Genomic DNA, 47,040 nt, shown 5'->3' with positions numbered 1-47,040 from the left:
CGGAGTGGACGCATCACTGGTGTTCGGGTTGTCATGCCAATGGCATTGCCCGGTAGCTAAATGCGGAAAAGATAAGTGCTGAAAGCATCTAAGCACGAAACTTGCCCCGAGATGAGTTCTCCCTGACCCTTTAAGGGTCCTGAAGGAACGTTGAAGACTACGACGTTGATAGGCTGGGTGTGTAAGTGCAGCGATGCATTGAGCTAACCAGTACTAATGAACCGTGAGGCTTAACCTTACAACGCCGAAGATGTTTTGGCGAAGAGAGACATCAGTTTCAGCTTGATAACAGATTAATTGACCTGCAGCGATGCGGGTTGATAACAGAATTTGCCTGGCGGCTTTAGCGCGGTGGTCCCACCTGACCCCATGCCGAACTCAGAAGTGAAACGCCGTAGCGCCGATGGTAGTGTGGGGTCTCCCCATGTGAGAGTAGGGAACTGCCAGGCATCAATTAAGTGAAGAGGTCATCCGGAAGGATGGCCTTTTTGCGTTTTTGTCGAATACTAACGCCTCTTTACTACCCATCAAACTAATCACCAATCCCCTCATATATACGGTAAACTATCCCTGATTTTGCATCAGGATAGCATCTATGAATCACTCCCTTAAGCCCTGGAATACCTTTGGCATTCAACGTAATGCTGACAATATTGTGCGTGCTGAAAACGTTCAGCAACTGCTCGATGCGTGGAAGACCGCCACTGAAAATCATCAACCAGTCCTGATTCTTGGCGAGGGAAGTAACGTCCTCTTTCTGGATGATTTTACCGGCACGGTTATTGTTAACCGAATTTCGGGTATTGATGTCACCGAGACAAACGATAGCTGGCATTTGCACGTTGGTGCAGGTGAAAACTGGCACAATCTGGTGCAATTTACGTTAGATAACGGAATGGCTGGCCTGGAAAATTTGGCGCTCATTCCCGGTTGTGCAGGTTCATCCCCCATTCAAAATATCGGTGCTTATGGCATCGAACTGAAACATGTTTGCGAGTATGTCGATTGCATTGAGCTGGCAACGGGCAGAGCAAGCCGACTGACCGCGGAACAATGCCGTTTTGGCTACCGCGACAGCATCTTCAAACATGAATACCAGGATCGTTATGTCATTGTTTCTGTTGGCCTGCGTCTGGCAAAACAGTGGCAGCCCGTCTTAACTTACGGCGATTTAACGCGCCTTGATCCGCTGACTGTGACAGCTCGGGAAGTATTCGACGCCGTCTGTCACATGCGCATGACAAAACTGCCCGATCCAAAAGTGAATGGCAATGCCGGTAGTTTCTTCAAAAACCCGGTGATCAGCAGCGAAACGGCACAAACTTTACTCGCACAATGGCCAAATGCACCCCATTACCCACAGGCTGATGGCAGCGTAAAACTGGCCGCTGGCTGGCTGATCGATCAATGTCAGTTAAAAGGCACGGTCGAAGGTGGCGCGGCAGTGCATCGCCAACAGGCACTGGTGCTCATCAATGAGAATAATGCGACCAGCGACGATGTCGTACGTCTGGCGCATCACGTTCGTCAGTGCGTGGGCGACAAATTCAACGTCTGGCTTGAGCCAGAAGTCCGCTTTATCGGTCGTACAGGTGAAGTGAACGCCGTGGAGACGATTGCGTGAAAGATAACACTGTTCCATTAACGCTCATTGGCATTCTTGCTGATGGTGAATTTCACTCTGGCGAACAGCTGGGTGAGCGCCTCGGTATGAGTCGTGCAGCAATCAATAAGCACATTCAAACCCTGCGTGACTGGGGTGTCGATGTCTTCACCGTGCCGGGTAAAGGCTATAGCCTGCCGGAGCCTATCCAGTTACTGGATGAAGAGGTGATTTGTCGTCAGCTCAATCAGGGGAAAGTGACGGTCTTACCGGTTATCGATTCAACCAACCAGTATTTGCTTGACCGCATCAGCAGCCTCAACTCGGGTGACTGCTGCGTCGCTGAATATCAGCAGGCCGGTCGCGGGCGTCGCGGGCGTAAATGGTTCTCGCCCTTCGGCGCAAATCTTTATCTCTCGATGTTCTGGCGTCTTGAGCAAGGGCCGGCAGCGGCAATTGGCCTGAGCCTGGTGATCGGTATTGTCATGGCCGAAGTGCTGCATGATTTAGGCGCAGACAAAGTTCGCGTAAAATGGCCAAACGACCTCTACCTGAACGATCGCAAACTTGCAGGCATTTTAGTCGAACTGACCGGGAAAACCGGCGATGCGGCGCAAATCGTGATTGGCGCAGGTCTCAACATGGTGATGCGCCAGGTCCAGGCGGATATCGTCAACCAGGGCTGGATCACGCTGCAGGAAGCGGGGATCACCATTGACCGCAACACGCTTGCCGTGCGTTTGATTAAAGAACTGCGCGATGCGTTGACGCTCTTTGAGCAGGACGGGCTTGCACCTTTCCTCTCCCGCTGGGAAAAGCTGGATAACTTTATTCATCGTCCAGTTAAACTGATCATCGGAGACAAGGAAATCTTCGGGATTTCGCGTGGTATTGATGCACAAGGGGCGCTCCTGCTGGAACAGGATGGTGTCTTGAAGCCGTGGGTGGGTGGAGAAATCTCACTGAGAAGCGCAGAGTGACCCAAGGGAGCCAACGGCTCCTTTTTTTATCACCTGTCTTATCTACCCTCCCTAAAATGGTAGGGGTTAAAGAATATTAATCAGAATAAGGGCTTAACCTATTTTATAAAATAATAACGACGAAAATGTATTTCAAAATATTTCTCAGAGTAACTTTTTATTAAACTAAGAATCATCCTGGTTAGATTTATACTCTTATCATTTGTATTTTAACGATATAGAGAACTGCCAGTAAAGCCTTTGATGAACTTTAATGTCCGCAATTTTACTTAACTAAAGCTAAAAACACTTCAGTATTTTTATCTGTTGAAAACAGTTAGCATGTGTCGAGTAGATGGTTAAGCATATGCTGTAAATAAGCTATTCGGTAATAAAACCATAATTTAAACATGCCAAAAATAAGCGTGCGGTTAAAACCGTAACGTGACTGTACACCTACAACTGAATAAAACACGTCTGTTGATCGTAAATGGCCACTAAAATCAAACCGTGGTGTGTACATTATTTATTTGTAAATCATGAGTATAACTATGAATCATTATGATGATTTGCAGCGATTTAAGGATAAAACGCGCAATCAAGCGCTCGATTTCAAAGACTTCTCCGTTCAAAACCAGGCAAGCGATCAGGGAAGTTGGGCCATTCTCAACCAGCTTCTTCCTGAGATTGAAACGAATGCTTTCGCACAAGGGGGGCATGTATCGTTAGCGGCCCCGCAGCCTGTCAGCACCGATACATTCAACCTGACTCATGTCACGCCAGTATCAGAAAGCGTTACCCTCGATGCGACTCCAGCTTACGCGCCTTCAATTTTCCAGGGTGTCGCTGAGCAACTCGCTACCCCAGCAGAGATATCACCCGCGCCAGTCCCGGAACCCACTCCGGTTCGCGTCGTTACCCCGGCGCCTGCCCAGCCTCCGGTTGATGTCAATTTTTCGCGTCTTTTTGCCCCTGCGGCGACTACGCCACAACCTGCGGCTGAAAAAAATCAGCCATTGAATTCCCTGCTGGAAAGGATCGCCACATGCCGTTAATTTGCGTTTGCTCGCCGAAGGGCGGCGTGGGTAAAACGACCATGACCGCTAACCTGGCTTACGCGCTGGCGCGCTCAGGAAGCAAAGTACTCGCGCTGGATTTTGACGTGCAAAACGCATTGCGTCTGCATTTCGGCGTTCCGCTCTCTGATAGCCGCGGTTACGTTGCCAAAGCGGCTGAATCCTCCGACTGGAGTCAGTTTGTCCTTACGGCGGGCGGAAACCTGTTTGTACTGCCGTATGGTGATGCCAGCGAAGATCAGCGTATGGCATTTGATGACAAACTCACTCACGATGAGCACTTCCTCACGCGTGGGTTGAGTACGCTCCTGAACTACCCCGGCCTGATTATCGTCGCCGATTTTCCTCCTGGCCCGTCACCCGCGTTGAAAGCGATGTCGCGCCTGGCGGATCTGCATTTGATTACTCTGCTGGCCGATACCGCATCCCTCTCACTCCTGCCGCAAATTGAAAACCAGCGTCTGACAGGCGGGGTACTCAACCACAAAGCCGGACACTATTTCGTCCTCAACCAAAGTGACAACCGTCGTCAGATCAGCCGTGATGTCACCACCTTCGTCGAGAACAAACTCGGCGAAAAGCTACTGGGTGTTGTTCACCGCGACGAAAGCGTCGGAGAAGCCAACGCCTCTCAACAGTCCGTATTCGACTTTAGCCCGGCGTCAGCCGCTGCCTTCGACATTGAGCTTATCGCCAAAAAAGTCGCGGGCATTCTGGGCGTGAAAGTAGGTGATGGCACTGTTCATACCCTTCCGCGTAAGTCAGGGTTCTAAATTCACCCAGGGCGACCTATGAAAAAGTTTCTTTTTATTTTGCTGGCTCTTGTCATGATTCCAGTTGCGCTGCTCATCGTCATTACGCCGATGGACAGTCAGAAACAATATATCTTCGGCTTTATTAGCATTGGCCTGCTGTTTTTAATGGGCTTCAGCAAAAGACGCAGTATTTCAGTGATTATGGTGGTGATGTCATTATTGATGTCGACCCGCTATATGTATTTCCGTTTGACGCAAACCCTGCATTTTAATTCTGAGATTGAAACAATACTCGGAATGGGGTTATTTCTGGCGGAGGTCTACGTCTGGGTTCTGTTACTGCTGAATTACCTGCAAACCATCTGGCCGCTGAAGCGTGAGATTGTACCGCTACCGGATGACATGTCGCTCTGGCCGACGGTCGACGTATACATTCCGACCTATAACGAATCGCTCGACGTGGTGCGCGACACGGTGCTGGCCGCACAGTGTATCGATTACCCGCGCGACAAAATGAAAATCTACCTGCTCGACGACGGCAAACGTCGCGAATTCGCGGTGTTTGCGGCAGATGTCGGCGTGGGTTACATCACACGTAACGACAACTCCCATGCCAAAGCGGGCAACCTCAACCACGCGATGAAATTAACCCAGGGCGAGCTGATCACCGTCTTCGACTGTGACCACGTCGCTACGCGTATTTTCCTGCAGGCGACGGTCGGCGGGTTCTTGAAAGATCCCAAACTGGCGCTGGTGCAAACGCCGCACTATTTCTATTCGCCTGACCCGTTCGAACGTAACCTCTCCGTTGGGCGCAATATTCCGAATGAAGGGACGCTGTTCTACGGCCCGATTCAGCAGGGCAACGATAACTGGAACGCGACGTTCTTCTGCGGCTCCTGCGCGGTCATCCGCCGCAGTGCGCTGGAAGAAATTGGCGGCTTCGCCGTGGAAACGGTGACCGAAGATGCCCACACCGCGCTGAAGATGCAGCGTCTCGGCTGGAAATCTGCATTTCTGGATATTCCATTGGCGGCCGGTCTTGCCACCGAACGTCTGGTATTGCACGTGATTCAGCGTACCCGCTGGGCGCGTGGGATGACGCAAATTTTCCGTCTGGATAACCCGCTCTTTGGTCGTGGCCTGACGATTCAGCAGCGTCTGTGCTACCTCAGCGCCATGCTCTACTACCAGTTCGCTCTGCCGCGCATCGCCTTCCTGACCGCGCCGCTGGCCTATCTGCTGTTTAACCTCAACATCATCCACTCGTCGGCGGGCCTGGTCTTTGCCTATGCATTGCCGCACCTGTTCCTGGCGATTTACCTGAACTCGCGCATGAATGGCCGCTATCGCTACAGTTTCTGGGGCGAAATCTATGACTTAGTGCTGGCGTTCCACCTGGTGCTGCCAACCGTTGTCACGATGGTCTTCCCAAAACGCGGCAAGTTCAACGTGACGGACAAAGGCGCGCTGCTGAACGTCGGCTACTTCGATTTCCGCGTCGTGCGCCCGCATCTGGTGATCGCGATCCTGCTGGGCATCGGCGTTATCGCCGGTATCGTCCGCGCCTGCGCCCACGATTACTACGGCGTCGACCCGAGCGTTATTGCCCTGAACGTCGGCTGGGGACTTTATAGCCTGATCTTCCTGCTGGCGGCGATTGCCGTTGCCCGTGAAACGCGCCAGACGCGCAAAACCATCCGTATTGACGTCAAAATCCCAGTGCTGATCCACTACGCCAGCGGCATCTCTTCCCGCAGTCAGACCGCGGATCTGTCGATGGGCGGCTGCCGCGTTGAGCTGCCGGACGAGCGTCATTTGACGGACGACATCGAAGAAGTGGAGTTGCTCCTGCAATCGGGTGCAATCAGTATTCCGGTGAAAGTGGTCGCCACCGACGAACAATTTATCCGTCTGATGTTTGAAGATATTCCTTTGGCGCGCCGCCGCGAACTGGTGCGCGTGGTGCTGGCCCGTGCGGATGCGTGGATCCAGCCGCCGAAACCGCAGGACAACCCGTTCCGTTCGCTGCTGACCATCGTGCGCTGCGTGTTTGATCTCTTCTGGCTGACGTGGAAAACGCGCCGGGAAAACCGCCGCGCGCAGGCGCAGGTCCAGGAGGACGGCAACGCATGAAACAGCTGACGAAACTCACTTTGCTTGCTGCGTCGCTGTTTGCGCTGCCGCTGCACAGTGAAGAAACCACCGTGGAATCGCTGCTGCCGGTCGAGATGCCCGCGCCGACATCCGCCGTCGCGCTGCCGACGTTTGTCCCCTCGACGGTGAACAGCATTAGCATCGCGCAAATGGGCCAGCCGCAAGGCCTGGTACTGAGCGGCGGCCAGCTGCAGGGAGGAATGAACTTTACCCTTCCGGTCGATCAGGTCATCACCAACGCGCAGCTTTCGCTGAATCTCAAAGTCTCTCCTGCGATGGCGACACGCAACGCCACTATGCAACTGATGCTCAACGGACAGCCGCTGGGCACCGTCCCGCTGGGGGCCGCCGACAGCGATATTTCCCGCTTCCAGCTGGATATTCCGGCGGCGCTGCTGGTTTCAAGTAACAGCCTGAGCTTTAAGATAAACGACGGTGACGCGATGCAATGTCAGCGCGACCTGTCGGACAAATATCGCGTCACGGTCATGCCGGATTCACGTTTTGAGCTGGAAGGGCAGCAGCTTGATATCGGCTCTGACTTAAGCCATTTCCCGCGCCCGTTCTTCGACAGTATGCAGATGACCCCGGCGACCATCGCGTTCGCCTTTGGCCCAACGCTCAGCAGCGATGCGCTCGGTGCGGCGGCGTCCATCTCTTCCTGGCTCGGCATTCAGGCGGATTATCGCGGTGTCTCTTTTGCCGCGCTACACGATAGCCTGCCGGAGAAAAACGGCATTCTGATCGGCCATCCGGGCGACAAAATCGGCGGCCTGACGCTGCCGCAAGCTTCCCAGCCGACGCTGCAAGTGATCGATAACCCGGCGAATCCGGTTTACAAACTGCTGCTGGTTGTCGGTAACGATGAGGCCGCGCTGCGAACGGCGGCCTGGCGACTGACGCGCGGCAACTTTGCATTGCAAACCGCCAGTGTGTCGATCCCGGCGCAGACGATCCCGGCGAGCAAACCGTATGACGCTCCGCGCTGGATCCCAACCGATCGTCCGGTAAAACTTTCGGAGCTGATCCGCAAGGATCAAAGTCTGACCGTCACCGGGATCTGGCATGCGCCGCTGCGCGTGGCCTTCCGCGCCGCGCCGGATCTATTCCTGTGGGACGGCGAAACTATTCCGCTGCACATTGGCTATCGTTTCCCGACGGAAAGCTGGATTGATGAAAACCGCTCGTGGCTCAGCATGACCATGAACGACACCTTCCTGCACAACCTGCCGGTCAACAAACAGGGCGCGCTGGAAACGCTGTGGCACAAAGTGGGCGGCGACGCGCGGCAGGAGAAGTTTGATATGCCGCTGGAGCCGTACATGATTTACGGTGACAACCAGCTTTCGCTCTATTTCAACATCACGGCGAAAGAGAACGCGCCTTGCAGCGTATTGCTAAACAACAATATTAAGAGCCGTATCGACGAGGACTCGTGGATCGATCTGAGCCACACGCGCCACTTCTCGCTGTTGCCGAATCTTTCCTATTTTGTCGGTGCCTCTTTCCCATTCACTCGCCTTGCAGACTTCTCGCAAACGGTCCTGCTGTTGCCTGAAAAGCCGACGGAAACGCAAATCGCCACGCTGCTGGATATGGCGGCGCGTTCGGGGAATGCCACCGGCACTGCGTTGTACAACAACCGCGTGGTGCTTGGCGTGCCAACCGCTGGCGGCAATCTTGAGTTGCTGCGCACCCGTGATGTTCTGGCGGTGAGCGGCATGGCGCAGCACGACTTTAATCAGGCGCTGCTGAACGAATCGCCGTTTACTTCTCACGACAACACGCTGGGCGTGCGCACGCCGTCAACCTGGCAGAAGTTACAGCGTTGGCTTGCTGGCGACTGGACCTCCGACGGCGTTGAGGCCGACCGCTACTTCTCGTCCAATGAGGCGTGGCGCGGGTTTGTCAGCTTCCGTTCACCGTGGAGCAGCGATCGCCTGGTGGTAATGGCGCTCGGCAGCAATGACGACCAACTTTCGCGTTTGCATGATGATTTAACCTCCGCGCGTATCAACGCCGGGATTCGTGGCGATGCGGCGATCATCACCAATGAAAACGGTGTGCGCAGTTTCCGCGTTGGGACACAGTTCCCGAGCGGTGAAATGCCAACCCAAATGATGATTGTCTGGTATGCCAACCAGCACTCGGCGCTGCTGGCAATCCTGGGTCTGATCATGAGTTCGCTGACCGGTCTGGGCCTGTATGCCTGGCTGAAAAAGCGTGCGCGTAAGCGCCTGAATCCGGAGAGCGGAAAGTGAAAAAAATAATCCTAAAATCGGCGATCTGTCTTTCCGGCGTGCTGGCGTTTGGCGGTACGGCGCAGGCCGCGCAAAACGAGGCGGCGCTGAAAGCCCTGTTTGACCAGGCTAACTATTGGCACGAAAAATCTCATGACGATCTGGCGAGCGAGTCGCTGAAAAAAGTGTTAATGGTCGATGCCAACAACACTCAGGCGCTGTATCTGATGGCGCTGTGGGCGCAGCAAAACGGTGATTTGCAGGGTGCGGCGCAATGGCGTGCGCGACTGGCAAAAGTGTCGCCAAATGATGGCGGTCTTCAGGCGCTGGATAACGCCAAACAGATGACTCAGGTGCCGCAGGGTACGCTGACGCTGGCGCGTCAACAGGCGCGCAGCGGCAACATTCCCGCCGCGCTGGCAACCTGGAAAACGTTGTTCAACGGCGATACCCCGCCTGCGAGCCTCGCGCCGGAATACTATCAGACGATGGGGAGTGATAAGTCTCTCTACCCGCAGGCGTTAAGCGAGTTGCAGCGTTTTGCGGCACAAAACCCGCAGGACAACGCCGCACGTGTGGCGCTGGGTAAGATGCTCACCTGGCAGGAGAGTACGCGCCGCGACGGGATTATCCAGCTACAGCAAATGGCCAGCGGCAGCAAAGATGCGGACGCCGGTCTGCGACAGGCGCTGCTGTGGTTAGGCCCAAAAGCGGGCGACGAACAGTTCTACGATACCTGGCTGCAACGCCATCCGCAGGACAGCGAAGTTCAGGCCTATTACCGTAAAAATGTTGGCGGTGCGGCGAAAGGCGAAGGCTACACCGCCCTGAACAGTGGGAATACCGACGCGGCAAAGCGCCAGTTTGAGCAGGTGCTGCAAACCAACCCGCAGGATGCCGACGCGCTCGCCGGGATGGGGTATATCGCCCAGCGCAGCGGAGATTATCAGGCGGCGGCACAATATCTGGGACGAGCCGCCAGTCAGGGCGGTGACGCCTCCAGCGAACGCCAGCAGCAGTCCGATGACGCCGCGTTTTACGGTCAACTCGCGCAGGCGCAGCAGGCGCTGAAAGAGGGCAACGTTAGCCAGGCCCTGGCACTCTCGGCCCCGCTGGTGCAGCAGAGCGGCGAACGCGGCACGGCGGCGAAGCTGTTCCGCGCCGATGTTCTGCGCCATAACAAAGATTATCCACAGGCCGAACAGACCCTGCGCGAGCTGGTGAGCCAGCAGCCTAACAACGGTGCCGCGCGGGAAAACCTCTATTACGTCCTGAAAGAACAGAACAAAACTGAAGAAGCGCAGGCAATGCTGCGCACGCTCCCGGCCAGCTTGCAGGCGAAACTCCAGCCGCGCGTGGTGACCGGATTACCCGGCGATCCGATTCGCCGTCAGGCGCAACAGGCCGCTGCGAATGGCAATACCCAGCAGGCGATTGCGATTCTGCGCGAGGGGATTGCTCGTCTGCCGGACGATCCGTGGCTGCGTCTCGATCTGGCGCGTTTGCTGCAAAAATCCGGTGCTGAAGGTGAAGCGGCCTCGGTGATGCAGCCCGCCTCGCGTCAGGGAGCTGGCGCAAGCTCCCTGTATGCGGCGGCCCTGTTCGCCAGCGAAAGCGGAGCCTGGCAGCAGTCGCAGACTATTCTCTCGCGTATTTCGCCTGCCAGCCAGACGCCACAAATGCGCGAGCTGGCGCAGCGGGTGAATTACAACCTGCAAATGGCGACAGCGGAACGTTATCTGGCGCAGGGCAATTCAGTGGCTGCCGCCAATACCCTGAAAACACTGGCCTCGCGTCCACCAGAAAATCCGGCTGATGCGGGAAAACTGGCGAAAATGCTGGCGCAGAGCGGCGATATGACCGGTGCGGTGGCGGTGGTGCGCAGCAACATGCGTGAGGGCGTGCAGGGGAACGCGGGCGATTACGCCGATCAGGTTTCGGTGCTGAATCAGGCCGGGCTGAACGGTGAAGCGCAAAGTTTCCTCTCTAATCCGGAACTGTTATCGCGCAGTACGCCGACTCAGCTGGCGGGCGTGCGTAACGGGTATGTGATCAACGAAGCGGACCAGTTGCGCGAGCAGGGCAACTATGCGGCGGCCTATGACAAGCTAATCCGCGCTCTGCAAAGTGACCCGCAAAATACCGACCTGATGTTTGCGATGGCGCGTCTGTATCAGACCGGCAAAATGAACAAAGAGGCGGGCGTGGTCTATGACTACCTGATGACACGCGACACGCCGGACCAGGATGCACGCACCGGTGCTATCGACGTGGCGCTGGCTGAAGACAACGTGGCGAAAGCGAAACAGCTCGCTAACGGTCTGCAAACCAATAATTCTCCTGAGCGCCTGGTACTACTCGCGCGACTGGAAGAGGCTCAGGGTAACCATCAGCAGGCGATGACCTATCTGCGCAGCGCACGCGGCAAACTGCTGGGTCTGCAATCCACCAATAGCTCGGCCACACCGACGATGGGCGGCTTGTTGCTGGCGGATAACCCGTTCGTGAGTACCAGCCGCTCCACGCAGGCGGTCGGGGCGACTGGCGCGACGAACAACGCGCTGCCGTGGCAGCTGGCGCAGACGGCACGCGATCCAGGCTCAACGCTGCCGGGTACCACGCGTCCTGATTTGCCGCAGGAAACGGCGCAGAGCCGTACTTTGCGTCAGGTTGATGACATGATGCAGCAGATGAGCGAGCAGACCGGCATGTGGCTGCAGGGTGGTGTTGAAGTGCGCGGGCGCGATGGCGAATCGGGTACCAGCAAGCTGACCGAAGCCAAAGCGCCGCTCACCTGGTCCAGCTCGCCGTTTGGCGAATCGCGTTTCGAGTTTACTGCCACGCCGATTACCCTCAGTGCAGGCAGCGCAAGCGGGGACGCATGGCGTCGCTTTGGTTCTAACCCGCTGGCGAACGCCGCGTCGAATATGGTTTCAACAGCGACGAACGAACAAAAGGCCATTGCAGCGATGAACGCCACCGAGCGCGCGACCTATCTCGCCGCGCATCCGGGCGCGGCAGCGCTGGTGGATTTAGGCTCGCTGGACAGCAACGACTTTAACCTCACCAGTTCCGACGGCCAGTTGAATCTGGCAAAACTCGGCGCTTACGACAGCGGGCGGGTCGGGGAATATCTTGAAGCTTCAAACCTGAAGGCAAACGTGAATCAGCCGGGTGATGTCTCGACGGATTCGCAAAAAGCCAACGGCGTGGAGCTGAACATGGCCCTGAGCGGCAAAGATTACCGTCTCGATATCGGCAGTACGCCGCTCGGACAAGATCTCAGCACGCTGGTGGGCGGCGTGAAATGGTCGCCGAAATTGACCAATTACCTGTCACTGATCATGACCGGCGAGCGCCGCGCGGTGACAGACAGCCTGCTTTCCTACGTGGGTCTGGAAGACAAATACTCCGGCAAACGCTGGGGCCGCGTCACCAAAAACGGCGGCAGTTTGCAGCTGAGTTATGACGATGGCGATGCAGGTTTCTATGTGGGCGGCGGCGGTTACAGCTATCTCGGTGAGAATGTCGCGAGTAACACCAGTATTAATACCAATGCGGGCGTCTATCTCCGGCCGTATCACGACGATTTCCGCGAAGTGAAAACCGGTTTAAGCATGAGCTGGATGGACTTCTCGAAAAACCTCAGCCAGTTCACCTTTGGTCAGGGCGGCTACTTCAGCCCGCAGAACTACGTCAGCGTCTCGTTGCCAGTCGACTATTCGCAAAAAATCGATAACTGGAAGCTGAAACTGGGCGGCTCAGTGGGCTACCAGTCTTACAGCCAGGACAGCAGCGATTACTTCCCGACCAACGACAGCTGGCAGCAACTGCTGGAAGGCGCGGTCGAGAGCGGTTTCGCGAAAACAGCCACTTATAAAAGCACCTCTGAAAACGGCATTGGTTACACCGTGCGCGCCGGGGTGGACTACAACGTCAACAAAGACATGACTATCGGTGGCAAAGTCGGTTACGACACCTTTGGCAGCTACAACGAAAGTACGGCGGGACTCTATTTCCGCTACATGCTGGGAGATAAATAATGACAACGACGATGGAAAACCCCGCGCTGTTGAGCTGGTTTCGCGCCCAGCAAACGCCGGAAGGGTGGTTCGATCTGCTGGCGCTGATCGTGGATGGCATGGTGCGTAACGTGGGCGAGCTGGAGAGCCAGCCGTTCCTGCATCAAATGGGCGTGGCGCTGGCCGAGCAATTCCCGCTCCCGCCGTCGGAAACCGTGGGTGAACTGGAAGCGAACATCAACGCGCAGCTGGCGCGGTTTGGCTGGGGCTGCGTCGAACTCAATACCAGCGATACCGATTTGACGCTTCGCCATCAGGCGCTGCCTGTGAGCCGCAATGAGGGCCAGCAAAGCCGCTGGTGTCACGCCTTCTGTGCAATACTGGAAGGGCTCTACATCCGCTGGATGCAAGGGCAGGGCGGAAAAGCGCATGTGACGGTCAGTCGTGAGCGCATTTTTTCTATCTCGGACGTGCAGTTCCGTTACCACAACCCACAGTGAGTGAATGATGAGAAAACCCGCATGTGCCGCACTGGCGGTCATGATGAGTCTCTGTTTCTCGCCCTTTTCTCAGGCCGGTCAGGCCTGGGAGAGCTATAAGGCACGCTTTTTAATGCCCGATGGCCGCATCGTTGATACCGGCAACGGCAACGTATCCCACACGGAAGGGCAAGGTTTCGCCATGCTGATGGCGGTAACAAGCGACGATAAAGCGGCGTTTGATAAGCTCTGGCAGTGGACGAACAGTACGCTTGCGAACAAAGAGAACGGCCTGTTTTACTGGCGCTACAATCCCGTCGAACCAGACCCAATTACCGATAAAAATGATGCCACCGATGGCGATACCATGATCGCCTGGGCGTTGTTAAAAGCCGACGCCCGCTGGCATGACAAACGCTACAGCGACGCCTCCGATGCCATCACCAAAGCGCTGGTGGCGCATACGGTGATTCGCTATGCCGGGCAACGCGTGATGCTGCCCGGTGCGCAGGGGTTTAACCTCAACAGCGAAGTGATCCTCAATCCCTCGTACTTTATCTTCCCTGCCTGGCAGGCGTTTGCTGATCGTAGCCATCTGCAGGTGTGGCGCGAACTGATCAAAGACGGACAAACGCTGCTCGCAAAAATGGGCTCGGGTAACGCTAATCTGCCGACCGACTGGGTTTCCCTTTCGGCGGGCGGTAAGTTCACTCCCGCCAAAGCGTGGCCGCCGCGCATGAGCTACGATGCGATCCGCATTCCGCTATATGTTCACTGGTTCAATCCGCAAAGCCCGCTGCTTACACCGTGGCGCAGCTGGTTTGGTCAGTTCAGCCGCGAGAAAACGCCTGCCTGGGTGAATGTCACGACCAATGAATACGCGCCATACATGATGGAAGGCGGGCTTTTGGCGGTACGTGATTTAACGATGGGGCAGCCGATGAGCGAACCGGAGATCACAGCGAAGGATGATTATTATTCGGCGAGTCTGAAGATGCTGGTGTGGGTGTCGGGGCAGTAGCTGTTGTGCGCTCTGGTGCCCTCACCCCGGCCCTCTCCCACAGGGAGAGGGAGAAACCGGACTATTCCTTCTCCCACAGGGAGAGGGAGGTTCCTTCTCTCACAGGGGAGGGAGAAACCGGACAGTCCCCTCTCCCTTTGGGAGGGGGTTAGGGTGAGGGGAAAATGACCGCACCCTACTGTGGATACGGCACCCAATCTCCGCCATTCAACCGAACATACGGCTTATCCTGGTACTGAATCACCACCGCATTGGCGTTTTCAGAGACTGCCGCTGTCTGCGGTAAATCGCTGGTGAGCTGATTCCAGTTCACGCTGTCTTCGACAAACAACTTCCCGTCTACCGCACGTGCCACCAGTTCAGAAATCGCCAGATAGCTGGTTGGCTGAGTGATTTCAATTGGTGCGCCCTGATGCGGCGCTTTCATACCGAAGAACTTAATCCCAGCAGGAACGTTGGTAATGGACGGGCTTGGGATATCGCGCAGGCCAGAAACCTGCATTCTGTCGCCTTTCAGCGCGCCACCGTGTTCTGGTACCACCACCACCATCACTCTGCGGCCTGATTTTTCCAGCTCGGTGAAGAACGCATCCAGCTCATCGAAGAACTTCTGCGCGCGAACCTTGTAATCCGCCGTTTTGCTCACGCCCGGATAGTGGTTCCCGTCGTGCAGCGGCAGGGTATTGTAGAAGGTCGCGCTACGGGCGTTATCTTCTTTGCCGACCGTTTGCAGCCAGCGTTGCAGCGTGGCGGTATCGTCATAAACTGGCGAACCGTCAAAGCCCAGCAGCGGCACCGGTAGGCCCGTTTGGTCCATCAGCGGCGCATGCATCCCGCCGTTTTCACGCACTTCTTTCAGGAAGTCGCCAAACACGCCGTTATGACCCAGCATCAGGTGCTGAGAGAAGCCCAGTTTTTCGAGGTTATCGAACAGGTAGCACTGGTTGCCCGCAGGCTGATACAGGTTTTTATGCGACGGCTGACCGCAACTGGCGCGCAGCAGACGAATCGCCGCCGGGCCGCTATAAGAGGTCGCTGAGTTAAAATCTTTGAACTGAATATCGAAATGCTTCCACAGCGGATGCGACGCCAGTCCGGCAGCATCCACGTCTGCCCATGACAGGGAGCAGATGTTAATCACCAGCAGCTCAAACGGCTGCGCATCGGCGGGCAATGACGCCGGGAATTTGGTCTGACGCTTATCTTCCGCGTTGTAGAAACTGGAAAGCCAGGCGTTAAGATTGGTGGAGGTCGGCGGCGCAGTCTGTGCCGGAATATCGCCAATCACTGCCGTATCTCCAGCGGTAGCGACCGTTGGTGCCGCACTGCCGCCCGTGGTGGTGACGGTCGTCGTCGGTTGACCCGCAGGCCACAAGGAGAAGCTCGGGCCTGCCAGCGTCAGGACGTTCAGCCAGATCATAATCGCGACCACGAACACCGTGACGCGGATCCACTGGGACAGGAACAGCCACGCAATCAGCAGCACGAAAATAGCGCCAATCATCTGCCAGTTGATAAAGCGCTCGGTCAGATCGAGGAGATAATCGCTGCTAAAGCCCGCAACCTGCGAACCCTGGCTCATGATACTTTCCGGGCCAGGCAGCCAGGTATCATGCCAGAACAAGCCGAAACCTACCGGGATCGCCACCCAATGGCGCAGACGGTGCAGCTTCAGGTTTGGAATCGGCATCAGCAAAAATGCCATAAACACCAGGTTCAGCAGCGGATGGAAATTGAGATAGCCCGCCCAGAGCAGGCCAAATTTCACCAGAAAGTAGAAGTTCCAGCCGGAAAGGCCGCGCCAGTACTGCCAAAGCGGCGAAGGTGCCGAAGCGGTATAGGTAGAATTAGTCATGTTTTCGGTTTGCCTTGACGTTTGAAGCCCGTTTCAATGTTCCGGCTGATTTAACATAGCGAGGTTTTGCAAACAGCAGTCTCACCGTATCGCGGGTACGGCGTAATGAATGGCGCGCGTAGTAGCCAAGCGGAAAAAAGATAATCGCGCACAAAATCACGAGTTGAATAATGTCAGTGTTGTTCATGATGATGCTCTCTCCTCTGCATCACTCAGTAACCGCAGCGGCTCAGGAACCCGACGCCAGACGTGCCCATCGTGGGTGGCGTTCAGCACCGGTTTGCTGTCGCTCGCGACCAGCAGCGGTTTTCCCCATTGTTCCGGTTCCAGCATTTTCATCTGCACGATTTCGGCGCTGATCAGGTTGTCTTCGAACCAAATCATGCGATTGGAGAAGATATCTCCGGTCGGCAGCGGGAAGATGTGGTTAAGGGCGGTATCAAGGTCGTTGATGCGACAGAAGGATAAAAATAGTACCAGGCGATTATCGCCAATGGTCATGATATCCCCGGTGCGGTTTGGACGGCATAAGGTCAGCGCTTGCTCGATGCGGATGCCAGGAACTGGACGCAATGCAACCATCACTCCTTTCCCATCAGCCGGTAGCAGCGTGTTGTTCATCATGTTGCTCACCGCGTCGCAGAACGTATCCCACTTCTGATAGCCGCGCAGTTTTAGCGGCTGCGTCATCGAGAGCAGCGTTGAGATGTCTTCCGGCACATGGCGATTAAACTGTTGGCCCTGGATGCTTTCAATCAGCGTCAGACAGCGAGAGAGCGGGGCATTCCACGGGATGACCATGTTTGCGCCGCAGCCCAGCAGCAGCCGTTCATCGGTGGCGCGCAGGCTGGTATTGTTCTCGCGTACGACGATTTTCAGCACGCTACCGCGCTGACGGCGCAGGGTATGGATTTGCCGCGCCATCGACTCAATTTGATTATTTTGGGTCAGCGAAAAGACAATCGTGGCGGCCTGCGTGGTGCGGGCTTCATTAAAGAGTGATTCGTTGGTGTCAAACAAAGACCAGTATTCAGAAAGGGCAGGCGCACCTTCTAATACCGCCACGTGGCTCAGAATGCGTTTTTCATCATTGCGTGGCTGGACGACGGTTTCTTCCTGCTGGGCTAAATGCCACTCGCCATCAATATGCTTCAGCGTGAGCTGTTGTCGTGCACTGACGCCTTTTTCATTGCACCAGAAAGCAATATCGTAAAGATGGCTATCAGTCTGATGTCGGATACTGGCAAGACCAAACAGAGAACGATATTCGCTCATTAAAAATGAGAACTGCTTATCATTATTGCTGCCAGGACTGATAACCAACAGCGTGCAATTTTGATCGCGCGCCCATTTATTGACGTTTTCCAGCCACTGTCGCAATTTTTCGATGGATATATTTTGCCATGCGTTATTCGCGCATTTTAGCACCACTAAATAATGATGAGGATCAACGCTACATTGAATATCGCGGGGCAAAAAGTATAGACCATTGGCCTCATTTGGCATGGAAAATAAGCGGACGTTATCCGGCCCTTGTGTATCAGTAAGGCTAATGATTTTGCGGGGATTCTCACCCATCGTCACAACAGCGACTTTTGCGCTTTTCTCTTGCGCTGCAATTGTTTGATTTACCAGGGTTATGGCATCTTCATTGCGATCCGTACTGATCCACCAGACTCCGCCGGCTGGCATGTGGCGCAATTCATCCCATAATGACTGGATACCAACTGAAAATATGGGGTTCACGATGTCCCTCTTTGCGACTAATTTACCTGTATCTCAGTTTACTAGCGAAAGCACAGAAATAAACCTAACATTGAAATTAAAGACCATCAGATTTAGCATATGAATGAATTTTTGTGGGAAGGAAGCCGTGCTACGTCTGTTGTTCGTTTAGATTTAATAAAGGGATGAAACTAAAATGCATAATAACGAACCAGCAATGCCGGTTGATTCTGGCCTTGGTTACACATTCCAAAACGATTTTTTGGCGTTGAGTCAGGCTTTTTCATTGCCTGAAATAGATTACACCGATATTTCCCAGCGAGAACAGCTGGCGGCAGCGATTAAGCGCTGGCCTTTATTAGCTGAATTTGCCCGTCAACAATAAGGGAGCCATTGATGGCCATACTTGGATTACAGGGCATTCGTGGCGGCGTCGGCACCACGTCAATAACCGCCGCGCTGGGATGGGCATTGCAGATATTGGGTGAATCGGTACTGGTGATTGATGCTTGCCCTGATAATTTGCTGCGCATGTCTTTTAACGTCGATTACGATACGTCTGACGGCTGGGCGCGCGCGCTCCTCGACGGTCGGGACTGGCGTGATACCGCCCAACGTTACACTTCTCAGTTAGATGTTCTGCCTTTCGGCCAACTGACCGCCAGCGAAAAAGAGTCGATGTATACTCGCTTTGGCACGCTGGGCTATTTCGCCGATGCCCTGCAACTGTTGCAGGAAAAAAGCCACTACCAATGGATTTTGCTCGATCTGCCGAGCGGATTCTCGCCGCTCACTCGCCAGCTCATTGAACACTGCGATCACACGCTCACCATCGTTAACGCCGATGCCAACTGCCATATTCGCCTGCATCAACAGGTATTGCCGAACGGGGCGCATATTCTGATCAACGATTTACGTCTGAGCAGTCAAATTCAGGACGATTTGTATCAGGTCTGGCTGCAAAGCCAGCGCCGCCTGCTGCCGATGGTGATTCATCGCGATGAAGCTCTGGCCGAATGCCTGGCGTCCAAGCAACCTCTGGGTGAATACCGTAGCGATTCGCTGGCGGCTGAAGAGATCCTCACCCTGGCGAACTGGTGCTTGCTGCACTATACCGGTCGCCCGGAGCCCGCTGGAGGGCACCTATGAGTCGGCTGTCCAACTGGTTGCTCATCCCACCCGTTAGCGCGCGCTTAAGCGAGCGTTACCATAATTATCGTCGTCACGGTTCGTCCGCATTTAGCGCCGCGCTCGGCTGTTTCTGGATGATTCTGGCGTGGATGTTTATCCCGCTTGAACACCCGCGCTGGCAGCGTATTCGCGCACGTCATCGCGAGTTGTATCCGCATCTTGATCCTGACCGTCCACGGCCTCTCGATCCTGCGCGTTACGCTATTCAGGCTCTGTGGCTGATTGCGAGCAGCCCGAAGCAGGAAAAATCCACACCACGCTGGCGCAGCGCGGGTCGCTTTAAGAATCTGCGTGGTCGTTACCATCAGTGGCTGGAAGATCTGCCGTCGCGCGTCAGCGACCAGACCAGCCATCTGGATAAGCAAAAAGAGCTGGGGCATCTGCACCCCACATTGCGGCGAGTTATCCTTGGGGTGATCGTCGTTTTCTCGCTCATTCTGGCGCTGGTGTGTATCACTCAGCCGTTTAACCCGCTGGCGCAGTTTATCTTCCTGATGCTGCTGTGGGGCGTGGCGTTGCTGGTGCGGCGTATTCCTGGGCGTTTCTCGGCGCTGATGCTGATCGTGCTGTCGCTGACCGTTTCCTGCCGCTACATCTGGTGGCGCTACACTTCCACGCTGAACTGGGATGATCCGGTCAGTCTGACCTGCGGTTTGATTCTGCTGTTCGCGGAAACCTACGCGTGGATCGTGCTGGTGTTGGGCTATTTCCAGGTCGTCTGGCCGCTGAATCGCCAGCCGGTACCGTTGCCAAAAGACACCACGCAGTGGCCGTCGGTGGATATTTTCGTTCCGACCTATAACGAAGATCTGAGCGTGGTGAAAAACACCATTTATGCGTCGCTCGGCATCGACTGGCCGAAAGACAAGCTCAATATCTGGATTCTGGACGACGGTGGTCGCGAGGAATTTCGCCAGTTTGCCGACAGCGTCGGGGTGAAATACATCGCTCGTACCACGCATGAACATGCGAAAGCCGGGAACATCAACAACGCGCTGAAGTACGCCACGGCTGAATTTGTCTCGATTTTTGACTGCGACCACGTGCCGACGCGCTCGTTCCTGCAAATGACGATGGGCTGGTTCCTGAAAGAGAAGCAGCTGGCGATGATGCAGACCCCGCACCACTTCTTCTCACCGGACCCGTTTGAACGTAACCTCGGGCGTTTTCGTAAAACGCCGAACGAAGGCACGCTGTTCTACGGCCTGGTGCAGGACGGGAACGACATGTGGGATGCCACCTTCTTCTGCGGTTCCTGTGCGGTGATTCGCCGTAAACCGCTGGACGAAATTGGCGGTATCGCTGTCGAAACGGTCACTGAAGATGCGCACACCTCTTTGCGTCTGCACCGTCGCGGCTACACTTCGGCCTACATGCGCATTCCGCAGGCGGCGGGACTGGCGACCGAATCCTTATCGGCGCACATCGGCCAGCGTATTCGCTGGGCGCGAGGCATGGTGCAAATCTTCCGTCTTGATAACCCACTGACGGGCAAAGGGCTGAAACTGGCCCAGCGGTTGTGTTACGTCAACGCCATGTTCCACTTCTTGTCCGGTATTCCGCGGCTGATCTTCCTGACCGCGCCGCTGGCGTTCCTGCTGCTGCACGCGTACATCATCTTTGCTCCGGCGCTGATGATTGCTCTGTTCGTTCTGCCGCACATGATCCACGCCAGCCTGACGAACTCGAAGATTCAGGGCAAATATCGCCATTCGTTCTGGAGTGAAATCTACGAAACGGTATTGGCCTGGTATATCGCTCCGCCGACGCTGGTGGCGCTGATTAACCCGCACAAAGGTAAATTTAACGTCACCGCCAAAGGTGGCCTGGTGGAAGAGGAGTATGTCGACTGGGTAATCTCCCGTCCGTACATTTTCCTCGTGCTGCTGAATATTGTCGGCGTGCTGGTGGGGATTTGGCGCTACTTCTACGGCCCGGAAAACGAAGTGCTGACCGTGTTCGTCAGTCTTGCGTGGGTCTTCTACAACCTGATTATTCTCGGCGGCGCGGTGGCGGTGTCGGTAGAAAGCAAACAGGTGCGCCGCGCACATCGCGTCGAAATCTCCATGCCAGCGGCGATTGCCCGTGAAGATGGCCATCTGTTCTCCTGTACCGTTCACGATTTCTCCGACGGCGGTTTAGGCATCAAGATCAACGGCAACGCAAAAGTGCTGGAAGGGCAGAAGGTGAAATTACTGCTCAAGCGCGGCCAGCAGGAGTACGTATTCCCGACGCAGGTCGTGCGTGTGTTGGGCAATGAGGTGGGTCTGCAGTTGATGCCGCTGACTAAGAAACAACATATCGATTTTGTGCAGTGTACGTTTGCCCGCGCGGATACGTGGGCGCTCTGGCAGGACAGCTTCCCGGAAGATAAACCGCTGGAAAGTTTGCTGGATATTCTGAAGTTGGGGTTCCGTGGTTATCGCCACCTTGCAGAATTTGCTCCGTCGTCAGTGAAAATTATTTTCCGATCACTTACCTCGCTGGTTTCCTGGGTGGTGTCGTTTATCCCTCGTCGCCCTGAGCGGGATGAGGCGGAACAACAACCGGACCCGGTTATGGCTCAACAATGATGATAACGCGATGAAAAGAAAACTTTCCTGGATGTGTGCTGTGGCGGTTGGGATGAGTGCGCTGCCCGCAATGATGGCTCAGGCAGCGCCTGATAATTCACCTGCACCGACCGTACCAGTCGTCGCGCAAGCGGACGAGGCGGTTGCGACCGCCGCGCCTGCGCAAACTGAAAACGTGGTGCCTAACCAGCCAACTGAAGGCAATACGCTTCCGGGAACGCCGACGGGTGCTCAGGCGGTGGGCCAGGTGATGCCGGGCGTGAAGGGGGCGAACGCACCGATTGTTGCGGATAACACGCCATCGCGTGACGTGAAACTCACTTTCGCGCAGATAGCGCCGCCTCCGGGCAGTATGGTTCTGCGCGGCATCAACCCGAACGGTGGCGTTGAGTTTGGTATGCGCAGCGATGAAGTGGTCTCCAGCGCGCTGCTGAATCTGGAATACACGCCGTCGCCATCCCTATTGCCGGTGCAGTCGCAGCTGAAGGTCTATCTCAACGACGAACTGATGGGTGTACTGCCGGTCACCAAAGAACAGCTGGGACAAAAAACGCTGGCGCAGGTGCCGATCAACCCGCTGTTTATCACCGACTTTAACCGCGTGCGCCTCGAATTTGTCGGCCATTATCGTGACGTCTGTGAAAACCCGGCCAGCAGTACGCTGTGGATGGACGTCGGTCGCAACTCCTCCCTGAGCATGACATACCAGACGCTGGCGGTGAAAAACGATCTCTCCGCGTTCCCAATCCCGTTCTTTGATCCACGCGACAATCGCCCGTTAACGCTGCCGATCGTGTTCGCGGGTTCGCCGGATATTGCCCAACAGCAGGCGGCGACCATCGTCACCTCCTGGTTTGGTTCTCGTTCCGGCTGGCGCGGTCAGACCTTCCCGGTGCTGTTCGACCAACTGCCGGAAAGAAACGCCATTGTGTTTGCCACCAACGACAAACGCCCGGCGTTCCTGCGCGATCATCCTGAGGTGAAAGGGCCGACCGTCGAAATGATGAGTCATCCTGATAAACCGTATGTGAAGCTGTTAGTGGTCTTTGGTCGTGATGACAAAGATCTGTTGCAGGCCGCGAAAGGTATTGCGCAGGGTAACGTTCTGTTCCGTGGCAACAGCGTTGCCATTGGCGAAGTGAAACCGCTGCTGGCGCGTAAACCTTACGATGCGCCGAACTGGATCCGCACCGATCGCGCCGTGACGTTTGGCGAGCTGAAAACGTATGAGGAACAGCTCCAGTCAACGGGCCTCGAACCTTCAGCGATTAACGTCTCGCTGAATCTGCCGCCGGATCTGTATTTGCTGCGCAGCAACGGGATCGATATTGATCTGAACTACCGCTATACCGCACCGCCGACCAAAGACAGCTCGCGGATGGATATCAGCCTGAACAACCAGTTCCTGCAATCCTTCCCGCTGACCAGCAGCCAGGACACCAACAAATTGCTGCTGCGCCTGCCGGTACTTCAGGGGCTGCTGGACGGTAAAACGGACGTCTCCATTCCGGCACTGAAACTGGGCGCGGTGAATCAGCTGCGCTTTGATTTCCAGTACATGAACCCAATGCCTGGCGGGTCGGTGGATAACTGCATCACCTTCCAGCCGGTGGCGAACCATGTGGTGATCGGTGACGATTCCACGATCGACTTCTCGAAGTATTACCACTTTATCGCCCTGCCGGATCTGCGCGCGTTTGCCAACGCCAGCTTCCCGTTCAGCCGCATGGCAGACCTGTCTGAAACCATTGTCGTGATGCCAAAAACGCCAAACGAAGGCCAGGTCTCGACGCTGCTCGATGCGATGGCGTCCGTGGGTGCGCAAACCGGATTACCGGCGATTAACGTTACCTTGACCGATGATGGCAGCCAGATTCAGGGCAAAGATGCCGACATCATGGTCATCGGCAACATCCCGGATAAACTGAAAGACGACAAACGTATCGACCTGCTGGTCCATGCAACCGAATCCTGGGTTAACACGCCGCTGCGCCAGACCGACTTCCCAAGCATCATGCCGGATAAAGCCGACCGCGAAGCCAGTGTTCAGACCAACGTCAGTTCACAAGGCCCGATGGCGGCGATTGTCGGCTTCCAGTCTCCGTATAACGATCAGCGCAGCGTTATCGCGCTGCTGGCGGACAGCCCGCGCGGTTATGAATTGCTGAATAGCGCAATGAATGACAGCGGCAAGCGTGCCGCCATGTTTGGTTCGGTGTCGGTGATTCGTGAATCCGGCGTCAACAGCCTGCGCGTCGGCGATGTTTACTACGTCGGTCACCTGCCGTGGTTCGAGCGCCTGTGGTATGCCCTGTCCAACCACCCGGTGCTGTTAGCGATATTCGCGGCAATCAGCGTTGTGCTGCTGGCATGGGTCATGTGGCGTCTGCTGCGTATCATCAGCCGTCGTCGTCTGCATTCGGATCGTGAGTAACGGGCGATGAAAGCGTTTCGCTGGTGTGTGATGGCAATTATGGTAATGGCGGCGGCGAACGTTCGCGCCGCCTGCACCTGGCCGGCCTGGGAGCAGTTTAAGAAGGACTACATCAGCGAAGGAGGGCGCGTCATTGATCCCAGTGACGCGCGCAAAATCAGCACCTCCGAAGGGCAAAGCTACGCGCTGTTCTTTGCCCTCGCGGCAAACGACCGTAAGACCTTTGATCTTCTGCTCGACTGGACGCGCGACAACCTTGCACAGGGCGATCTGAGCCAGCATCTTCCCGCCTGGCTGTGGGGACAAAAAGAGAAAAACAGTTGGGCGGTGATCGACAGCAATTCGGCATCAGACGCCGATATCTGGATTGCCTGGTCGCTGCTGGAAGCGGGGCGTTTATGGAAAGCGCCGGACTACACCGCCACCGGAAAAGCGCTGCTCAAGCGCATTGCCCACGAAGAAGTGGTCAAAGTGCCTGGACTGGGTTTAATGTTGCTGCCCGGTAAAATCGGTTTTGCCGAAGAGACTTCCTGGCGCTTCAACCCAAGCTATCTCCCGCCACAGTTGGCGAACTATTTCACCCGTTTTGGCGCACCCTGGACCACGCTTCGTGAAACCAATTTGCGCCTGCTGCTGGAAACCGCGCCAAAAGGGTTCTCACCTGACTGGGTGCAGTATCAAAAAAATAAGGGCTGGCAGCTGAAGCCAGAAAAAACGTTTATCGGCAGTTACGATGCGGTTCGCGTGTATCTCTGGGCGGGCATGTTGCACGACCGGGACCCGCAGAAAGCGCGACTGCTGACACGTTTTAAACCCATGACCACGCTTACAACGAAAAAAGGCGTTCCGCCGGAGAAAGTCGATGTCGCCAGCGGTAAAACCACGGGTGATGGCCCGGTCGGTTTCTCTGCTTCGCTGCTGCCGTTTTTACAGGATCGCGACGCACAAGCGGTACAACGCCAGCGCGTGGCCGATCGTTTTCCCGGTAACGACGCCTATTACAGCTACGTGTTGACTCTGTTCGGACAAGGATGGGATCAGCACCGTTTTCGCTTTACCGCAAAGGGTGAATTACACCCTGACTGGGGCCAGGAATGCGCAAGTTCTCATTAAGTTTACTCAGTTTATCGCTCGGCTTAACGCTGATGCCGCTGGCGCAAGCCGCCAATTCTCCGCAACAGCAACAGCTGCTGGAACAGGTTCGTCTCGGCGAATCGACCCACCGCGAAGATTTGGTTCGCCAGTCGCTGTACCGTCTGGAGCTTATCGATCCGAATAATCCAGATGTGATCGCCGCGCGTTTCCGCTATTTGTTGCGGCAGGGCGATAACGCCGGAGCGCAAAAAGAGTTAGACCGTCTCAAAGGGCTGGCCCCGAGTTCCAGTGCCTATAAATCCTCGCAAAATGCGATGCTGCTCTCGACCCCGGAAGGGCGTCAATCGTTGCAACAGGCACGCCTGCTGGCGACGACTGGCCATACGCAGGAAGCCATCGACGCGTACGACAAAATGTTTGCCGGGAATCCTCCTGACGATGCTCTGGCGACAGAATACTGGACGGTGGTCGCGAAAAATCCGTCTCGCCGTAGCGAAGCGATTGATCATCTCCGACGCCTCAACATCAGTAATCCTGGCAACACGGATCTGCAAAACACGCTGGCGCAGCTACTGTTCCAGAGTGGACGCCGCGATCAGGGATTTGCTGTGCTTGAGCAGATGGCAAAATCGAATTCCGGGCGCGAAGCGGCCTCCAGTCTTTGGTATCAGCAGATCAAAGATCTTCCCGTTAGCTCGGCCAGCGTCAAAGCATTGCAGGATTACCTGCAGGTGTTCAGCGCGGGCGATAACGTGACCGCCGCGCGTTCGCAGCTTGAAGCTCAACAAAAACAGCTGGCCGATCCGGCCTTCCGCGCCAAAGCCGAAGGGCTGGCCGCCGTGGAAGCAGGAAAAGGTGGCGCAGCGGTTTCGGACCTGCAACAGGCGGTCAGCGCTAACCATGCCGACAGTGAAGCGGTGGGCGCACTCGGACAAGCCTATTCTCAGCGCGGCGATCGTGCTCGCGCGGTGGCGCAGTTTGAAAAAGCGATCGCTCTCGATCCGCAGAGCGACAATCGGGGTAAATGGGACAGTCTGCTGAAGGTGAACCGCTACTGGCTGCTGATCCAGCAGGGTGATGCGGCGCTGAAGGCGAACAATGTTCCACAGGCGGAACGCTACTATCAGCAGGCGCGTAATATCGACAACACCGACAGCTATGCGGTGCTCGGCCTCGGTGATGCCGCCGTGGCGCGCAAAGATAACGCTGCCGCCGAGCGTTTTTATCGTCAGGCCTTGCGGATGGACAGCGGCAACAGCAATGCGGTGCGCGGGCTGGCGAATATTTATCGCGCCGAATCACCCGAAAAAGCCGACCAGTTTATCCGCTCGCTTTCTGCCAGCCAGCGCCGCAGCATTGATGATATCGAGCGCAGCCTGACCAACGACAGATTATCTGCCCAGGCGGAACAGCTGGAAAATGAGGGCAAATTTGCGCAGGCAGCCGAAATTCAGCGTCGTCGTCTGGCGCTTTCTCCGGGCGATGTGTGGATAACCTATCGCCTGTCGCGCGATCTCTACAGCGCCGGGCAGCACAGCCAGGCGGACACGCTGATGCGCCAGCTGGCCAGCCAAAAGCCCGCCGACCCGGAACAGGTTTATGCCTACGGGTTATACCTCTCCGGCAACAGTCAGGATCGCGCCGCGCTCGCGCATCTGAATACCCTCCCACGCGAGAAGTGGAACGGCAACATTCAGGAACTGTCGGACAGATTACAAAGCGATCAGGTGCTGGAAACGGCCAATCGCCTGCGTGATAGCGGCAAGGAGCGCGAGGCGGAAACGCTATTACGCCAACAACCGCCGTCCACTCGTATCGAGCTAACGCTGGCGGACTGGGCGCAACAGCGTGGGGATAACACCTCGGCGAAAGCGGCGTACAACGCCGTCCTGCAACGCGAAGCGCAAAACGAAGACGCGCTGCTGGGCCTGGCGGAAGTGTATATCGCGGAAGGCAACAAAGACGCGGCCCGCGCTGAACTGGCGAAACTGCCGGCCGGGCAGAACGGCGAAGCGCCATCGATCAACATGCAGCGCCGCGTGGCGCGCGTGCAGTCCGATCTCGGCGATACTGCCGCTGCGCAGCAGACCTTCAACAAAATTATTCCGCAGGCGAAATCGCAGCCGCCGTCGATGGAAAGCGCGCTGGTCCTGCGCGATGCGGCCAACTTCCAGGCGCAAAGCGGTCAGCCGCAGCAGGCGCTGGATACTTACAAAGATGCGATGGTGGCCTCTGGCGTCACCACGACGCGTCCTGCAGATAACGACAGCTTTACCCGCCTGACGCGTAATGACGAAAAAGACGACTGGCTGAAACGCGGCGTGCGCAGCGATGCGGCCGATCTCTACAAGCAGCAGGATCTGAATGTCACCCTGCAACATGACTTTTGGGGTTCGAGCGGAACGGGTGGCTATTCCGACCTGAAGGCCCACACCACCATGCTGCAGGTGGACGCGCCGCTGTCGGACGGGCGGATGTTCTTCCGTAGCGATATGGTGAACATGGATGCCGGTTCGTTTGATACCAAAGATGGCACCTACGATCCGAAATGGGGCACCTGTGCGGCGACGCCGTGCAGCGGCAACACCAGCCAGAAACAGAACGGCGCAAGTGTGGCCGTGGGCTGGCAGAATAAAACCTGGGAGATGGATATCGGCACCACGCCGATGGGCTTTGACGTCGTCGATGTGGTTGGCGGTCTGAGCTACAGCAACGATCTCGGCCCGATTGGTTACACCCTGAATGCCCATCGTCGTCCTATCTCCAGCTCATTGCTGGCCTTTGCCGGACAAAAAGATCCCAATACCGGCACCACCTGGGGCGGCGTGCGCGCTACGGGCGGTGGCGTGAGCGTCAGCTACGACAAAGGCGAAGCCAACGGCGTCTGGTCAAGTCTGAATATGGACTCTTTGCAGGGCAAAAACGTCGAGGACAACTGGCGTATCCGCTGGATGACCGGCTATTACTACAAGCTTATCAACGACAATAACGAGCGCCTGACGGTGGGCGTATCAAATATGCTCTGGCATTACGATAAAGACCTGAGCTCTTATTCTCTGGGACAGGGCGGCTATTACAGCCCGCAGGAGTACGTCTCCTTCGCGCTGCCGGTTACCTGGCGTAAACGCACGGAAAACTGGTCATGGGAGCTGGGCGGTTCGGTCTCCTGGTCGCATTCCAAAACCAAAGACGGGATGCGCTATCCGATTCAGGGTCTGATTCCGAACGATAACTACGATGCGAACGATGAGCTAATGTATTCCGACAAGAAAGAGCCGGAAAAAGGCAGCAGCTCGTCCGGAACCGGCTATACCGCGCGGGCGATTATCGAACGTCGCGTGACGTCGAACTGGTTTGTCGGTCTTGGTGTTGATATCCAGGAGGCCAAAGATTACACCCCGAGCCATGCGCTGATTTACGTGCGCTACTCTGCGGCGGGCTGGCAGGGCGATATGGACTTGCCTCCGCAACCGCTTATCCCTTACGCGGACTGGTAACGGAATTATCCATAATAGAATTCTTAGCCTCTCTTAAAAGCGCCGCAATCGGGTATACTCTGCCGGGAATAGGGTAACGTTTTGTTACCCTATGCTTCGGGTTTTGTGGAGAGTCAATTTGCGTGTCAGCCGTTCTTTAACTATCAAACAAATGGCGATGGTTTCAGCCGTCACTATGGTGTTTGTATTCATCTTTTGCGTTATTTTGCTGTTTCATTCCGTACAGCAGAATCGCTACAACACGGCTTCGCAACTGGAAAGTATTGCCCGATCGGTCCGTGGACCGCTGTCTGCCGCCATTCTTAAAGGGGATATCCCCGAAGCAGAAACTATCATACAGCGCATTCAGCCAGCGGGGATCGTAAGCCGCGCGGATGTGGTGTTACCCAATCAATTCCAGGCGCTGCGGATGAGCTTTATTCCCGAGCGTCCGGTTCCGATGATGACCATGCGCTTATTTGAGCTGCCGGTACAAATCTCGCTCCCGCTCTATTCCCTCGAACGCCCGGCTAACCCTCAGCCGCTGGCCTATCTGGTGTTGCAGGCCGACGCGTATCGTATGCATAAGTTTGTCATGAGCTGGATTTCCACGTTAGTGACCACTTACTTACTTTTGACGCTGATCCTCACCGTGGCTCTGACCTGGTGCATCAACCGGCTGATCGTCCACCCGCTGCGTAAAATTGCCCGTGAACTGGATAATTTGGCGCCGCAGGACCAGGTCGGACACCAGCTCACACTGCCGCGCCTGCACCATGACGATGAAATCGGCATGCTGGTGCGCAGTTACAATATCAACCAGCAGCGCCTGCTGCGTCAGCACGATGAGCTGAACAGCAATGCGACCCGCTTCCCGGTCTCCGAACTGCCTAACAAAGCCTTCCTGATGGCTCTGCTGGAACAAACTGTCGCACGCCAGCAAACCACCGCGTTGATGGCTGTCGCCTGTGAAACCTTGCAGGATACGGCGGGCGTACTGAAAGAGAGCCAGCGTGAAATTCTGCTGCTCACGCTAGTGGAGAAAATCAAGTCGGTGCTGGCACCGCGCATGGTTCTGACTCAGGTGAGCGGCTACGACTTCGTTATTCTGGCCCACGGCGTGAAAGAGCCGTGGCACGCGATTACATTAGGTCAGCAAGTGCTCACTGTCATTAATGAGCGCTTACCGATTCAGGGCATCCAGTTGCGCCCGAGCGCCAGCATTGGTCTGGCGATGTATTACGGCGATCTGACGGCAGAACAGCTTTATCGTCGCGCGTTCTCCGCCGCCTTCACTGCGCGTCGTAAAGGCAAAAACCAGATTCAGTTCTTCGAGCCGGAACAGATGGAGAAGGCGCAGCAGCGTCTGACAGAAGAGAGCGATATCCTCACTGCGCTGGATAACGACCAGTTTGCGATCTGGCTCCAGCCGCAGGTCAACCTGGCGACGGGCGAGGTGAAAAGTGCCGAAGCGCTGCTGCGTGTGCAGCAGGCGGACGGCTCCTGGGAGCTGCCTGAAGGGCTTATCGAGCGCATTGAATCCTGCGGTCTGATGGTGACGGTGGGCTATTGGGTACTGGAAGAGGCATGTCGGCAGCTTGCAGCCTGGCAAGAGCGTGACATCAACATGCCGCTGTCGGTGAACCTCTCGGCGCTACAGCTGATGCATCCGACGATGGTCTCGGAGATGCTGGAGCTGATCAATCGTTACCGTATCAAGCCCGACACGCTCATTCTGGAAGTCACGGAAAGCCGTCGTATTGACGATCCGAACGAGGCGGTGAAGATTTTAAAACCGCTGCGTAACGCCGGTATTCGCATCGCGCTGGATGATTTCGGCATGGGCTACGCGGGCTTACGCCAGCTCCAGCACATGAAAACACTGCCGGTGGATGTGCTGAAAATTGACAAAACCTTTGTCGAAGGACTGCCGGACGACAGCAGCATGGTGGAAGCCATTATCCAGATGGCACGCAGCCTGAATCTGCACGTCATTGCCGAAGGCGTTGAAACTGAAGCTCAGCGCGACTGGCTGGCACAGGCGGGCGTCGAAAGCGGTCAGGGATTCCTGTTTGCGAAAGCCGTTCCAGCGGAAGAATTCGAAAAACGTTACTTCTGTGAAGACAAGAGTGACGACAATCCCCACGCAAAAGTCTAACTTTGTTGCTGGCTTGTACGAGTCAGCACACAGTTTTTAACATTCATGTTTCAAATTTGATCTAAGTTCATTTCTGTCATGTTTTACGGGTGTTATTTTAGAGCCGCAGGAAAGCATTACCCATAAGAATCCTGTGGTTTTTCTTCCCAAGGACACCCTATGAAAACCTCCATCTTTAAAAGCCTTTACTTTCAGGTCCTGACAGCGATTGCCATCGGTATTCTGCTTGGCCATTTCTACCCTGAACTGGGCGCTCAAATGAAACCGCTTGGCGATGCCTTCGTTAAGCTCATCAAAATGATCATCGCGCCCGTTATTTTCTGTACCGTGGTGACCGGTATCGCTGGCATGGAAAGCATGAAGGCGGTGGGTCGGACCGGTGCAGTTGCGCTGTTGTACTTTGAAGTGGTCAGCACCATCGCGCTGATTATCGGGCTGATTATTGTGAACGTGGTACAGCCGGGGGCGGGGATGAACGTCGATCCTTCGACGCTCGATGCGAAAGCCGTCGCCGTTTACGCCGAGCAGGCGAAAGACCAGGGCATTGTCGCCTTCCTGCTGGACGTCATTCCCGGCAGTGTGATTGGCGCCTTCGCCAGCGGGAATATCCTGCAGGTGCTGCTGTTCGCCGTGCTGTTTGGTTTTGCCCTGCATCGCCTGGGCAGCAAAGGGCAGCTGATTTTCAACGTCATTGAAAGCTTCTCGCAGGTGATTTTCGGCATCATCAATATGATCATGCGTCTCGCGCCTATCGGTGCGTTCGGGGCGATGGCCTTTACCATCGGTAAATATGGCGTCGGCACCCTGGTGCAGCTCGGTCAGTTGATTATCTGCTTCTATATCACCTGTATTCTGTTTGTGGTCGTGGTGCTGGGCAGTATTGCGCGTGCGACGGGCTTTAGCATTTTCAAATTCATCCGCTACATTCGCGAAGAGCTTCTGATTGTGCTGGGGACCTCGTCCTCCGAATCGGCGCTGCCGCGTATGCTCGATAAGATGGAAAAACTGGGCTGCCGTAAATCGGTGGTGGGGCTGGTCATTCCGACCGGGTACTCGTTTAACCTGGACGGGACGTCGATCTACCTGACGATGGCCGCGGTGTTCATCGCCCAGGCGACCAACAGCCACATGGATATCTTCCATCAGATAACCTTGCTGGTGGTGCTCCTGCTTTCTTCGAAAGGGGCGGCGGGCGTGACGGGCAGCGGGTTTATCGTCCTGGCGGCGACCATTTCGGCGGTGGGGCATCTTCCGGTGGCGGGCCTGGCGCTTATTCTCGGGATTGACCGCTTTATGTCTGAAGCCCGCGCGCTGACTAACCTGGTCGGTAACGGTGTGGCGACAGTGGTGGTCGCGAAATGGGTCAAAGAGCTGGACCACAAAAAACTCGACGATGTACTAAATAATCGCGAGCCAGAGAGCAAATCCCACGGTTTATCCTCATAAATTCAGCACTTATGCCCGTTCGCCCTTGTCGGGAAGCGGGCTCCTGCGCATAATAACTGCTCATACCTGTCATACTTCGATAAGATTTTTTTCGGGTATATTTCACTTCTCGCCGTGACGTTTAGCCGAACACGCGGTCTAATCGAAGTGTTTGAACGTTATCTTCAAGAGTGCTCAATGTAGTGCGACACTCTTTTTAACCAGGAATGTTGATCAGGGGTTTACATGCAGGGCACAAAAATTCGACTCTTAACCGGCGGTTTGCTGATGATGGCAGCAGCCAGTTATGTGCAGGCAGATACGCTCCAGCCCGACCCAGCCTGGCAACAGGGCACACTGGCGAACGGGTTTCAGTGGCAGGTTTTAGCCACACCGCAACGTCCCAGCGATCGCATCGAGATTCGCCTTTCCGTTAATACCGGTTCACTGACCGAAAGCACGCAGCAGAGCGGGCTGAGTCACTTTATTCCTCGACTGGCGCTGACCCAAAGCGGCAGTTTGCAAGCTGTTCAGGTGCGTTCACTGTGGCAACAGGGCATCGACCCGAAACGCCCACTTCCACCTGCGGTCGTTTCCTACGACTACACCATGTTTAACCTCAGCCTGCCCAATAACCGTAATGACCTCCTGAAAGAAGCGCTGACATGGCTGGGCGATACCGCCGGTAAAGTGGCGATCACCCCGGATACGGTTAACTATGCGCTGAGCAACAGCGACATGGTGGCGACCTGGCCGGCTGACACCAAAGACGGCTGGTGGCGCTATCGCCTGAAAGGCTCAACGCTGCTGGGCCACGATCCGGCCGAGCCGATTAAACAGCCGGTCGACATCGAGCAGGTAAAATCCTTCTACCAGAAATGGTACACCCCTGATGCCATGACCCTGATTGTGGTCGGCAACGTCGACAGCCGTGCGGTGATTGAGCAGATTGGCAAAACCTTTGGCGAGCTGAAGGGCAAACGTGAAGTGCCTGCGCCGGTTTCAACGCTGGCACCACTGCGAGCAGAGCCGGTGAGCATTATGACCGACACCGTGCGTCAGGACCGTCTGGCGCTGATGTGGGACACGCCGTGGCAGCCAATTCGTGAATCTGCGGCCCTCCTGCGCTACTGGCGTGCGGATCTCGCCCGTGAAGCGCTGTTCTGGCACGTTCAACAAACGCTGAGCAAAAACAATGCGAAGGATATCGGCATCGGTTTCGACTGCCGCGTGCTGTTCCAGCGTGCGCAGTGTGCGATCAACGTCGAATCACCAAACGATAAGCTGAACGCTAATCTCGGCGTGGTTGCCAAAGAGCTGGCGAAAGTGCGTAAAGACGGCCTGGGCGAAGAAGAGTTCAATGCTCTGGTGGCCCAGAAAAATCTTGAGCTGCAAAAGCTGTTCGCCACTTACGCTCGCACTGACACGGATATCCTGATCAGCCAGCGCATTCGCTCTTTGCAAAATCAGGTGGTGGATATCGCGCCGGAACAGTATCAGAAGCTGCGTCAGGACTTCCTGAATAGCCTGAGCGTCGAGATGATTAATCAGGATCTACGCCAGCAATTATCTCAGGATATGGCTCTGGTTCTGCTCCAGCCGAAAGGCGAGCCGGAATACAACGTGAAAGAGCTACAGGCCACCTGGGACGGGATCATGAAGCAGGAGGAGCGTACCGCTCAGCCAGCGGCAGATGATTTGCACCAGGATGCAACGGATATTCCGCAGGCGCAGTAATGTAAGTGTGTGCGGGCTGATGCCCTCACCCCGACCCTCTCCCACGGGAGAGGGAGAAAACAAAGCCCGATATCGCTATCGGGCTTTGTTTTTTGTAGGCCGGGTAAGGCGAAGCCGCCACCCGGCTTTTTTACAGACTGGCTCAGCCCGGCATCGCCTCGCGCGGAATAATCGCCCCGCGATATTGAATCACCGTGCTCGCCGTCAGGTGACCGAGTTTTGCTGCCTCGGCTGGCGTACCGCCCGTCAGGCGCACCGCCAGATAACCGGCGCTGAAGGAATCGCCTGCCGCTGTGGTATCCACCACTTTCTGCTTGGCTAATTTTACCGCTGGCACATCGACCACGGCTTCACCGTTAACGGAAACCAGGCAGGAATCCGCGCCGCGCTTGATAACTACTTCGTTCACACCGGCCTGATGCGTACGGGCAATAACCTCTTCGACCGGTTTCTCACCCCACAGAGCATCTTCATCATCCAGCGTTAAAAACGCGATATCGGTGCAGTTCAGCATCTGCTGATACACTTGCTGCGTCTCTTCACGGCTGGCCCACAGGCGTGGACGGTAATTATTGTCGAAAATCACTTTCCCGCCGTTTGCGCGACATTCGTGCAGCAGAGAGAGCAATTTTTCACGGCTGGAAGGGCTCAGGATAGCCAGGCTGATTCCGCTCAGATAGAGATAATCGAAGGTCGCCAGCTCTTCGCAGATGGCCGCAGAATTCTCGCTTTCCAGCCAGAATTTGGCCGCTGCTTCGTTGCGCCAGTAGTAGAACGTGCGCTCACCGGTGCTGTCGGTTTCAATGTAATACAGCCCCGGCAGACGGTTTTCCATCCGCTGAATCAGCGCTGTCCCCACGTTTTCACTCTGCCAGGCTTCCAGCATCTGCTGGCTAAAGCTGTCGGTACCGAGCGCGGTCACATAGTTGACGGCAAGTGCTTCAGGCGCGACCTGTCGTGCAATATAAACCGAAGTATTCAACGTATCGCCACCAAAACCACGGCTAACTTCCGCGCCTTTTTGTGACAGTTCAATCATGCATTCGCCAATCACGGCAATTTTTTTAGACATAGTCGTGAACCTGAACAGATAAATTAATGTAAGTGTGCGCTGTGGGGTTTTTATGGTCAACTATATTAAAACGTCGTTCCAAATTTTTTTTTGAGCCAGCGCGCGTTCCAGACAGATTCTGTCATCTTAATTTCATTTTCCCTTCCCGCTGGACATAAAGTTCTCACTCCCTGGGCCGATAACCCTTTGACGAGTCCAGACAGGTCATCTCTTTTCAACAGGACATCTGAAATGAAGTCAGAGCAGGTTATCCAGCGGCTAAGCACCACTCCGGAAGCAAGTATTGAAAGCTTGCAGGAGCATCGCTATTGGCTGCAATGTGAGCGTGCTTATACTTATCAGCCTATTTACCGGATTGACGGCAGGCTCATGGCGATTGAAATCTTAACCGTTGTGACCCACCCGTCCGATCCCGCAAAGCGTATCGCTCCTGATCGTTACTTCGCCGAAGTGAGCGTGCGCCAGCGTCTGGATGTGCTGGAAGAACAGCTGGAGATGTTGGGAACAAAGCAGCCGTTTTTTGCACGCCATGACATTCTGGCGTCGGTAAACGTAGACGGCCCAACCCTGATTGCCCTGCGTCAGAATCCTAAGCTGCAAAAGCTGGTCGCTTCGCTGCCGTGGATGCGTTTTGAGCTGGTGGAACATGTGCGTTTGCCCCAGGATTCCTCATTTGCCTCGATGTGTGAATTTGGCCCGCTGTGGCTGGATGACTTCGGCACCGGGATGGCGAACTTTTCCGCATTAAGCGAAGTACGCTATGACTACATTAAAGTGGCGCGTGACCTGTTCATCATGCTGCGCCAGACGTCGGAAGGCCGGAACCTGTTCACTTTGCTGCTACAGCTAATGAACCGCTACTGCCAGGGCGTGATTGTTGAAGGCGTCGAAACGCTTGAAGAGTGGCGCGATGTGCAGAATTCTCCAGCGGCGGCAGCACAGGGCTATTTCCTCTCCCGTCCGGTGCCTATGGACACGTTAGATAACGTCATTATCACCTTGTAACCCCTGCTGTTTGACTTCGCCTGGACTATATTCATGAAAGGCAAGGTCATAAAAAGGGGATAACGATGACTAAAACCACCAGGATCATCACCTGGGTAACAGGGACCTTCTTGTTGTTGATTGTGGTCGCGATAATCATCATTGCGACGTTCGACTGGAACCGCCTCAAACCGACCATCAACCAGAAAGTCTCCACCGAACTAAACCGGCCCTTCGCCATACGCGGCGATCTTGGCGTGGTCTGGGAGCGTCAGAAAGACGAAACCGGCTGGCGCAGTTGGGTGCCGTGGCCTCACGTTCATGCTAACGACATTATTCTCGGCAACCCGCCCGATATTCCTGACGTGACGATGGTCCATCTGCCGCGCGTCGAAGCCACGCTGGCACCGCTCGCGCTGCTGACGAAAACCGTTTATCTCCCCTGGATCAAGCTGGAGCAGCCCGACGCGCGGCTGATCCGCCTGTCAGAGAAAAACAACAACTGGACCTTTAATCTCGCCAGCAGTGGCGAAGAAAAAGATCCGAATGCGCCACCGTCGGCGTGGTCTTTCCGCCTGGATAATATTCTGTTCGATCGCGGGCGGATCGCCATCAATGACAAAGTCAGCAAGGCGGATATCGAGATCCTAGTCGATCCGCTCGGCAAGCCGCTGCCGTTCAGCGAAGTCACAGGGACTAAAGGCAAGAACGATACCAGTAAAGTGGGCGATTACGTCTTTGGCCTGAAAGCGAAAGGGCGTTACAACGATCAGCCCTTAACCGGTACAGGCAAGATTGGCGGCGTGCTGGCGCTGCGCAGCGAAGGCACGCCATTCCCGGTGCAGGCGGATTTCCGCTCGGGTAATACTCGCGTGGCGTTTGTGGGCACGGTGAACGATCCGATGAAAATGGGCGGCGTAGACCTTCAGCTCAAATTCTCTGGTGATTCACTGGGCGAGCTGTATGACTTAACCGGTGTACTGTTGCCGGATACACCGCCGTTTGAAACAGACGGGCGGCTGGTAGCAAAAATTGATACGGAAAAATCCTCGGTCTTTGATTACCGCAATTTCAATGGCCGCATTGGCGACAGCGATATTCACGGCTCGCTGGCTTACACCACCGGCAAGCCGCGCCCGAAACTGGAAGGGGATGTGGAATCACGTCAGCTGCGCCTCGCCGATCTCGGCCCGCTGATTGGTGTCGATTCCGGGAAAGGTGCGCAGCAGTCCAAACGTTCCGAACAGAAGAAAGGCGAGAAAGATATCCAGCCGGCGGACAAAGTGCTGCCTTACGATCGCTTTGAAACTGATAAGTGGGATGTGATGGATGCTGACGTGCGCTTCAAGGGGCGTAAAATCGAGCACGGCAGCACCTTGCCGATCAGCGACCTCTCGACCCATATCATTCTCAAAAACGCTGACCTGCGCCTGCAGCCGCTGAAATTCGGCCTGGCGGGCGGGACGATTTCCTCCAACATTCACCTCGAAGGCGATAAAAAGCCGATGCAGGGTCGGGCGGATATTCAGGCCCGCAGGCTGAAGCTGAAAGAACTGATGCCGAACGTGGAGCTGATGCAGAAAACCCTCGGTGAAATGAACGGGGATGCGGATATTCGCGGAGTAGGTAACTCCGTTGCGGCACTGCTCGGTAGCAGTAACGGGAATCTCAAGCTGCTGATGAACGACGGGCTGGTGAGCCGCAATCTGATGGAGATCCTCGGGCTGAACGTCGGTAACTTTATTATCGGGCAGATTTTTGGCGATGATGAAGTGCGGGTGAACTGTGCGGCGGCGAATCTCGATCTGGTGAATGGCATGGCGCGTCCACAGATTTTTGCCTTCGACACCGAGAATGCGGTGATTAATGTGACGGGGACGGCGAGCCTGGCCTCGGAACAGCTGGATTTGACCATCGATCCTGAGAGTAAGGGGTTCCGTATTATCACCCTGCGCTCACCGCTCTACGTGCGCGGCTCGTTCAAAAATCCACAGGCGGGTGTCAAAGCGGGGCCGTTGATTGCGCGCGGAGCTGTCGCTGCTGCGCTGGCAACACTGGTGACACCAGCGGCAGCGCTGCTGGCGCTGATTTCACCGTCAGAAGGTGATGCGAATCAGTGCCGGACGATTTTGTCGCAGATGAAGAAGTAGTGCGCGTTTTCCCCTCACCCTAACCCTCTCCCAAAGGGAGAGGGAACTGGTTTTCTCCCTCTCCCCGTGGGAGAGGGCCGGGGTGAGGGCATCAAACCGCACAAATCATAACGCTTGATGCTTCGTCTCGTGCGTCAACAGCAGCGCAATCAGCGTCAGCCCTGCCATCGCCGCCAGATACACGCCCACATAGAACAGACCGTAGTTTGCCTGCAACCAGGTGGCGATATACGGTGCCACAGACGCGCCCAGAATCGACGACACGTTATAGGAGAACGATGCTCCGGTGTAGCGCACTTCGGTCGGGAACAGCTCCGGCAGCAGCGCACCCATCGGGCCAAACGTCAGTCCCATCAGGCTCAGGCCAATCAGCAGATACGCCATCACCAGCGCAGGACTGCCGGAACCCAGCAGCGGTGGGAAGACGAACAGCGCGAACAGAATAATCAGCGACGTAATCACGATCATGCTCGAGCGGCGGCCAAACTTATCCGCCAGCAGCCCGGCAATCGGCACCATCACGCCAAAACCGATCACTGCCATCATCAGCATCCACAGCACTTCATTGCGCGGCAGACCCAAACCTACCGGTGCAGCGGCGGTACTGAAGGTCATCGAATAGACCGTCATAATATAAAACAGCGTATAGGTCGCCAGCATGATGAAGGTACCGAGTACGGTCACGCGAACGTGTTTGGTCAGCAGCGTGCCGAGCGGGATTTTCACCTGCTTTTTCGCCGCCGCAACTTTGGCGAACACCGGCGTTTCATGCAGGGAAACACGCACATACAGGCCGATCAGCACCAGCACCGCCGAGAAGATGAACGGAATACGCCAGCCCCAGCTCATGAACTGCTCGTCGGTCAGCAGCCAGGAGAGCAGCAGGAAGGTGCCGTTGGCGAAGAAGAAGCCAATCGGCGCGCCCAGCTGTGGGAAAGAGCCGTACAGCGCGCGTTTACGCGGTGGCGCATTCTCTGTTGCCAGCAATGCTGCGCCACCCCATTCGCCGCCCAGACCCAGGCCCTGACCAAAACGCGCCAGCGCCAGCAACACCGGAGCCAGAATACCGATGGTTTCGTAGGTCGGCAGCAGGCCGATCGCCACGGTAGAAATCCCCATCGTCAGCAGCGACGCCACGAGTGTGACTTTGCGCCCGACGCGATCGCCAAAGTGGCCGAACACCGCCGAGCCAATCGGACGCGCGATAAAGGCGATAGCGAACGTTGCCAGCGATTGCAGCGTTGCAGCTGTAGGATCACCCTGCGGGAAGAAGATATGCGGAAAGACGATGACCGCAGCGGTGGCGTAAATATAGAAATCGAAAAATTCGATGGCGGTGCCAATCAGTGAGGCAACGACGACTTTATTACGCGAGTTGACCGGTGTGCTTTCCGGTTCTGAATCGAGAGTTGTGGCGGTGGCTTGCATAAAATTTTCTTATTGTTTGGTCTGACGAAAGGCCATATTACGCATAGCAAAAGCGACATTTCAATCTGTAACAGGGGCGCGAAGCGGCGAGAAAAGCAGCAAAAAGCGGATAATCTTCAGCCTGACGAAAACTCTTCCATGAAATGCTTCACAGAATTTAAATATCAGTTGATAAAACTGGTTTTTGGTTAAATAAAAGTTACAGGCTGGATTTATATGCTGAAATGCCGAATCGGGCTGAAATTTTGCATTCTTATTCAGCCCGATAAGGGGTTTAGCGGTGGGTTTTGCCCGGCATGCGCGGGTCGTCTTTGTACTCGGCGGTGGCGATCCAGGCCGCGCAGAACAGCGTCAGGCGGGCAAAGAAGTAGAAGAATGCCATCAGGCCCAGCACCGACCCGAACGCCGCACCGGAAGGGGATTTCACCAGCGACGGCAGGGTATACGTCATCACGATTTTGATCACTTCAAACCCGATAGCGGCGATAAACGTGCCGCGAATCAGCGCTTTCTTGCGTGGACGATGGCGTGGCAAACGCCAGAAAATCCAGAAGAACAGCAGATAGTTGGCGAATATTGAAATCGCCAGCCCAATCAGCCGCCAGGCGGGCTTCAGCCACTCGATATAATCCAGATACAGCGCAGAAATGATCATCTGCTGCGCGGAACCGGCCACGGAAGTGATCGACAGCGTGACGACCAGGGCGACCAGCAGGCCAATCAGCGACACGAAATCGCGGAAATACTTAATCCAGATTTTCTCCTGATCCTGCGGCGTGCGTTCCCAAACGTCGCGCGACTGGGCGCGGATCGCCTCGCGCAGATTTCCCATCCAGTTAATGCCGGAATAGAGCGCAATCAGCAGCCCGACGATGCCCACCGTCGTACGCTGCTGCACCGCCGTGTTAATGGTGCTTTTCAGCGTGGCGGCCAGCGTCGGATCGCTCACGTTAATCAGAATCTTGTTGAAGATGTCCTGTAACAGCGTTGGATGCGAGGCGAGAACAAAACCCGCTGCGGCAAACGACACCATCATAATCGGGATCATCGACAGGAATGAGAAGTAGGTAATGGCCGCACCGAACTGATTGCCCATTCGGTCGTTAAAGCGTTCCGTTGCGCGAATCAGGTGCGCAATCATCGGGCGACGCTGAATTTTTTGCGCGGTTCCCGTGACCGTTTCCAGCGCTTTATTTGCCTTGTTGGGCGAGGTTTTTTTTTCCGGCTCCGACTCCATCTTTTTGATGGGATCGTATTCCAGTTCCTGGGTGGGGCGTTGCGGGTTGTTTTCCTGCGTCACGCGCATTTTCCTTTTCGTTTGGCTGGATGTTATTGAATTATAGCCTGTGACTAATCAACGTAAGCTTTCATTATCGTCGTCAGCCACTCCATGAACAGATGAACCCGACGCGAAAGGTTGCGGCGATGCGGATAAATCAGTGAGACTGGCATCGGTTCGGCGCGGTATTGCGGCAAGATTTCGACCATTTTTTTTGCCTTTAGCGCGTCACGCACACCGACGCGCGGAACCTGAATAATGCCCAGCCCGGCCAGACACGCGGCGTGGTACGTTTCGGTGCTATTGACCGTCAAAATACCGCCGGTTTTTATCCACTGGGTGGCGTCGCCGTTATAAAACTCGAAACCCTGCGGGCGGGTTCCCAGATTTAGGGCGTAGTGAATCACGGCATGTGAAGCCAGATCGTCCAGATTCTCCGGGTAGCCAAAACGCGCCAGATAATCTGGACTGGCGCAGTTGATAATCGACAGCTTGCCCAGCGAGCGCGCGATTAGCCCTGAGTCTTTCAGCGTGCCGACGCGGACCACGCAGTCAAATCCTTCCCGAATCACATCAACCATCCGGTCACTGCTGCTCAATTCCAGCTCAATGCCGGGGTACTGCTGCAAAAAGGCGGGCAGTTTGGGGATGACTAAATTTCGCGCAACCCCAACGGGCATATCCACGCGTAATCGTCCGCTGATGCTGGTGGGGTCATGCTGGAAAAGTCCATCCAGTTCGTCGAGGTTTGCCAGTAGATCTTTTGCCCGCTCGTAATAGACCATCCCGTCCTGCGTGAGGCTGACGCGGCGCGTCGTGCGGTGCAAGAGCTGGGTGCTGAGCAGATTTTCCAGCCCCTGAATCTGGCGCGATACGCTACCTTTAGGAAGGCCCAGCGTGTCTGCAGCGCGAGAAAAGCTCTCCAGTTCCGCCACGCGGATGAAGAGCTGCATTGCGTGAATTTTATCCATAGGCTGCGCTCATTATTATTGTCAGTGAAACAGTGAAGCGTTTTTTGCCATCTTTATTGATTTTCTATCACCTAATAAGCTCTTACTCAATCGGCATATCAATCGAAACGAGGTTTATCATGAGTGAACGTATTGCATTAGTGACAGGTGGCAGCCGCGGCTTAGGTAAAAACGCAGCGCTGAAGCTGGCAGCGAAGGGAACCGGAATTATTCTGACCTACAACAGCAGCCAGAAAGAAGCGCTGGAAGTTGTGCGCGAAATTGAATTAAAAGGGGTGAAAGCGGTGGCATTGCAGCTGAACGTCGGGGATACCTCAGCCTTCGAACGTTTTGCCGCTGAAGTACACTCTCAGCTTAAGCATGTCTGGCAGCGCGACACCTTCGATTATTTATTGAACAACGCTGGGACGGGTTTATACGCTCCGTTTGCGGAGACGACCGAAGCGCAGTTTGATGACGCAATGAATGTCCATTTCAAAGGCCCATTCTTCCTGACCCAGCGTCTGTTGCCGCTTCTCAAAGACGGCGGTCGTATCCTGAACGTCTCCAGCGGTCTGGCGCGTTTTGCCCAGCCGGGTTCTAGTACCTATGCGGCGATGAAAGGGGCGATGGAAGTGCTGACGCGCTATCAGGCCAAAGAGTTAGGTGCGCGTAAAATTACCGCCAATATTATCGCGCCGGGGGCAATTGAAACCGATTTTGGCGGCGGACGGGTACGCGATAATGCGCAAATTAATCAGATGGTGGCGTCGAATACTGCGCTCGGGCGCGTCGGGCTGCCGGATGACATTGGCGATGCCATCGCGGCGCTGCTGAGCGATGAGCTGGGCTGGATGAACGCGCAACGCATCGAGGTTTCAGGCGGGATGTTCCTGTAAATTCTTAACGGCTTTCGGCCTGGTATTCATGCTTTAACAGGCTGAAAATCCAGTCGTTATGCCAGGAATCTGCAAGCCAGTAGTTTTCTCGCAGTTCGCCTTCCAGCACAAAGCCTGCTTTTTCCAGCAGGCCGCGAGAAGCCGCGTTGCCCACCGTCACCGTGGCGGTGAGGCGACGGATCCCACCTTGCGTAAAGGCGTAATCGCACACGGCACGTAGCGATTCATAGCCATAGCCTTTTCCCTGCGCATTCGCGGCAAAGATAAAACCCACTTCCGCACAATCATTATCTCTGTGAATATAACCGGTGGCGCCGAGCGGTGTTTGACTGTCAGTTTCACGCACGATTAAACACATCCAGTGCGCACTACCCGGTTCCCAGGGTTGCAGACGAGGCTCAAAGGCTTCACGAATGACGGCAATAGGGCGTTTATCGGCGATATAACGCATCACGTCTGGATGTTGTTGCAGAGACAGGTAAAAAGGCCAATCTTGTTCCTGAACAGGCGAGCACGTCAGACGCGAAGTAGTGAGTACCGGCATTCGATTTCTCCTATGACTATTTTCAATGATTATAGAGCTGTCACTTTATTTCTCCATAATCTCAGTTATGGTTTAACAGCACATAAATAAAAGAAAAAATTGCCTTTAAGGCACGCTTATTCTGCTTTGTAGTACGTTAAGGAAAATGATGACATCGGGTACATCACACCACATCCACGAACAATTTGAACATTGTATCGCGATCATTCGACACGCCTCCGTGGAGATCTTGCTGCTCCTTGATGTTCACGTATCTGAAGGTAAAGATCCCCGCTGGTTCCTGGAACAGCTCGATAATGCCCGCCTCGGTCTCGGCGGCTGGGGACCCGTCGCAAAACGCCTGAATCTGAATGATGCCGAAATGTCCGATTTCACGCTGCAACTCAGACTGTTACAACAGCGTGTGCCGAAATATGAAAGCGGTCAGGACGTTAGCCAAAACCAGCTCATAGCCGCCGTGCGTTTTGTCACCGCGCTGGAGCATCTGCGTTTACAGCAGCCTCTGCTCGGGTACAACACCGATCTGGCTCCGGGGAATGAATCCCTGCAATTGCAGGCTCATAAACAGGTACGCGCCCTTGAACTGATGATTAAATCCTTAATCATGCAGGCGTGGCCCGATCCGGTAAGGCTCAATAACCATCTTAAAACGCTGTTTAATGCCGATCGCGTCCGACGCTGGCTGAAAAACAGTGAACGCAACGACGTGTTGAGCGGCATGATGTTCAGCGAAATGGCGCAAATGCTGGTGGATAAAAAAGAGTTCAGCCGCTATTACTCGTCTTTGTTTAACGATCGCTCGATGCTGACGCTAATGGTTGAGCCGCGTAAAACCCTGCAAACTTTCCTCGACGATATCCGCCAGATCCGCAACATGCTGACCGTTCAGCAGCCCCTCACTTCCGCGCAGCTCCTGCTGCTCGATAACTACTATGCCCAGATTGCCGGGCCGATTCAGCGGGCGTTTGAAGAGGGACGCACGCGCATCAACCCGACGGGGCTGATGGCGGTGGATGCCAGCGAACTGCACAGCTTCTGGGAACATGCGCAGAAAATGGACCGGCAGACCGGCGGCGATCTGTTTGAAATTCGTGACAGCATCGAGAAGCCAACTCAGCGAGCGCCGCGCACGCCCGAACAACGCGATCAGCTCATTTCAGGTGCACTGTGGGGAGCGGTGGGGGTAATGGTGCTGGCTATTATTGCGGGCGGGGTGTGGCTGGTGACCAGCAGCAATCCGCCAGCGACTGCGGCAGTCGTCAGCGCCGAACCACAACCTGCACCGAAAGAGATGCGTGAAGCCCCGTCGTCACGAGAAAAACTCACCCGCATGGGCGTGACCTGGGATGAGAATAACTTCCGTTCGGCCATCGACCGCAATGACACGCGTGCAGCGCTGCTGTTTTTACAGGGCGGAATGGACTGGAAAATGTCCTGGACCGAGCAGGCGATGTCAGCCGGTTACGATGATGTGCTTGAAGTGTTGATGCGCTATCGCTTGCAAATGGTCGAGCAGAAACCGTGTCGCCGGTTTATTGCGACGCTGAGCCATGCTATGTCGACCGGAGAAAAGCTGACCTCAATGCGTAAGCAATATTTGCAGGCGTTTTGTACGGTGCCTGCGGTGGTGCAGCGCCAGAAGTACGAAGCGGATCAAGCGAAGCGTCGGGCGCTGGCGCAGCCGGACGCCAGCACAAAAAAATGGCAGTCTATCCAAACTGAAATCTATGATGTGATTCGCTAATCTACACCTGACTGCATTGCCTGTGTAGGCCGGGTAAGGCGCAGCCGCCACCCGGTTTTATTCTGCATCGAAGCTAAAACTGCCCGATGGCGCTGCGCTTATCGGGCCTACAGGTTAGGGTTCTCCGTACAACCCGTACAACCCGTACAACCCGTTCAACCTGTGTAGGCCGGGTAAGGCGCAGCCGCCACCCGGCTTTATTCTGCATCGAAGCTAAAACTGCCCGATGGCGCTGCGCTTATCGGGCCTACAGGTTAGGGCTCTCCGTTCAACCCGTTCAACCTGTGTAGGCCGTGTAAGGCGCAGCCGCCACCCGGCTTTATTCTGCATCGAAGCTAAAACTGCCCGATGGCGCTGCGCTTATCGGGCCTACAGGTTAGGGCTCTCCGTACAACCCGTTCAACCTGTGTAGGCAGGGTAAGGCGCAGCCGCCACCCGGTTTTATTCTGCATCGAAGCTAAAACTGCCTGATGGCGCTGCGCTTATCGGGCCTACAGGTTAGGGCTCTCCGTACAACCCGATCAACCTGTGTAGGCCGGGTAAGGCGCAGCCGCCACCCGGCTTTATTCTGCATCGAAGCTAAACTGCCAGATGGCGCTGCGCTTATCGGGCCTACAGGTTAGGGCTCTCCGTACAACCCGATCAACCTGTGTAGGCCGGGTAAGGCGCAGCCGCTACCCGGCTTTTTCTGCATCGAAGCTAAAACTGCCCGATGGCGCTGCGCTTATCGGGCCTACAGGTTAGGGCTCTCCGTACAACCCGTTCAACCTGTGTATGCAGGGTAAGGCGCAGCCGCCACCCGGCTTTATTCTGCATCGAAGCTAAAACTGCCCGATGGCGCTGCGCTTATCGGGCCTACAGGTTAGGGCTCTCCGTACAACCCGATCAGTCGCCGCACGACGCCGTTGGTCCAGCCAAAGCCATCCTGCAGCGGATACTCGCCCCCGCCGCCTTCGCGCGGGGTGCTGCTGGCGATGTGGTATTTCTCGATCAATTTATGGTGTGTTTTGTAGAAGTGATTCACCGTTTGCAACCAGCTCCAGGCGATCTCATCACCCAGCGAATCGTTGCCATACTGCTTAAATCCCTGAATCGCCATCCACTGTAGCGGTGCCCAGCCGTTTGGTTTATCCCACTGCTCGCCGGTTTCGTGTTCTGTCGCCAGTATGCCGCCGGGCGTCAGCAGACGCGCTTTGACCGTATCGGCCAGGCGGTCGGCCTGCTCATGTGTCGACATGCCGACATACAGCGGCACGATGCTGGCGGCGGAGAACAGCCCCATCTCTTCGCGTCGCCAGTCATAATCGCGGTAACAGCCATTTTCGTCGTCCCACAGGAAGCGGTTCACGGCGGCGCGTCGATCGTTGGCCTTCTGGCGGAAAGTGGTTTCCGTCTCTTTATCGCCTTTTGAGCCCGAAATATTGGCGATAGCACTTTCCAGTTTGAACAGAAATGCGTTCAGATCGATAGGGATAAATTGGGTCGTGCGAATACTTGCCAGACGCCCGGCATCACGCAGCCAACGGGAAGAGTAGTCCCAGCCCGACGCCGCGCCCGCGCGCAGATCGCGATAGACTTCGTTTGGCGGTCGACCCGAGTGTTTAGCGGTTTCCACATCCTCTATCCAGGACTCGTCGCGCGGCGTGTCGCGGTCGTCCCAATAGCGGTTGAGCAGCGAGCCGTCCGGCATACGCACCACGTGGCGATAGGCCTGATTTGGCACCAGCGACTCCGCGCCATCCATCCAGAACGCATATTCCATCAGCAGATGGTCGAGATAACGCTTCGCCCCGCGCACACCGTCCTCTTCAAAAAGTTCGACCATCAGCGCAAATACCGGCGGCTGTGAACGACTGAGATAATAGGTGCGGTTCCCGTTCGGGATATGGCCGTAACGCTCGATCATCCACGCAAAATTGTCAGCCATGCATTTGAGCAGATCGTTGCGCCCACTTTCCGCCAGCCCCAGCATGGTGAAATACGAATCCCAGTAGTAAGTCTCACTGAAA

At 55.6% G+C, this 47,040-nt stretch carries 31 protein-coding genes and 2 rRNA genes (1 of these 33 only partly in view); 24 read left to right on the top strand and 9 right to left on the bottom strand.

Annotated features, from left to right (window positions below; translation table 11 throughout):
* The 11 genes from C3708_RS12200 to C3708_RS12150 form a co-directional block, all read left to right on the top strand.
* Positions 1–238: ribosomal RNA gene (locus tag C3708_RS12200) — 23S ribosomal RNA — on the top strand; the annotation flags it as partial.
* A 95-nt stretch (positions 239–333) separates the two neighbouring features.
* A 5S ribosomal RNA gene (rrf, locus tag C3708_RS12195) occupies positions 334–449 on the top strand.
* A 146-nt stretch (positions 450–595) separates the two neighbouring features.
* Positions 596–1,624, top strand: coding sequence for a UDP-N-acetylmuramate dehydrogenase (murB, locus tag C3708_RS12190; protein ID WP_095283846.1), 1,029 nt, complete (start codon positions 596–598; stop codon positions 1,622–1,624).
* The gene (birA, locus tag C3708_RS12185; protein ID WP_103947437.1) at positions 1,621–2,583 is read left to right on the top strand and encodes a bifunctional biotin--[acetyl-CoA-carboxylase] ligase/biotin operon repressor BirA; all 963 of its coding nucleotides are present in this window, start codon (positions 1,621–1,623) and stop codon (positions 2,581–2,583) included. Before murB ends, birA begins: the two co-directional genes overlap by 4 nt.
* Positions 2,584–3,113: 530 nt before the next feature.
* Positions 3,114–3,617, top strand: coding sequence for a cellulose biosynthesis protein BcsO (bcsO, locus tag C3708_RS12180; RefSeq protein WP_165790678.1), 504 nt, complete (start codon positions 3,114–3,116; stop codon positions 3,615–3,617).
* The gene (bcsQ, locus tag C3708_RS12175) at positions 3,608–4,411 is read left to right on the top strand and encodes a cellulose biosynthesis protein BcsQ (protein WP_103947435.1); all 804 of its coding nucleotides are present in this window, start codon (positions 3,608–3,610) and stop codon (positions 4,409–4,411) included. Before bcsO ends, bcsQ (C3708_RS12175) begins: the two co-directional genes overlap by 10 nt.
* A gap of 18 nt (positions 4,412–4,429) precedes the next feature.
* Entirely contained in the window at positions 4,430–6,529 is a 2,100-nt protein-coding gene (bcsA, locus tag C3708_RS12170) for a UDP-forming cellulose synthase catalytic subunit (protein ID WP_103949439.1), read from the top strand.
* Entirely contained in the window at positions 6,526–8,811 is a 2,286-nt protein-coding gene (gene bcsB / locus C3708_RS12165; protein ID WP_103949438.1) for a cellulose biosynthesis cyclic di-GMP-binding regulatory protein BcsB, read from the top strand. Before bcsA (C3708_RS12170) ends, bcsB (C3708_RS12165) begins: the two co-directional genes overlap by 4 nt.
* The gene (locus C3708_RS12160; RefSeq protein ID WP_103949437.1) at positions 8,808–12,833 is read left to right on the top strand and encodes a cellulose biosynthesis protein BcsC; all 4,026 of its coding nucleotides are present in this window, start codon (positions 8,808–8,810) and stop codon (positions 12,831–12,833) included. The genes bcsB (C3708_RS12165) and C3708_RS12160 overlap by 4 nt, the downstream gene beginning before the upstream one ends.
* Positions 12,833–13,312, top strand: a complete 480-nt coding sequence (bcsD, locus tag C3708_RS12155; protein WP_095283839.1) for a cellulose biosynthesis protein BcsD — start codon at positions 12,833–12,835, stop codon at positions 13,310–13,312. Before C3708_RS12160 ends, bcsD begins: the two co-directional genes overlap by 1 nt.
* Positions 13,313–13,319: 7 nt before the next feature.
* On the top strand, positions 13,320–14,312 hold the full coding sequence (locus C3708_RS12150; protein ID WP_095283838.1) for a glycosyl hydrolase family 8: 993 nt from the start codon (positions 13,320–13,322) through the stop codon (positions 14,310–14,312).
* A gap of 175 nt (positions 14,313–14,487) precedes the next feature.
* On the opposite strand, the gene bcsG is transcribed toward C3708_RS12150, so the two are convergent.
* Genes bcsG through bcsE form a run of 3 tightly spaced genes read right to left on the bottom strand, consistent with a single transcriptional unit; the run spans position 14,488 to position 17,913 of the window.
* Positions 14,488–16,167: a cellulose biosynthesis protein BcsG gene (gene bcsG / locus C3708_RS12145; RefSeq protein ID WP_095283837.1), complete on the bottom strand. Its 1,680-nt coding sequence runs from the start codon at positions 16,165–16,167 to the stop codon at positions 14,488–14,490.
* Positions 16,160–16,354 (bottom strand): cellulose biosynthesis protein BcsF, encoded by a 195-nt coding sequence (gene bcsF, locus C3708_RS12140; RefSeq protein ID WP_095283836.1) that lies wholly within the window; start codon positions 16,352–16,354, stop codon positions 16,160–16,162. Before bcsF ends, bcsG begins: the two co-directional genes overlap by 8 nt.
* A complete protein-coding gene (gene bcsE, locus C3708_RS12135) occupies positions 16,351–17,913 on the bottom strand; it encodes a cellulose biosynthesis c-di-GMP-binding protein BcsE (RefSeq protein WP_095283835.1) in 1,563 nt (520 codons plus the stop codon). The genes bcsF and bcsE overlap by 4 nt, the downstream gene beginning before the upstream one ends.
* 175 nt (positions 17,914–18,088) lie before the next feature.
* Between bcsE and bcsR the strand changes: the two genes are divergently transcribed.
* From bcsR to C3708_RS12085, 9 genes are all read left to right on the top strand, one after another.
* Positions 18,089–18,277, top strand: coding sequence for a cellulose biosynthesis protein BcsR (gene bcsR / locus C3708_RS12130; protein ID WP_095283834.1), 189 nt, complete (start codon positions 18,089–18,091; stop codon positions 18,275–18,277).
* 11 nt (positions 18,278–18,288) lie between these two features.
* Positions 18,289–19,041, top strand: a complete 753-nt coding sequence (gene bcsQ / locus C3708_RS12125; RefSeq protein WP_095283833.1) for a cellulose biosynthesis protein BcsQ — start codon at positions 18,289–18,291, stop codon at positions 19,039–19,041.
* Positions 19,038–21,656 carry a UDP-forming cellulose synthase catalytic subunit gene (bcsA, locus tag C3708_RS12120; RefSeq protein WP_103949436.1) on the top strand — a complete coding sequence of 873 codons (2,619 nt, stop codon included), beginning with the start codon at positions 19,038–19,040 and terminating at the stop codon, positions 21,654–21,656. The genes bcsQ (C3708_RS12125) and bcsA (C3708_RS12120) overlap by 4 nt, the downstream gene beginning before the upstream one ends.
* A gap of 10 nt (positions 21,657–21,666) precedes the next feature.
* A complete protein-coding gene (bcsB, locus tag C3708_RS12115) occupies positions 21,667–24,090 on the top strand; it encodes a cellulose biosynthesis cyclic di-GMP-binding regulatory protein BcsB (protein WP_095283832.1) in 2,424 nt (807 codons plus the stop codon).
* Between the two features lie 6 nt (positions 24,091–24,096).
* Positions 24,097–25,203 carry a cellulose synthase complex periplasmic endoglucanase BcsZ gene (gene bcsZ, locus C3708_RS12110; protein ID WP_103949435.1) on the top strand — a complete coding sequence of 369 codons (1,107 nt, stop codon included), beginning with the start codon at positions 24,097–24,099 and terminating at the stop codon, positions 25,201–25,203.
* Positions 25,185–28,682 carry a cellulose synthase complex outer membrane protein BcsC gene (gene bcsC, locus C3708_RS12105; RefSeq protein WP_103949434.1) on the top strand — a complete coding sequence of 1,166 codons (3,498 nt, stop codon included), beginning with the start codon at positions 25,185–25,187 and terminating at the stop codon, positions 28,680–28,682. The genes bcsZ and bcsC overlap by 19 nt, the downstream gene beginning before the upstream one ends.
* Positions 28,683–28,800: 118 nt before the next feature.
* The gene (gene hmsP, locus C3708_RS12100; RefSeq protein WP_207765890.1) at positions 28,801–30,819 is read left to right on the top strand and encodes a biofilm formation regulator HmsP; all 2,019 of its coding nucleotides are present in this window, start codon (positions 28,801–28,803) and stop codon (positions 30,817–30,819) included.
* A 159-nt stretch (positions 30,820–30,978) separates the two neighbouring features.
* A complete protein-coding gene (dctA, locus tag C3708_RS12090) occupies positions 30,979–32,265 on the top strand; it encodes a C4-dicarboxylate transporter DctC (RefSeq protein WP_095283827.1) in 1,287 nt (428 codons plus the stop codon).
* 225 nt (positions 32,266–32,490) lie between these two features.
* Positions 32,491–33,981, top strand: coding sequence for a pitrilysin family protein (locus C3708_RS12085; protein WP_103947422.1), 1,491 nt, complete (start codon positions 32,491–32,493; stop codon positions 33,979–33,981).
* A 142-nt stretch (positions 33,982–34,123) separates the two neighbouring features.
* On the opposite strand, the gene C3708_RS12080 is transcribed toward C3708_RS12085, so the two are convergent.
* Complete coding sequence (locus tag C3708_RS12080) at positions 34,124–35,053, bottom strand: sugar kinase (protein WP_103949432.1); 930 nt, start codon at positions 35,051–35,053, stop codon at positions 34,124–34,126.
* Positions 35,054–35,284: 231 nt separating this feature from the next.
* Here C3708_RS12080 and pdeH point away from each other — a divergent pair, with 231 nt between their 5' ends.
* Together pdeH and C3708_RS12070 are read left to right on the top strand one after the other, a co-directional pair.
* Positions 35,285–36,058 (top strand): cyclic-guanylate-specific phosphodiesterase, encoded by a 774-nt coding sequence (pdeH, locus tag C3708_RS12075; protein WP_095283824.1) that lies wholly within the window; start codon positions 35,285–35,287, stop codon positions 36,056–36,058.
* A gap of 65 nt (positions 36,059–36,123) precedes the next feature.
* A complete protein-coding gene (locus C3708_RS12070; RefSeq protein ID WP_103949431.1) occupies positions 36,124–38,187 on the top strand; it encodes an AsmA family protein in 2,064 nt (687 codons plus the stop codon).
* A gap of 105 nt (positions 38,188–38,292) precedes the next feature.
* On the opposite strand, the gene C3708_RS12065 is transcribed toward C3708_RS12070, so the two are convergent.
* The 3 genes from C3708_RS12065 to C3708_RS12055 all read right to left on the bottom strand — a co-directional run bounded on the left by C3708_RS12065 (position 38,293) and on the right by C3708_RS12055 (position 41,865).
* Positions 38,293–39,615 (bottom strand): MFS transporter, encoded by a 1,323-nt coding sequence (locus C3708_RS12065; RefSeq protein ID WP_103947420.1) that lies wholly within the window; start codon positions 39,613–39,615, stop codon positions 38,293–38,295.
* 274 nt (positions 39,616–39,889) lie between these two features.
* Complete coding sequence (gene yhjD / locus C3708_RS12060; RefSeq protein ID WP_095284421.1) at positions 39,890–40,915, bottom strand: inner membrane protein YhjD; 1,026 nt, start codon at positions 40,913–40,915, stop codon at positions 39,890–39,892.
* Between the two features lie 50 nt (positions 40,916–40,965).
* Positions 40,966–41,865 carry a LysR family transcriptional regulator gene (locus tag C3708_RS12055; protein ID WP_103949430.1) on the bottom strand — a complete coding sequence of 300 codons (900 nt, stop codon included), beginning with the start codon at positions 41,863–41,865 and terminating at the stop codon, positions 40,966–40,968.
* A gap of 119 nt (positions 41,866–41,984) precedes the next feature.
* Here C3708_RS12055 and C3708_RS12050 point away from each other — a divergent pair, with 119 nt between their 5' ends.
* Positions 41,985–42,743 (top strand): SDR family NAD(P)-dependent oxidoreductase, encoded by a 759-nt coding sequence (locus C3708_RS12050; protein WP_095283819.1) that lies wholly within the window; start codon positions 41,985–41,987, stop codon positions 42,741–42,743.
* A gap of 4 nt (positions 42,744–42,747) precedes the next feature.
* Here C3708_RS12050 and C3708_RS12045 read toward each other — a convergent pair whose 3' ends face one another.
* Positions 42,748–43,287, bottom strand: a complete 540-nt coding sequence (locus C3708_RS12045) for a GNAT family N-acetyltransferase (RefSeq protein WP_103949429.1) — start codon at positions 43,285–43,287, stop codon at positions 42,748–42,750.
* Between the two features lie 148 nt (positions 43,288–43,435).
* Here C3708_RS12045 and C3708_RS12040 point away from each other — a divergent pair, with 148 nt between their 5' ends.
* Complete coding sequence (locus C3708_RS12040) at positions 43,436–45,031, top strand: STY4199 family HEPN domain-containing protein (RefSeq protein WP_095283817.1); 1,596 nt, start codon at positions 43,436–43,438, stop codon at positions 45,029–45,031.
* 862 nt (positions 45,032–45,893) lie between these two features.
* Here C3708_RS12040 and C3708_RS12035 read toward each other — a convergent pair.
* Positions 45,894–47,040: the 3' portion of an alpha,alpha-trehalase gene (locus C3708_RS12035; protein ID WP_103947414.1), read on the bottom strand. Its footprint extends 503 nt past the window's final position; 1,147 of the gene's 1,650 nt are visible here — the last part of the coding sequence; its start codon lies off the right edge, out of view — the gene reads right to left on this strand; it ends in the stop codon at positions 45,894–45,896.

The organism is Lelliottia sp. 7254-16 (assembly GCF_002922995.1).
Taxonomy (GTDB): domain Bacteria; phylum Pseudomonadota; class Gammaproteobacteria; order Enterobacterales; family Enterobacteriaceae; genus Enterobacter; species Enterobacter jeotgali.
The sequence above is the reverse complement of the archived record's forward strand: the minus strand, read 5'-3'. Positions and strand labels throughout refer to the sequence as shown.

Coding starts and splice junctions, on each gene's coding strand:
- murB (WP_095283846.1), top strand. CDS start 596: ATGAATCACTCCCTTAAGCCCTGGAATACCTTTGGCATTCAACGTAAT.
- bcsO (WP_165790678.1), top strand. CDS start 3,114: ATGAATCATTATGATGATTTGCAGCGATTTAAGGATAAAACGCGCAAT.
- bcsQ (WP_103947435.1), top strand. CDS start 3,608: ATGCCGTTAATTTGCGTTTGCTCGCCGAAGGGCGGCGTGGGTAAAACG.
- bcsA (WP_103949439.1), top strand. CDS start 4,430: ATGAAAAAGTTTCTTTTTATTTTGCTGGCTCTTGTCATGATTCCAGTT.
- bcsB (WP_103949438.1), top strand. CDS start 6,526: ATGAAACAGCTGACGAAACTCACTTTGCTTGCTGCGTCGCTGTTTGCG.
- bcsD (WP_095283839.1), top strand. CDS start 12,833: ATGACAACGACGATGGAAAACCCCGCGCTGTTGAGCTGGTTTCGCGCC.
- C3708_RS12150 (WP_095283838.1), top strand. CDS start 13,320: ATGAGAAAACCCGCATGTGCCGCACTGGCGGTCATGATGAGTCTCTGT.
- bcsG (WP_095283837.1), bottom strand. CDS start 16,167: ATGACTAATTCTACCTATACCGCTTCGGCACCTTCGCCGCTTTGGCAG.
- bcsF (WP_095283836.1), bottom strand. CDS start 16,354: ATGAACAACACTGACATTATTCAACTCGTGATTTTGTGCGCGATTATC.
- bcsR (WP_095283834.1), top strand. CDS start 18,089: ATGCATAATAACGAACCAGCAATGCCGGTTGATTCTGGCCTTGGTTAC.
- bcsQ (WP_095283833.1), top strand. CDS start 18,289: ATGGCCATACTTGGATTACAGGGCATTCGTGGCGGCGTCGGCACCACG.
- bcsA (WP_103949436.1), top strand. CDS start 19,038: ATGAGTCGGCTGTCCAACTGGTTGCTCATCCCACCCGTTAGCGCGCGC.
- bcsB (WP_095283832.1), top strand. CDS start 21,667: ATGAAAAGAAAACTTTCCTGGATGTGTGCTGTGGCGGTTGGGATGAGT.
- bcsZ (WP_103949435.1), top strand. CDS start 24,097: ATGAAAGCGTTTCGCTGGTGTGTGATGGCAATTATGGTAATGGCGGCG.
- bcsC (WP_103949434.1), top strand. CDS start 25,185: ATGCGCAAGTTCTCATTAAGTTTACTCAGTTTATCGCTCGGCTTAACG.
- dctA (WP_095283827.1), top strand. CDS start 30,979: ATGAAAACCTCCATCTTTAAAAGCCTTTACTTTCAGGTCCTGACAGCG.
- C3708_RS12085 (WP_103947422.1), top strand. CDS start 32,491: ATGCAGGGCACAAAAATTCGACTCTTAACCGGCGGTTTGCTGATGATG.
- C3708_RS12080 (WP_103949432.1), bottom strand. CDS start 35,053: ATGTCTAAAAAAATTGCCGTGATTGGCGAATGCATGATTGAACTGTCA.
- pdeH (WP_095283824.1), top strand. CDS start 35,285: ATGAAGTCAGAGCAGGTTATCCAGCGGCTAAGCACCACTCCGGAAGCA.
- C3708_RS12070 (WP_103949431.1), top strand. CDS start 36,124: ATGACTAAAACCACCAGGATCATCACCTGGGTAACAGGGACCTTCTTG.
- C3708_RS12065 (WP_103947420.1), bottom strand. CDS start 39,615: ATGCAAGCCACCGCCACAACTCTCGATTCAGAACCGGAAAGCACACCG.
- C3708_RS12055 (WP_103949430.1), bottom strand. CDS start 41,865: ATGGATAAAATTCACGCAATGCAGCTCTTCATCCGCGTGGCGGAACTG.
- C3708_RS12050 (WP_095283819.1), top strand. CDS start 41,985: ATGAGTGAACGTATTGCATTAGTGACAGGTGGCAGCCGCGGCTTAGGT.
- C3708_RS12045 (WP_103949429.1), bottom strand. CDS start 43,287: ATGCCGGTACTCACTACTTCGCGTCTGACGTGCTCGCCTGTTCAGGAA.
- C3708_RS12040 (WP_095283817.1), top strand. CDS start 43,436: ATGACATCGGGTACATCACACCACATCCACGAACAATTTGAACATTGT.